Source organism: Paenarthrobacter sp. GQ52 (genome assembly GCF_059759005.1).
In genome coordinates, this window is sequence record NZ_JCAXEJ010000004.1 from 110,050 (window position 1) to 165,010 (window position 54,961).

Consider the following 54,961-nt stretch of genomic DNA (forward strand, 5'->3'; position numbering starts at 1 on the left):
TCGATCAGCTCACCAAGGATTGCGAAGCGGCCGGGGTGCTCATCGCCTCGGGCACGGAGTGGTTCCCCGCGGAACCGGAAGGGCCATACATCCGGCTCAACTACGCCGGCCCGAATCCGGGCGGTTTTCCGGAAGGTGCACGGATCATTGGCGCGGCGGTGCAGGCCCAGTTGGGGCTTTAACAGCCGTAGCCACCAACCTCAAGAAGAGCGCCTTGAGGTGGTGGCTACGGTGGGCGGCAAGCTGCCGCGAACTAACTGAGTCGCTGCGCAGAAGTTGCAGGCATTGAGTTCCTAAGCGGGAGTCAGGTCCTTGTTGCCTTTGCCGAACACTGTGTCATCAATCGGCTGGCCGTCGAACGGCATCTCGTCCAGGTTGATGAGCGGGTTGGTGTCCTGCGTGGCTACGAGCTCGCGTGCCTCGGCCTGGGTGTCCACGCTGGGCATGGAGCCCGGCAGGGGACGCTGGGCGGATTCACGCAGGAAGTAGATGGCGATTGCGCCCACAACGGACGTGGCCATCAGGTAGTACGCCGGCATCATGTCGTCGCCAGTGCCTTCGATCAGGCCCTGGACGATGAACGGCGTGGTTCCGCCGAAGATCGCAACCGAGAAGTTGTAAGCGATGCCCATTCCGCCATAACGGCTGGACGTCGGGAACAGGGCGGGCAGGGCCGAAGCCAGGTTGGCGATGTAGAACGTCACCGGGAAGGCGATCAGTGCCAGGCCGGCCAGCGTGGACCAGATGTCGCCAATGCCGATCAGCAGGAAGGCCGGAATGGCGAAGACGATGGTGCTGCCTGCGCCGATCCACAGCACAGGACGGCGGCCGATGCGGTCGGAGAGCTTACCGGTCAGTGGAATGCAAACAGCCATGATCACCAGGACCGGGATGGTCAGCAGCGTGCCGTGGACGGGGTCGTATCCCTTGGAATCCGTGAGGTACGTGGGCATGTACGACGTCAGGGCGTAACCAACAGTGTTGGCGGCGGCCGCGAGGATCATGGCCAGCACGATCTGGCGCCAGTAAGCCTTGATGATGCCAATGGGTCCCTTGGCGACGGCAGCATCCTGAGATGCCGCGTCCTTGGCAGAGGCTTCCTGGGCGTCCAGGGTTGCCTGGAACTGGGGTGATTCCTCGATCTTGCTTCGGAAGTACACGGCAATGAGGCCCAGGGGACCGGCGATCAGGAACGGGATCCTCCAACCCCATTCCTCCATGGCTGCCTGTCCGAGCGTGAGCTGCAGGACCGAAACCAGGGCGGCACCGAGGGCGAAGCCAATGTAGCTGCCCATATCAAGGAAGCTGGCAAAGTAGCCGCGGCGCTTGTCCGGGGCGTACTCGCTAACGAAGGTTGTGGCACCGGCGTATTCGCCACCGGTGGAGAAGCCCTGGACGAGCTTCAGGATCACCAGCAACGCGGCGGCCCAGATGCCGATCTGCGCGTAGCCGGGAAGGAGGCCGACGGCGAACGTACTTGCCGCCATGAGCATCAGTGTTGCTGCGAGGACCTTCTGACGGCCCATCTTGTCGCCAAGCCAACCAAACACGATGCCGCCGAGGGGACGCGCGATGAAGGTTGCGGCGAAGGTGCCCAGAAGGAAGAGTGTTTGGACCGACGGGTCTGCTTCGGGCAGGAAGACGGGGCCCATGGTGGTGATGAGGTAGCCGAACACGCCGACGTCGTACCATTCCATGGTGTTGCCGACAATTGTGCCTCCGAGTGCTTTACGTAGCATCGGCTTGTTCACCACGTTGACGTCGGACTCTTTCAGCCGGCGCTTCGGGCGAAGCTTCTTCGTTGCGTTCTTTACTGCATTTGCTGCGTTCGTGGCGGCCGGGGTGGGGCCTGCCAATACCTGGGTCCCGGAGGCGTTCCTTGCGCCATCCGGAGAGACGGTGTTGCTTTGGTCTGTGGGCATTTGGGGTTCTCCTAGGGAGGTCATTTGCTTGCGACTTCTGCTGCCCCGCTCTGGGCAGGCCTTCAATTTTACGGGTTTTTGCACGAAAACCCGAGTTGAGATCCGATTTTTGGGTCATATGAGAGCGCAAATTGCCTAGCTGTGTTGCATCTCATTGCCCGCTCTTGCCCTGCAATCATGCGGATCCGGCCTCGTTTTTGCCCTCCGGAGCACGTTGTTACCAAATTGTTTAGCGGAGCCCACTTAACAGGCCGGATTCGGGCCTAAAAGCTGATGGTTTGAAGGGTTACCTTTGCGCAGCGAGCACCACGGTTGCATCCAATTCTTCGTCCAAGGCCACCTCCGCGAGCAACCCCGCCTCGTTCAGGAGCCGGACGGTCCGCGGTGCCTGCTGCCTCGAGGTTTCCATCACCATGGACCCACCCGGCGCCAGCCACTGAGCCGCGCCAAGCGCTAGCCGACGCTGGACATCCAAACCGTCAGCACCGCCGTCGAGCGCTACCCGCGGCTCATGGAGGCGTGCCTCCTGCGGCATCATCGCGATGGAGCCCGTTGGAACATACGGCGCGTTCGCGAGCAGCACGTCCACTTTCCCGCGCAGTTCCCGGGGGAGTGCAGCGTAGAGGTCCCCTTGATGGACGCGGCCGCCACGAGGCTCAACGTTACGGCGCGCGCACCGAACCGCCACGGGGTCGACGTCCGTCGCGTGCAGTTCGCAGCTCCCCAGGAGATCGTTGAGTGCTGCACCTATCGCCCCGGAACCACAGCAAAGGTCGACGACGACGGCTCCGGGTTTGGTGATCATCGCCGCCACCCGCACGACGAACTCCGTGCGACGGCGCGGCACGAAGACGCCCGGTTCCACGGCGATGCGCGTCCCGCAGAAATCCGCCCACCCCACAATATGTTCCAAGGGCAGTCCTCGCAGGCGTTGGTCCACCATGTGGGTCAGTTGGTCCGGATGGTGGGCGGCATCGATGAGCAGTTGTGCTTCATCCTCCGCGAAAACGCAGCCGGCGGCACGCAGAGTGGTGGCGATGGATGCTCTCCGGGTCACGTTTGCCATGCTAGCCGAGGATTAATCCTGGTGGAGCAGGAAGAAGCTACAGGTGAGGGGTTCACAAATCTGCCGGGACTTGGTTAGGGTATGAGGCATGGGAACACTGATTTTTGAGTAGACCGGCCTCTGCCTTAGCGGCACAGCCGAGTTTCACCTGACAAAAATCCACGCCTGTTGAGGCCCTGCCTCCATGCCGTTCCCGTTCTCGACGCCTTTTTCCCGAACCGCAACGACATGGGATACGTGTCTCTTCAGGGCTCACACTTTTAGGAGTCCACGTATGACTGCCAACCCTTCCGAAAACAAGAAGACCCCGGCTTCCGGTGGTATCAAGTCCAAACTGACCGACGCCCAGAAGGCCATGCTGGCCAGCAAATCCGGGGGTGGTGCACCGGCCGGCTGGCAGAGCACCGGCAAGGGGCACAAGCCCACCTCCGCCAGCGGCAAGCAGGCTAAGACCGAGAAGAAGGTCCGCTGGTAAAACCTGCGGACAGGCACACTGGAAAGGAAGAACCATGACTGCGAATCACGATTCCGACCGCATCAATCCTGAGGTTGCAAGCCACTTGGTGGAGTCCATGGACATGGCTCCTATGCCCGAACCGACCGCCATCGCCGTTGCACTGGGTGCGGACCAGAGCAGGCAGTGGCCGGACGGTAACGGTAAACGTCGCCACCCGAAGGAACGGGACCAAGCCCACGGCCGCATGGGCCAGGGTGCAGCTGTGACGGCGATCCACAGGACCAGCCGCCCGCAGATGCCACATTCCTCCTAACGGCACCCGCATCAACCGCACCACCCGCGTAGCCAGCCCAACTGAGTCGCAGCACAGCGCGTTTTGAGCCCTCAAAACGCGCTCAACTGCGACTCAGTTGGGCGGGCTTACGTCCTCAGGGGACTTGTCCGGACGCCAGCCACGCCACACCGGGTGCCGTAGCCGGCCGGGGCCCGTCCATTCGCCGAAAGTTACCTCGGCCACCAGCTCAGGGCTCACCCACTTGGCGCCAGCAGCATCCTCCCGGGGAACGTCCGCGAAGGGGGAGTCACTCACCACCAGGGGCTCCAATTTCTCCATGACGTCCCGGAGCTGCCAGTCCTTGAACCCGGTGCCCACCCGGCCCACGTAGTGCAGCTTGTCGCCGTCGGGGATGCCCAGCAGCAACGCACCGAAGGTCCCGCCCCTTGCACCCGCACCGGGACGCCAACCGCCCACCACCACTTCCTGGCTCTGCTCCAGCTTCAGCTTGATCCAGGCCCTGCTGCGGCGACCAATCACGTAGCGGCTATCGGCCTTCTTGGCCATGACACCTTCCAAGCCAAGCTCGGCGGCGCTGGTCATGAGGTCCTCTACGTCGTGGTCCAACACTGCTGAAAGATGTAGCGGGCAACCTTTTCGCAGGCGCCCCGCAAACCCGGAAAGCCTCTCGCGACGCTCTCGGAAAGGCAGCCCGCTTAGGTCCGTGCCGTCGTCGTAAAGAAGGTCGAACAGCATCAGCTGCACCGGAACCGTTGATCGGGCACGTTCGATGTCGGCAGCCTTCACCAAGTTCATCCGGAGCTGCAGCCGCCCGAAATCAGGCCGGGAGCCTTTGCCGAGCGCCACAATTTCGCCATCAGCCACGAAGTCGCCGTCGGGCCAGCATGCGCGGTCCGTCAGTTCGGGATAGGCGGCGCTGAGATCGTTCCCGTTGCGGCTCATGAGCCGGATCTTGCCGTCGGTGCCGGTGATGATCGCCCGTATTCCGTCCCACTTCAGTTCATACAGCCAATCGTCGCCGCGGAGATCGGTGGTGGTTCCGGAGGTGGCGAGCATGGGGGTGTAGTTCGGCATGGGTTGTGGAGACGCCGGAGTGGACTTGGGTGCCACAGCTTTACTGGCCGCTGCGGTAGCCCGCCGCCCTCCCGGCTGCTCCTTCATAAGGTGGATGAGCCAGTTCTGACCAGTGTTGATGATCGCGAAGCGTTTGGTGCCGCCAAGGCCACCGCCCGGCTCGCCTGTGAGGGTTGCGATTACTTCCTTGCCGTCTCGCCACTTCTCGCAGGTGTACTCGCCACGGTCCCAAATGGTCATGGTCCCGGCCCCGTACTCGCCCTTCGGGATGACGCCCGCGAAGGTGGCGTACTCCATGGGGTGGTCCTCGGTATGGACGGCGAGGTTGTTGCGGTCGGGGGTTTCCGGGATGCCACGCGGCAGCGCCCATGAGGCCAGGACGCCGTTGTGCTCCAGGCGCAGATCCAGGTGGTAGCGGCGGGCGTGGTGCTCCTGGATGACGAAGATGCCTCCCGGCGGCGGAGGGTCGCCGGGCTTCGGTTGCTCCGAGGACGAGGCCCGGGTTGGTGTGGGAGAAACGGCCGACGACGACGGAAACGGCTCCGGGGTCTTGCCCGGATCGCGCATCCCGACGTATTTGGCGAGACGGTTCTCGACCGTCACCACACGCTCACGGGCACCGGAGTCACCCGAAGCAGCACCGTCGTCGTCATTCTCATCCTCGCCGTGCGGCGGCAGGTGCCGGTCGGAGATCGACGCGAAATGGTCCTTGCCGGTAGCAACCCGCTTCATCACGGCCAAGTAGTCGAGGTGGTCCAGCGAAGGGGAGGCGAGCTCCCGCCAGGTGCGGGGCGCGGCGACTGTAGGGTGGGCTTTTCCGCGCAGCGAGTAGGGGACGATGGTGGTCTTGTTCCCGCTGTTCTGGCTCCAGTCCACCAACACTTTGCCGTGGCGGAGGGACTTCTTCATGTCGCTGACCACCAACTCCGGGTGGTCCGACTCCAAGGCCCGGGCGAGTTCCTTGGCGAAGGCGGAGACTTGCTCTGACTTCAGGGTTCCGTCGAGGCCGGTGTAGAGATGGATCCCTTTGCTTCCACTGGTGACTGGGACGGGATCCATGCCCATGTCCTGCAGGATGGAGCGGGCCAGCTTGGCCACTTCAACGCACTCGGGAAGTCCAGCCCCCGGCCCTGGGTCAAGGTCCAGAACGAAGCGGTCGGGTCGGAGCGGCTTCCCTGAGGGATCCACTTGCCACTGGGGAACGTGGATCTCCAAGGATGCGATCTGGGCCATCCACGTGAGCGTGGCCAGATTGTTGACCATGGGATAAACGTTGGTGTGGTCCGAATGCTGGATGGCGGCACGGGGTATCCATTTGGGCGCGGAGTCCTCGAGGTTCTTTTGGAAGAACACTTCCCCGGGGTTTTCGGCGGTGCCCACCCCATTGACCCAGCGCTTACGGGTGACCGGCCGATTGGCAGCGGCCGGGATCAGGAAAGGCGCGACGGCGGCGTAGTACCCCAGCACTTCTGCCTTGGTGGTGCCGGTTTCCGGGTAGATGATTTTTCCCAGGTTGGTGAGGGTGAGTTCGTGACCTTCCACGTTCACCCGCTCCTGTTGCTTGCCTGCCACCTCTTCTCCTCTGCTGTGTTGTGCTGTTGACTGGGTGCATGAGGGCCATATGGAAGGGATCTATCGCGTTCGGTCTGGTCAACGTACCAGTGAAGCTCTACAGTGCCACGGAGGATCACGACATTGGCCTGCACCAAGTCCACAATAAGGACGGCGGGCGCATTCGGTACCAGCGTAAATGCGAAATTTGCAGCGAGGTTGTGGCGTACGAGGATATCGACAAGGCCTACGAAGAAGAAGGACGCACAGTGGTCCTGACGTCTGCCGAATTGAAATCGTTGCCTGAAGAGAACAGCCGCGAAATTGAGGTGGTGGAGTTTATCCCCGCCGAGCAGTTGGACCCCATCATGTACGAGCGCAGCTATTTCCTGGAGCCGGACTCCAAATCGCCCAAGGCGTACATGCTTCTCCGGCAGACGCTGGAGGACACGGACAGGATCGCGATTGTCCAGTACGCGCTGCGGCAGAAGACCCGTTTGGGGGCGCTGCGGGTGCGTGGGGACGTTCTGTTGCTGCAGGCACTCCTGTGGGGCGATGAGGTCCGCGAGGCCAAGTTCCCGTCGTTGGAGACCGACATCAAGATCTCCGACAAGGAACTGGAAATGTCCTCCGCCCTGGTGGAATCCATGGCGCACGACTTTGACCCCGATGAATATACCGATGACTATCAAGCGCAGCTCCGAACGCTGATCGAGGCCAAACTGGAGAAGGGCGAGGCCCTGGACACCGAGGCCACCTTCGGCGCGGTGGAAGGAGAAGGCGAGGGTGGGGACGTTATCGACCTTATGGAAGCACTCAAACGCAGCCTGGACAAGAAACGCGGCAAGGAAAAGGCGGACGACGACGCCGCTGCCGCCAGCAAAACTGCCAGCAAACCAAAGGCTCGGGCCAAGAAAAAGGCGTGAACCGGCGTCGTAATTCCATAAAAGCGCGGCCGCCGTCCAGGTGGCCGCTGCTTTTGTTGGCTTTAGTGGTTCCGCAGCATCGAGATGAGCTCGGATTTCTTCTTGTCTGAATAGCCTTTGAGGCCAAGTTCCTTGGCTCGGGCTTTCAGTTTGTCCACAGTCCAGTCATCGTAATCACCGGACTTTCCGCCCTTGCGTCCTACTTCCTTGCGGCCTTTGGCCGCGGCAGCGTTCGAGACGCGGGCAGCCTTCTCTTTGGATGCGCCATCCTCGCGGAGCTCTTCATAAAGTTTGGGGTCCTTCAAACTGGAGTTCTTCTTTCCAGGCATGATGCCTTCCTTTCTCTGAATTGGTTTAGGCGCCCGTCTCGTAGTGTGGCTCTGCGACCGGCTTGGATTCCGGTGAGCCTCTTTCGCGGAGGTATACGGAAGCTCCCACCAGCACGGCCACAGCAAGGAACTCGCTTTGCCAGTTCTGGAAAGACTCAAACCAGAACTGGCTGGAACCGATGTACTCCCACGTGGAGACCTCGGGGAGGCCATGGCTGCGCTGTTCGTCGTTGTAAGCGGCTGTGCCGCCGAAAGCATGCAAGGTGAACGAGAGCAGGAAAAGCAGGCCTAGCAGGCCCGAAAGTGAGTGCTCGTAGACCTTCAGGACCCAGCCACCCCGGCGTACAGGCCAAGGGGTCTTCGCTGTCATCTTTGCGTCTCGCGGGTCCTCGTCCTGAGGGGCGTCCTTGTCCACGGGCTTTGATTCAGAGGAGCCCCTTTGGAACAGGAAGACCGTCAGGACCACGTACATGCCCATCTGGAGGAACTCCGACTCCCAGTTCTCGAAGACGGCTTCCCAGAAATTGCCGGAAGTCAGGAAATCGGAAATGCCGGTTGCCGGTTGTCCGTGCGTTTGCTGTTCTTCGCTGTAATGGGCTGCCCCTGAGATGATCATGCCGCCGAGGAAAACGACGAACAGCCCTGCGTTGACCAACAGCAAACCATGGTCCTTGATCCAATGGCGGGCCGGCTTGTTGTCTTTACCGGAAGTTTCCTGGTGTTTGGAGGGCCGCAGCATCTTCCTTACGCGTCCTTTGCTTTTCCGTTGTTGCCGTTGCCGTCGCCGTTTCGGATGGCGCGGCGGTGCAGCCATAGCGGAGCGCCCACTACAAGAAGCAGCAGCACCAGAATGATGAATCCGGCGGCCACAAGTCCGGCGGTCCGTCCGGCGGTGAAATCGAAAACCAAGGTGGCCGAGCCAACAATTAACAACGCCACTCCAGCCAACGCCCACTTGGTGACAATATCGGCGCTGGAGACCAAGGTGGCCTTGAGCCCCCTACGGAACAAACGGCGATGAACGCTGACGGGCAGCACGATGAGGACTGTGGTTAGCGCTGCCACCATCACGTTGAACAGGTAGAGGTTCCGTTGCCAGTCGTCCAGGAGTTCGAATCTTTCCTGAAAGGGGAGCGTGAGCAGGAAACCGCCAAGGATCTGTACCCCCGTTTGGAGAACCCGTAACTCTTGGATCAATTCCATCCAGTTGCGGTCCATCCGTTCCTCGGTGGACTCGTTCCTGCCGATCCTGGGAGCCTGCTCCGGCTCTACCATCTGTGCACCTCCGTGGTGGTTTTGGTGGACGACGACCATGCACGGGACTACGGTCGAACTGTCAGCATTCCTCGATCTTTTCTATCGGGGCCTCATCGGATTTCCAAGGAGGAAGCAATGAATCAGGACGAACACCGCGTGGACCCTGAGAGCGAACCCGGCGGCTACGGCACACCCACTCCGGAACAGGAAATGCCTGGTCAGGGTGATGAACGCGAGACGCCGGAACGGCCGGCCCAGGGAGTCCCCGATGCCCCGGGTGACGAGTTCCCCACACCCCAAGACCCTGATGCGGCCCCGCCGCCTTCAGCAACCGGTAAAGGCGCCGAGGGCGACGGGTGAAGCCGGGGGCCGGTTCCCGTGCACATGCAGTGGTGGGAACAGCCCTCACTGTCTGTAAGTGCTTAAGGCCTGCCCGTTAAATCCGGGTGGGGTATGTCCGGTTCTGGTTTATACCGTGTGTCCCCTGCGACCCGACATGAAGCTCAGCAACCAGCCGATGGCCGCAATGACGAGGAGGATGACGCCTACCCACAGCAACCAACTCAGGGCTTCGGTGAAGCCGCCCACCAGGAGAAGAACAATTGCTACTACACCAGCAATGATCAGAAGCGTATTCATGGTCAGCACATTCCTTTCTCGGGGAATCTTTGATGAATCGCCGATTCCCAACTATGCATTCCGATTTACTTCGATTTAGTTATGCCGGTACTTGGAGGCGTTCCACGGCCTCAAAGTGCCTTTTCGTGTATCACATACCGGTCTTCGCCTCGTGGTGAAGTTCGCCAGTCGTGAACAGTAACACTTCCCATTGTACTACTAAGCAACCTTATGAAAGGCTTATTGAAGTCGTCACCTGATGATTGGGCAGTTGCCGCAGACATTTTGCGGCGCGTTTTGGCTCACATGAACGTCCATGAGAGGAACACATGAAAGCGTCACAGCAGCTTGCAGACAACCTTCAGATCGTCCTGACAGACCTTATTGAGCTCCAGCTCCAGGGAAAGCAGGCGCACTGGAACATCGTGGGTCCGAACTTCCGCGACCTACACCTCCAGCTGGACGAGCTTGTAGTGGCCACGCGCGAGTTCGCAGACGACACCGCCGAGCGCATGCGAGCACTCCACGCCCTGCCCGATGGCCGCAGCGCGACCATCGCCAAGGGCACGCGCCTGGAAGAATTCCCGGCCGGTCTGGTCAACACCAAGAACGCCGTCAAGCTGGTTACTGACCGCGTTGAGCGCGCAGTCCAGACCATGCGCGACGTCCATGACGAAGTTGACGAGGAAGACCCCACGACGGCGGACCTGCTGCACGCGTTCATCTCCCGCCTTGAGCAGCTGGTGTGGATGATTAACGCCGAAATCATGAATGCCGGAGCTGCCGTGACGGATCCGGACGAGGCCTAGACCTACCGGACCGGCTCGGTCAGAGTAGGGCGGAAGAACCGTGCCCCGGCTTAAGCGCAGTGACCTGTCCAAGCCCGGCATCGTCCGCCGCAAGGTAGGAAAAGGGTTCAGTTACAGGCATCCGGATGGAAGTCTGGTTAGCAAAGAGGATCGCCAGCGCATTAATGCGCTGGCGATCCCGCCTGCGTGGACCGATGTATGGATCAGCCCCTACGAGCACGGCCACATTCTGGCCACCGGGGTTGATGGTGCAGGACGCAGCCAGTACATCTACCATCCCCGGTGGCGGGAACGTAAGGACACCGAGAAGTTCCTTCGGGCAGCCAAGTTGGGCCTTGTCCTTCCCGCAATACGGCGCAATGTGACGGTGCACCTGCAGAACACCGAAGATCCCAGGCAACAAACCCTCGCCGCGGCGGTACGGCTCATGGATCTGGGTGCGCTCCGCGTCGGCTCCGAGATCTATATGAAGCAGAACGGCTCCTATGGGCTCACCACACTCCGATGCCGCCACGCCCGGGTGGAGGGGCAGGACGTCTTCCTGAAGTTCCCTGGGAAGAGCGGCCAGTTGTGGGACACATCCATCCACGACCCCGCTCTGGCAGCCTTCCTTGAGCCCCTTGCGCAGCGGCCAGGTAAAGAGAGGTTGTTGGCGTACCAAGCCAACGGGTCATGGGTTTCCGTTGACGCGTCCATGATCAATGAATACTTGCGTGGTATCGCCGGCGAAGCCTACACATCCAAGGATTTCCGGACGTGGAAGGGCACTGCGGCTGCGGCGCTATGCCTGATCAAGTCCGGACATAAGGGCACACCACGCCAAGCGATAGTGCAAGCCATCAAGGAAGCTTCGGAGTTGCTGGGCAACACCCCGTCGGTGGCCCGCTCTTCGTACGTCGACCCAAGGATCATCGAGGCCTACCTCTCGGGCAAGCTCACGGAAGTGAAGCCCACAGAGGCGTCTGTTGCCGCCTTCCTTAACGGCGAAACGTCGAGGACGTAGCCCAAGGTTTCACCAGCAAGCCATAGCGGCCGGCTCCCATGAACTTGTGAGTACACTCGTACTAATAACGTTCGGTGTGACAAGCCTTGGGGAGCAGTCAATGATTCTGATCGCGATCGTGGTGTGCGAAGTTGCGTTCTGGGTGGCGATTATCGCCGGACTCGCAGCGCGCTACCTGCTGCGGAGGCCTCGCCTTGGCGGTGCTCTCCTGATCCTTGCTCCGGTGATTGACGCTGTCCTGCTTGCCCTAGTCTCCTTGGATCTGCTGGGCGGGGGAACAGCATCATGGCAGCACGGGCTGGCGGCGATTTACATCGGCGTCTCCATTGCTTACGGCAAACGGATGGTGGCATGGGCTGATGCGCACTTCCAACATCGCTTCGCGGGCGGACCTGTGCCGGAACGAGTCACAGGAACCCGCTACACGATCAAGTGCTGGCGGGATGTGCTTTTGACTGCGTTGGCAATGGCCATCGCTGCGGGGACACTGGGAGCCATCATCTTCCTGGTCAACGACGCTGCACGAACCTCTGCCCTCTCGGATTTCTTTCGCATCCTGGGGATCATCTTCGCAATCGACTTCCTCTGGGCCTTGAGCTACACGATCTGGCCGAAGAAAGCCGCCCGCACTATTCCCGCTGCTACCCTGTCGCGCTGAAACCATGCCCCGGAGAATCGATGCAGAGGCACGCAGCGCAGCAATAGCGGAAGCTTCCTTGCGGGTGCTGGAACGTGAGGGTCTTTCGGGCCTTTCCGTGCGCGGGGTGGCAGCGGAAGCGGGCATCGCCGCTGCTTCACTGAGGCGCGCGTTTGCCACGCAACATGCCCTGAGGGAGTTCTGCCTGCAACTCATTGAGGACCGGGTCACCGCCCGAATCGCCGCCCTTGAGCTCACTGGCCGGGCCTTGGTTGATGGCTTGCTCCTGCAGTTGCTTCCTCTCGACAAGGAACGGCGGCTGGAACTCGTGGCGCAGGTGCAGCTTGGTGTCCTCTCACTGACGGATAGTGCACTACGTCCTGCCGCGATGAGGCTTAGCGAGGGAGTCGAGCACGCATGCCACGCAGCTGTAAACATCCTGATCGAAGCCGGCCTGTTCTATAAGGGGCGCGATACGGAGTATGAAGTGCAGCGACTACGTGCTCTTCTTGATGGAATCGCCATGCAGGGACTGTGGAGCGGTGAACTCCCGGAGGCGGGTCCGATGCTCCGCGTGCTCTCGCGCCACCTTGACGAGCTCGCCGGTCCTTAGGCGGACACAGAAAGAGCCTGGTGCCACCCATATCCGGGTGGCACCAGGCTCTTTGCGTGTCGCTGAGGGGTTTGGGTGACCCTACTCGGCGTCGTGGTCCGTTTCGAGGATCTTCACCAAGCTGTCCAAGGCTGCATCCGCACCCTCACCGTCGGCGCGCAGCACCACGACGTCGCCGTGGGAAGCGCCAAGGCTCATCAGTGACAGGATGCTCGCGGCGTCCATGGCGTCATCCGCGGGCTCGCCCTGGCGTGCGATGGTGACGTCAAGATTCAGGTCTCCAGCTGCTTCGGCGAAAATGGCTGCCGGGCGGGCGTGGAGGCCGACGCGGCTTGCGATGGTGGCTGTACGTTCTGGCATTGGTGCTCCTTTGTTGAAAGAGGTGGCTGTTGAGAGGCTTGGCTTTGTGGGAAGTCTAGACGCTGACGGTGGCCGGTGCGGCTTCCGCTTCTACCGGCTTCTTGACGGCCCAGCGCTTGAGGGCGATGACCGCCAGGGCGCTGACTACCATTCCAGCCACGATGGCGATGATGAACATCGGCAGGTTGCCAATGGCGAAGAAGACGAAGAACCCGCCGTGGGGAGCCTGTGAAGTGACCCCGGTGGCCATGCAGAGGGCGCCGGTCAGGGCGCCGCCCAGCATGCTGGCCGGGATGACGCGCAGTGGGTCAGTTGCTGCGAACGGGATGGCGCCTTCGGAGATGAAGGATGCGCCCAGCAGCCAGGCTGTTTTGCCGTTTTCGCGTTCGTTGAGGGTGAAGAGCTTCTTGTTCAGGACCGTGGCGAGAGCCATGGCGAGCGGCGGAACCATGCCCGCAGCCATCACGGTACCCATGATCAGCCAGGGTGCCTGGTTGTCGGCGCTGCCGGCGCTCAAACCGGCCACGGCGAAGGCGTAGGCAACCTTGTTCACGGGACCGCCGAGGTCGAAGCACATCATAAGGCCAAGGATGATGCCAAGAACCACTGCGGAAGCACCGCTCATGCCCGTCAGCCAGTTGTTCAGAGCTACGGTCAGGCCAGCGATGGGACCGCCGAGGACCAGGAACATCAGGCCCGAAGCGACGATAGAGGCAAGCAGCGGGATGATGACGACGGGCATCAGGCCACGAAGCCAGCGCGGCACCTGCCACGTCCCGATCAGGTGTGCGACGTAGCCGGCCAGGAGGCCGCCTACGATGCCACCGAGGAACCCGGCACCCATAAACCCTGATACGGCACCGGCAACGAAGCCCGGTGCGATACCTGGGCGGTCGGCGATGGCGTAGGCGATATAGCCAGCCAAGGCCGGGACCAGGAAGCCCATGGACAGGGCTCCGATCTTGAACAAGACTGCACCGAGGTAAATGGCAAGGCCACCTTCAGGCAGGTTGCCGAAGTTGTTCTCCAGCACCACCTTGTCGGCCACCTCGGTGATGTCGTAACCACCCAGCAGGAAGCCCAGGGCAATCAGCAGGCCACCGCCGGCTACGAACGGAATCATGTAGCTGACACCGGTGAGGAGTGCCCGCTTCAGCTTCTGGCCGATGTGCTCGCCCTTCTCCTCCTCATCGCGCTCAGCCTGATCTTCAGCGCCGGCATGGGGAACGCGGCGGGCCCGGGGGTCGTCGGCAGCTGCAAGTGCTTCTTGGACCATCTTGGTGGGTTCGTCGATGCCCCGCTTGACTGGTGCGTTGATGACCGGCTTGCCGGCGAAACGTTCCTTGCCGCGAACATCCACGTCGACGGCAAAGATCACGGCGTCAGCTGCTGCGATCACGGCCGGGTCAAGCGGCTTGGCGCCAGAGGATCCCTGGGTCTCGACCTGAAGGTCGACGCCCATTTCCTTGGCGGCGGCAACCAGCGAGTCGGCAGCCATGTACGTGTGCGCAATACCTGTGGGGCAAGCGGTCACGGCCACGATGCGCTTGGGTCCGCCTGATGCGCCGGATCCCATGGGAGCGGGTGCTTCGGCAGGGGCAGCGAAACTGTCCGCAGGTGCGGCCGCAGGCTTATCGGCCAGTGCACCGTCAACAAGGTCCACAATGTCCTGCTCAGTGGCAGCCGCGCGCAGTGCTGCCGTGAAGTCCTTCTTGATCAGCGAACGGGCCAGCTTGGACAGCAGCTTCAAGTGCTCCTGGTCCGCGCCGTCCGGGGCTGCGATGAAGAAGATGAGGTCAGCGGGGCCGTCCTTGGCGCCGAAGTCCACTTTGTGGGACAGGCGGGCCATGGCAAGGGCAGGCTCCTGGACAGCGGCAGAGCGGCAGTGCGGAATAGCGATTCCGCCGGGGACGCCGGTTGCGGTCTTTTGCTCGCGGGCGAAGGCGTCGGCGAAGAGGCCTTCAACCTCGGAAGCACGGCCGGAGGCGGCAACTTTGCCAGCCAGGACGCGGATGACGTCGGCAGGGGAGTCGCCCAGGTTTTGGTCGAGGGTGACCAATTGGGGTGTGATCAGCTGGGTCACTGTGAGTCCTTCTGGAGGGCCGTGATGGTTACGGCATTGGGGGTTGTCTGGTGGACTGCCGGGACAGTGGAGCCCGGCAGCGAAGCAGCAGCGGCACCATGTGCCACGGCTTGACGAAGGCAGTCCTGCGCAGAGCCACCTTGGGTTGCAGCCAGCAAATAGCCGGCCAATGAAGAGTCCCCGGCGCCCACCGTGCTGACGGCTTTGATGGGTGGATGCGTGGCGAACCATGCTCCGTCCGCCGTCACCAGGACTGCTCCTTTGGACCCGAGTGTTGCGAGAACGGCACCTACACCGCTGGCGACGACGGCGGCTGCAGCTTCAGCGGCTTTGGCCGGATCTGCTTCCAGTTCGTCAGCAGTGGAGACGTTGGTAAAACCGGCGGCGGCGGCCAGCTCTGCGAGCTCTTCCGCGTTCGGCTTGAGGAGGTCGGGCTTTCCTGCGGCATCGCCCACCAAGGCGGCCGCGAGCGGCGCCCCGGAGGAGTCAATGGCGATGCTTGGGGCCGCCGTTCCGTCCGCGTTCGACCGGAGTCGACGAGCGATGGTGGCGTAAAAATCCGCAGGCACTCCTGGTGGGAGTGAACCTGCGAGAACCACCCAGCTGGCGCCACGGGAGCGTTCCAGCAGCAGCCCGATCAGGGCTTCCTGCTGTTCTCCGCTCAGCTCCGGGCCGGGTTCGTTGATCTTGGTGGTGACACCGTCCGGTTCGGTGAGCGTGACGTTGCTGCGCAATGCCTGACCGATGGGCAGCGCCGCGAACGGTACGCCGCCGTCGTGCAGCCCCGAAAGCACAGGATCCGAATCGGCGCCCGGGAGGACTGCCAGGGTGGCCAGGCCAGAGGCAACCAGAGCCCGTGAAACGTTGACACCCTTTCCGCCGGATTCCTGGTGGACGGCCACCGCGCGCTGAACCTCGCCGCGGGCCAAGGCTCCGGGAAGCTCCACCGTGCGGTCCAGGCTGGGGTTGGCGGTCAAAGTGATGATCATGCGATCACCACGTCTACGCCGGCATCGGCCAAGGCTGCTGCGAGTTCCGCGGACGGTTCGCTGTCTGTGATCAAAGTGTCAACATCCTTCAGGGTGGCGAACTGGACCAGGGTTTCGGCGTCCAGTTTGGAGGAGTCGGCCAGGGCCACCACACGGCGGGCTGACGTGACGAAAGCGGCTTTCACCGCGGCTTCTTCGGGATCCGGGGTGCTGAGCCCGAAGGTTGCATGGATGCCGTTGGCACCAACAAAGGCGATGTCCGGGCGGAGTTTGTGAGCTGCCTCCACGGTTGACTGGCCGACGGCGGCCTGCGTCAGTCCGCGGACACGCCCGCCAAGGATCTGGAGTGCTATGCCCTGCGTGGAGGAGAGCTTGCCGGCGATGGGGATGGCGTGCGTGATGACCACGAGCTCATCATTTCCGTTGGCCGGTGGCGTGCGCTGGGCCAGAAGGTCGGCGAGGGTTTCGGTGGTGGAACCCGCGTCCAGGAGGACGCTGCCCGTGGTGAGTTGGGGGATCAGGGCGAGTGCCGCGTTAGCAATGCGGAGTTTTTCCACCTGACGCTGGACGGCGCGCTCGAGGATGCTCTCCTCGCGGGTGCTCAGGAGGTCAGAGGGGACGGCGCCGCCATGAACGCGCCTCAGGTTCCCGGAAACCTCAAGGGCCGCAAGGTCGCGGCGGATTGTCTCAGTGGTGATGCTGAAACGGTCGGCAAGGTCAGTGACGCTCACCCGTCCGCGCTCTGCGACGAGTGCGGAGATCAGTTGCTGGCGTTCTTCGGCGAACACTTACCCTCCATAGCGGTCAAGCTGCGTATCAGTGCAGCCACATCAGTGACTGCTGTCACAACGATGTGGAATTGCTTGACTCTATCTTTGTTTATGTTGGTAAGTCAATAGAAATCAACATAAACACAGATATGGATACGGACAAGTCTGGACAGCACAAAACTCCAGGCGCACGAAAAGGGCATGCCGCGCTCCCTGTAGCGCGGCATGCCCTCGTTCGGATCCCGACTGGGGGATATCTACGGGATCCGGTCTGCGGAGGAACCCGCTTGGTCCTCTCGGCCGGTGTGGGCTAGGTCAAAAGGCCAGGCGGTTCTCCCGGCGTTGGCGGCCCCGGCGTCGGCGGCGAGGGCACTGTGGGTTCTGGCGTGGGGTCCGGGACGGGTGGCGGCCCTGGTTCCGGCAGCGGAACGGGCTCAGGCGTGGGTCCTGGCTCGCGGGTGGGATCAGGATGCGATGGGTCCGGCGGGAATCCACTCATGATCAGGCGCTCTGCCGGTGGGTGGAGTGTTGCGGCCGAAGGCTCCCTGGAACAGTAGAGGGATACCTGCTGGAGTCCCACCCCAAGCCCGGGTAGTCGATGGGAAGGTTGTCCGGATCCGGCGGATCCGGAAGGCGGCGCTTAGCGGCTTGCCCCAGCTTCCCACCTGTGGTCAAAGGTTCTTTCCGTTGTGATTCTGCGTGCATGCTATCCCTCCCGTTAGCTCCAGAATTGTTGGTGTAGCTCCGCATGGCTCTGCCTCTCATCCGTCTCCAATGTCAGTCCGGGATTTCCATGCGGAAGCCGCAGTGGCACCCGAGGATGCGTGTATTGATAAGTACCTCGTACATCCGCAGCTGCGCTCCCGGAGTCAGCACCAAGGGTGCCTGGACCCTGCGAAGCTCGCAGCTTTTGGTCTTCATGGGTTCACCGCAGTGGAGGTACTGGCCGCCGAATTGCAGAACCCCTTGGGGGACGCCGGGGCGGTTCAGGACCGCGGCCACGCGTCGTACGGAGGCGACATGTTGGTAGGAGTACCTGCAGACATGGCACTCGTACGCCACTTCCACCATGTTGGGCGCGGGCGGATAGTGCGACTGAATTGAGTTCACCAGGAGGTGCTGGTCGGTATTACAGCGCGAGCACCAAAGCGGTTCATCGGGTGGTTGATGTGCTTCGTCCGGGACTCTGGACGCTGGCTGAGCCGGCATGGGTCTGTACCTCTGCATCAAAAAATGCGGGGTGCCCGTCTGCATGAGCTGGAAAACCTGAGTCCCGTGATGTGGACTACAGGTCGATTGTGCACATAGGTGCACGCCAGATGCAAGGTTTTTGATTCCTTTGCTAATCGGGTGACGAGTTGGGCTTGGGCGACCGTAAAATGAGGCATGGACGAAATGAACATTGATTTTGCGGCGCCTGATGCTGTCTCTGCGCCCGACGATGTTTCGGTGCCTGAGCAGTTGCAGGACCTGGTGATAGACAGCGAAGATGTGGGTGGTTTCCTCCATGAGCTCGCGGTTTTTTCGGCTTCTGCCGTATCGCAGGCCGTTGGCATGGATGTGCTCTGCGGCATCACTCTCAGCCGGCGGCGCCGCACTGCCACGGTAGCTGGAAGCACCCATGAAGCCAGGCTGATCGATGAAGTGCAGCAGGCGTACGGTGATGGTCCTTGCCTGGAGGCCATGCGAAGCCGCAGCACCCAGCATGTTCCCGACACATCAACCGAAGAAAGGTGGTCCGAGTACTGCTCAGTCATTGCCGAGCGTGGACATCTTTCCGCGCTCTGCGTGCCCTTGGAATTGGACGAAGGAGCAACCGCAGCCCTCAACTTCTTCGCCCCGCAAGCCCAAGCATTCGATGACGCCACCATCCGTAATTGTGAACTTTACGCAAGCCAAGCCGAGCGCTCACTGCGGCTGGCTGTACGGATTGGTGTGAAGCAGCAGCACGCTGACGATCTGCAGGTAGCCATGCAGACTCGTACCGTGATCGACCTCGCCAGTGGAATCATCATGGGCCAGAACCGCTGTACGCAGGAAGAAGCGTTCCAAATCCTCAAGAAGGCATCGAGCACCCGGAACCAGAAGCTGCGGGACGTGGCAGAGACTATCGTCAAGAGCGTGGCCAACGAAACTCCCGTGGCGCACTTCGAAGCGTAAAAGCGCGCGCACAAGGGGCAGGCAGCAAACCCATCACTTGTGACGGGTGCCACTAGTGAACTACATTCATACATGGGTTAAGCAGATAGCCCTTGGAGCCTCATGAGTTGTACCATCCCGGATGGTCCAAGAACTGCACCTTTTCAGCCGCGGCCCCTTTCGGCCGGCTCACAGCGTGCCTCCATGCAGGTTCCTTGAAGGAGCAAAAGGAGAATGGCAATGACGCTTGGATCCCCGATTCCCGCCCCGAAGCCTGCAAGCGGACGGGCACCTGCAACTGTCGATACCGGAGCACGCCCTTGGTGCACCGTTTGCAATACTGATTCCTACATTTTTGTAGAGACGGTTGTGGAAGCGACACCGAATCAGTCGGAGATCGTCGAAGTCAGCTACACGTGTAGCGAATGCGATACGTTTTACGCCCACGCAGTCCGCCTGGATGCCTTGGTACCCGCCATCCAGAGTGAATTTCTTTCCACGTCTGCAGCGGGCCTCTGGTTCAGCTGCACCCACTGCGGTGATCCCATGACCTTGGGACGCCCCACGGAACGCGTCATTGAGGCGCCCCGGACCACTGACGATCCGGACAGTCCCAGCCTCCTTGAGGTGTACTTGCAGACGCAGGTGCTCCACTGTCGTTGTGGTTTCCAAATGGAGGTTCCGCGCCACGTTGGATAACCGCCGTCTCTAAATAACTCGTCGCGGGGAGGGGTGGCTATGCGTACGTTTGGCGTCGAAGAGGAACTACTAATTGCCGATCCGGTGGACGGCATGCCCCTGGCATTGGCCGCCGACATCCTGGATGTGGCCTCCCCTGAAGGCCCGGAGTCAAACCCTCAAGGGCCTTCGCTGAAGTCGGAGTTCAAACAGGAACAGATTGAGGTCAACTCGCTGCCCTGCCGGACTGCCAAGGAACTCAGGGCCGAGATCCGCGCCGGGCGGGCGTTGGCCGACTCTGCTGCCCTGGCTGTCGGGGCGCGGGTTGCCGCGTTGGCCACCCCGCCGGTCTTCCATGCCACGCCGACTACGGGCAACCAACGCTACGCTGCCATGGGCGCGGAATTTGGTTTGATTTCCCGCGAGCAACTCACTTGTGGCTTCCACGTCCACGTGTCCATTGAGTCGCCGGAGGAGGGAGTTGCAGTCCTGGACCGGATGCGCCATTGGCTGCCGGTCCTCTTGGCGCTGAGCGCCAATTCTCCGTTCTGGATGGGCGCCGACACGGGGTTCGCCAGTTACCGCACGCAGATCTGGAACAGATGGCCCACGGCGGGCCCCATGGATGTTTTCGGCTCGGCGGACGGCTACCGGGCGGTGCTTTCAGAGTTGCTGGGGACCGGAGTTCCACTGGATGAAGGCATGATCTACTTCGACGCCCGCTTGTCCAGGGGACACCCGACGGTGGAACTTCGGGTTGCCGACGTCTGCCTCTACGCCGAAGACGCCCTCACCATTGCGGTCCTCGCACGTGCTCTTGTGGAAACGTCGGCAAGCGAGTGGCGCAAGGGGGGCCCGCCGTCGAGCACTTTGACGCCGGTAATCCGCATGGCCAACTGGAAGGCCAGCCGTTTCGGCATCAACAACCAATTGCTGCACCCGCTGGAGCAGGCGCCATATGCTGCCGCCGATGTGGCCGGTGCCCTACTCCGGCACATCCGACGGGCATTGACTGAATCCGGAGATCTGGCGCTCGCGCGGACAGGGGTGGCGAACATCCTCCGGCGCGGAACCGGCGAGCGGCTGCAGCGGCAAGCTTATGGCCGGCGGATGCGGCTGTCCGACGTCGTAACTGCGGCAATCACATCCACGCATCAGGACGGCGAGCGGTCGGATGCCAGCCTGATTAGTCTCTGACAACAGAAGAACGACGACGGCGGCACGTCGCCGTGGGTGCCCACGGTAACGTCCCGCCGTGCGTGCTTACGGGCTGTGAACCCTGCGAGGATGGTTAGCCCTGATTGATGCGGATCATGTTGCCCGAGGGGTCGCGGAAGGCGCAGTCGCGCGGGCCCCAGGGCTGGTCGATGGGTTCCTGGAGTACCTCGGCGCCGGATGCGCGCAGCTTTTCGAAGGTGGCGTCGAGGTCATCCGTGGTGAACACGAGCATGGGCATGACGCCCTTGGTGAGGAGTTCCTGGATGGCGTCGCCGTCGGCCTGTGAGCGGCCTGCGTGCGGCGGGGAAAGGACCAGCTCAAGATCAGGCTGGGCATCGCTGCCGATGGTGACCCAGCGCTGGCCGTCCGAGCCGACGTCGTTCCGAACGTCAAAACCCAGGGCGTCCCGGTAGAACGCGAGCGACTCATCGACATCGTTGACTGTGACGTGTGCGTACTTCAATGAAATGTTCATGAATCACACGCTATTGCAGCTAGGACGCGGGCGCTTCTTCAATCCTGCTCAGGTTTTTGTTACCTGTTCGTTCAGGACGGGTGTGCTGTTTGGCGATGCAGTTGGGCATGGCCTTCACGGCGTGGTGCTCCCGGGCCCGGTATTCGCTGGGGTTGATTCCCACAATCTCCGTGAAGCGGGTGCTGAACGAGCCCAGCGAGGTACAGCCGACTTCCATGCAGGCATCTGTCACGCTTGTTCCTGCGCGGAGTAGGGCCATGGCGCGCTCAATGCGCCTGGTCATGAGGTAGTTGTACGGCGATTCGCCGTAGGCGGCTTTGAACTGGCGGGAGAAATGTGCGGGAGACATCAGTGCGCCGGCGGCCATGGTGGGCACGTCCAGCGGACGCGCATACTCGCGATCGATGAAGTCGCGGGCGCGCCGCAGATGGGCCAGGTTGGCCAGTTCCTGCGGAGTCATGGGCACAGTCTACTAGGCTCGTCCCCATGGAATCAGTGGTGTGGTCGAAGCCCGAAAACCAGCGCAAGGGCACGCCGTTGCTGGTGATGATGCACGGGTATGGCACCAGCGAGCAGCGTATGGTTGACCTCTTCCCGCACCTTCCCGGCGAGTTCACCTGCGCGGCACTTCGCGGCCCCAAGAGCATCGGTGACCACTACGGCTGGTTCCTGCTGGACTACTTCCTGACCAACGACTTCGCGGATGTCATCGCGTCCACCAACTCGGTGTTCAACTGGATCAACTCCGTCAAGGACAACCACAGCAGCGTCAGCCTGCTGGGCTATTCGCAGGGAATGGCAATGGCCAGCACGCTCCTACGCCTGCGGCCCAACGCGTTCAAGGCAACAGTCGGGCTGTCCGGGTTCGTCCTGGACAACGATCTCCTGGCCCTGAGCGAGTCCTTTGACGTCCCGCCACCGTTCTTCTGGGGACGGGATAAGGCCGATCCGGTCATCAACGAGGACGCCATTGCCCACACGGAGGAGTGGTTGGATGCCAACGTCGCACTGACGGCGCGGACCTACCCTGGGATGGGTCACAGGATCGAGCCGCCCGAATTGGTGGATGTGAGCGCGTTCCTGAAGTACTACGTCTTGGGTTAAGCCCCAAGGATTAGAAGGCATCCAGACCACGGAATCAAGCTTTCGCCGAGATTCGCGTCACAATATCGCATTCGACCACACTCTATTGAATGACAAAATTGTAAGCGCTTACACTTTTGGCTGGTGTCCCGGTTAGGGGCTCACGCGAAGGCGTCAGGCGAGGATGGAAAGGGTTGAGGCCGTGTTGCATGGTTAGGACTCACAGAGTGACAATCCAGGACGTAGCCGTTCTCTCCGGGTTGTCCATTTGCACGGTGTCCCGGGCCCTCAGGAACCTCCCCAACGTTTCTGAAAAAGCCCAGCGACAGGTGGCGGAAGCCGCCAGCAAACTTGGCTACAAAGCCTCCGCCGCAGCGTCCAGGCTGGCCGGTGGGAGCACGGGTTCGGTGGCCATCGTGGCCCCGACCGCCACTGCCTGGTTCTTCGCCCAGGCCGTGGAAGCAGCAGAGGAAGTCTTCGGCGACAGTGGCTACGACACAGTCCTGATCAGCCTGCGCAATAAGGCCAGCGTGCGGCAACAGTTCTTTGCGGATCTGGGAAACCTGGCGCAAAGAGTGGATGGGCTGCTGCTGCTCAATGTTGACCTCGCCCCCACAGAAGTGGAAGCGTTGGAAGCCTGCGGACTGGCAGTGGCCAGCGTGGGCATGCGAAATGTTCCGTGGGACAATGTAGGTATCGATGACGAACACGCAGCCTGGCAGGCCACCCAACACCTGCTGGGGCTGGGCCATTGGGACTTGGCAGTTCTCTCGAGCAATGAACACTCCGTTGTGACTGAGACTCCACGGTTCCGTGGCTTCAAACGTGCGCTGGATGATCACCACCTCACCGTCCACCCGGACCTTGTGGTGGGAGCCGGGCCAAGCATCGACGACGGCAGGCGGGCAATGACTGAACTCATGACCCGCGGCGGGAGGCCCACAGCAGTGTTCGCCCACTGCGACGAGGCCGCGTTCGGTGCCCTGATGGCACTGCGTGAACACGGCCTTTCCGTGCCCAAGAATGTATCCGTGATCGGCATAGACGATCACCCCATGAGTTGGTTCCTGGGCCTGAGCACCGTGGCGCAACCCGTTGCCGACCAAGGCGCCTTCGCAGCAAACCTGCTGTGTGAACGCCTGCTGAATACTGAAACCCCCCATCAACCCTCCAACCACCTGCTCGATACCAAGCTCATCGAACGCAAGACCACGCGCCACAAGCGCTGAACGGAACAATGCATATGACTGATCTTCGTAATGCCTGGACTGGCGCCTCGGCGCTGTTGTTCGACCTCGACGGCGTGCTGACGCCCACTGCCGTGGTGCATGAGCAGGCGTGGCAGGAGCTTTTCGACGGTTACCTGGCCGCAACGGGCCATCCGCAGGGCTACCAGGAGAGCGACTACTTCGATCACATCGATGGCAAGCCCCGATTCGACGGCGTCCGTGACTTCCTGACGTCCCGCGGCCTCACACTGCCCGAAGGGCCGGTTCATGACCACCCGGACAACGAGACCGTGCAGGGCCTGGGCAACCGCAAGAACGCGATTTTCAACGAGATCGTGAACTCCCGCGGCGTTGAGCCGTATGAGGGCTCGGTCAAGTTCATCAACGCCGCAGTGGAACTGGGTCTCAAGGTGGCTGTGGTGTCCTCCTCGCGCAACGCGCCTGCGGTACTGAAGGCCGCCGGGCTCGACCACCACTTTGAGGTGGTCGTCGACGGTCAGGTTGCTGCCGGCGTCGGACTTCCCGGTAAGCCAGACCCGGCCACCTACGTCTATGGAGCAAGCCTGCTGGGCGTGCCTGTGGAGGAATGCATCGTGGTTGAGGACGCAGTGTCCGGCGTGCAGGCCGGCGCAGGAGCCAACTTTTACGCCGTGATCGGCGTGGACCGCGGGGCGGGCCGGAAAACCCTGCTCGACGCCGGCGCCACGCTGGTGGTGGACGACCTCAACGATCTTCTCTGACCCTACTTTTTTCGAAGGACTTCAACAGCCCATGGCACTCATCAGCTCCGATCGGCTTCGCTTCCCCTGCGAGCCCTGGAAGCTCGTAGAGAATATCCACGTCCCCGGTGACGAGGGAACGCTGGAAACGCTATTCGCGCTTGGCAACGGCCACCTTGGTATTCGTGGCTCGCATTCGACCGCCGGCGACGGCGAGCTCCCCGGCACGTTCATCAACGGCTTCCATGAGATTTGGGACATCAAGCACGCCGAAAATGCGTATGGCTTTGCCCGGACCGGCCAGCGGATCGTCTACGTGCCGGACGCCAACAACTTCACGGTCTCCATTGATGGCGAAGCCCTGAGCCTTGCCGAATCCACGGTGCTGGACTATCACCGCAGCGTGGACTTTTCCACAGGGGTCTACGAGGAAAGCATCACCTGGGCCTGCCGCTCCGGCGCTACCGTCACGACGGTGGAGCGTCGCGCCGTAGGCTTCGATTCCCGCGGATGTCTTGGCTTGGAACTGTCGCTGACAGCTGACCGCGACGTGTCCGCGGACATTACCTCCGGCGTCGTGAACCGCCAGGACCAGCCTGTGGAGGACCACTCGGTCCACGACCCCCGCCGCTCTGGCCGGCACGCGGGCCGGGTCTTGCTGCCGTTGCACCTCCAGGGCACCGACGGCTCGCTTCGCCTGGCATGGGAAACGTCCGAGTCCCGCCAGCGCGTCGCCATGGCCGTTGACCACTGGATTTCGGCTGAAGGCCAGCCCTTCGAGACCTTGGTGGCGGAGGACGAATCGTCCGTCCGCTACGTTTTGGCCATTCACGACGGCGACACTTTCCGTTTGGAGAAGTCGGTCAGTTACGTGGTTGCCGGCTCCTCTGACGCCGAAGACCGTGGTGAAAGCCTCGCGGCGGAAGCCGAAGTGAACCTGGTGTCCTTCTCCGACATCCTGGCCCAGAGCAAGGCCCACTACGCCGAATACTGGACCACGGCGGACATCTCCATTGGCGGTCAGCCGGAGATGCAGCAGGCGGTGCGCTGGGGTTTGTTCCAGTTGGCACAGGCTACTGCCCGGGCGGGCGTTGCGGGTATCCCGGCCAAGGGTGTGAGCGGTTCCGGTTACGAGGGCCACTACTTCTGGGACCAGGAGGTCTACCTCCTCCCGTACCTGACCTACACCAATCCCTGCGGTGCGCGGAAGGTGCTGGAATCGCGGCACGCAATGCTGCCGGACGCGCGTGTCCGAGCCAAGGAGCTCAGTGTGGACGGTGCACTGTTCCCGTGGCGGACCATCAACGGCCTCGAAGCGAGTGCCTACTACGCCGCCGGTACTGCCCAGTTCCACATTGCCGCGGCCATCGCCTTCGCCGCCAACCGATACCAGTGGGCCAGCGGCGATGACACCTTCCGCGGCGAACTCGGCGCAGACCTGCTGATTGAAACAGCACGCATGTGGGCGTCGCTGGGCTTCTTCGGCAAGGACGGAATGTTCCACATCCACGGCGTCACCGGCCCGGATGAGTACACGGCCGTGGTCAACGACAACCTATACACCAACGTCATGGCGCGCTTTAATCTGCGGGCCGCCGCCGCTCTGGAACACGAGGGGATCGCGGAAACCGAGCGCATGGTGTGGCGTCAGGCGGCCGAGCGGATGTCGCTCCCGTACGACCCGCACCTGGAAGTCTTCAGCCAGGACAACGACTTCATGACGCTGGAGCCGTGGGACTGGAATACACCCAAGTCCAAGTACCCGCTGCTGCTGAACTTCCACCCCTTGGTGATTTACCGGCACCAGGTCCTCAAGCAGGCTGACACCGTGCTGGCCATGTTCCTGCAGTGGCAGGACTTCACAGCGGAGGAAAAGCAGCGCGCTTTTGACTTCTACGATCCCATCACCACCGGCGACTCCACCCTGTCCGCCTGCGTGCAGGGCATCATGGCGGCTGAAGTTGGGTACGGCGACGTCGCGTTGAAGCACTTCACCGAGGCACTGTTCATCGACCTCGACAACTCCCACGGCAACACCATCGACGGCGTCCACATCGCCTCCACTGGCGGTATCTGGAGCTCCTTGGTGTGCGGTTTCGCGGGCATGCGGGACCAGGGCGAGGTGCTGCGCTTTGATCCTCGCTTGCCCTCGGAGTGGGAAGGCCTGTCCTTCCGGCTCAAGGTGCAGGGACGCCTGCTGGCCGTGGACCTCTCGCAGGGGTCCATGGCCCTGACAGTTGTACCTGGTGAGGACTACAGTGACGAGCCGTTGAGGATTGATGTGCGGGGTTACGACGTCACTGTTGGCACGGTCACCGTCACCGTGCCGCTGGACACCGTACCCGTCCCGCCGCCGTCGATCTTCCCCAGCGTCTTCCCGACGGCGGGCCTTCCGATCATCCGTTAAGCCACCGGTGCCGCGACCCGCCTCAGGATGCCCGCGACGTGTGGTCCTCAATAAGGCCACTCGCCGCGATCTCCCGTAGCGAATAGATGGCCCTGGCTGCCGAGTCTTTGTCTTGGAAACAGATGGAGAGAGCGAGTTCCGTCCCGTCGCCATCGACGAGTCGGACGCGGCAATCACCTCCGGATTCTTCGAACAACTCAAAGTGGCCGGCCATCTATGCGGCGCCCCGTTCCGATATCTCTGCGGACGCCTTTGCTCCGGGCGTCCCTTGCGGAGCCGCGGCGTTTCGACGCCGTTCCAACTCGCAGTTGATCAGCTCCAGGAGCGCTTGGGCCGGTTCGGACAGGTGGTGGGTGTCGGGGGAACCCAGCTGGTCGCAGTGCAGGAGCACATGGCGGATCCGTTCCAGTTCCCGGGATGGCACTAAAGGCCAGCGGTGAAACAACTGCCTGACAGCTATGGCGCCAAGAAGGGCGTCGGGTTTGTTGGACCCACCGTGGCTTCCATGGGTGGCGGCTGCTCTTCGTCGAGCAACGCTGGCCGCGGAAGGCGCGGCCCCGTGGGCCAGGAGGATCTCTGACTTGAGGGAATTGGGGGCCAATGCGGACCTCCCTGATGAGTGCGAAGGAAGCCGACTGCGTGACTATGAAATTAGCTTACAGAATGTGAGTTATGTCATGTCAATCATTACGTGAGTTGGCCGCCGTCGTAATTCATAGTGCCGCGGCACAAGGCGCCGCCACCCGTGCCGGGGTGGCGGCGCCTCTGCGTTTATCCGAGATGGATGTGGGGAGTGTCCTCGGCGCCGCTGAAGGTCTTGCGGTCGATCCTGATGAGGAGCAATGCAATCGGGGCGATCAGTACCGCCACTCCTGCCGCCCATAGGAACACCAGTGAGTAGCCCGAGGTCAAGGCGGCCAGTGTCCCGCCGCCGACTGCGGCCGTGGCCGCGGCCGCAATGGTGCTGAAGAGCGCGATGCCCAGCGAGCCGCCGATCTGCTGTGACGCGTTGACCAGTGCGCTCGCGACGCCGGCATCGTCCTTGCTCACTCCGAACAGGGCCAGGTTCTGCATGGGTACGAAGACCATTCCCAGGCCGATGCCCATCAACACCAGCGCAGGCAGCATGTTCACGGTGTAAGTGCCCTCGGGTGTGACCTGGGTGAGCCACAGCATGGCAGCGGCCATGAAGACAGGCCCCAAGGCGCTGGGGATTCTCGCACCCAACCTGGGCAGGTTCTTCGCAACGAGGCCCGCCGTGACAATCAGGACCACCGTCATGGGCAGCGATGCGATTCCTGCGGCAAACGGCGCAAAGCCCAAAATGATCTGCAGGTAGAAGTTGATGAACAGGATGCCGCCGATCAGCACTGCCCCCGCCAGGAACGACGCCAGGAAGGCTGCCGCGCGGTTGCGTTCCGTAGCGACACGCAGCGGGAGCAGTGGATTCTTGACCTTGCGTTCGACGGCGACGAACAGTACCAGCAGCACCGCACCTGCGGCGATGAAACCCCACGAATCGATAGCGCCCCAGCCATGTTCGGCATTGGCGAAGCCGTAGACCAGGGAGCCCAGCCCCAGTGCGGCAAGAACGACGCCGGGCCAGTCGTATTTGGTGGAGCCACCGGCTTTGCTTTCACTCACCAAAGTCCAAACGCCGATGAGGGCGATGACGGCGATGGGGACGTTCACGAAGAAGCACCAGCGCCAAGAGACGAACTCGGTGAGAAAACCGCCGAGCAAGACTCCGGCCGCCGCGCCCACTCCGCTAATGGAGCCAAAGATGGCGAACGCGGTGCCACGGTCCTTGCCTCCCGGGAAAGCAACCGTCAGAAGCGCCAGCGCCGCCGGCGCGAGTAGTGCTGCGAAGATACCCTGCAGCGCTCGTGCTCCGATAAGTTCCCACGGCTGCTGCGCAAGTCCCCCGATCAGGGACGCGATGGCGAAGCCTGCCGAGGCTGTGATGAAAGTCCGCTTCCGCCCCCAGAAGTCCGCGATGCGCCCCCCGAGCAGCAGGAAAGCTCCGAAGACCAGTGCGTAGGCCGTGACCACCCATGCCCGGGTCGAGTCGCTGATGCCCATCTCCATCTGGAGGCGGGGGAGTGCCAGGTTCACGATGGTGCCATCCAGGACAACCATGAACTGGGCCAGGGCCAGGAAGGGGAGGGCGCGCCAGCCGACCCCCTTTTTGTTGTGTTGACCTTGTTTGCCGCCTTGACCCAAAGAGCCCGGCGTCTCGAGTAGTTGTGATGCCACGCGTCACCCATTCTTGTAAGTAGTAATACTTATGAAAGTATAAGTACTTTTGGAGAGGCGTGTAAGCCGTAGGGGAGTGACTTACGTCCTAGTGATGTTCTGGTTGTGGGGTTTGTGCCAGTTCGGTTTACTGTTCGGGTGCCTGTTCGGTTTCGGCTAGGAACGAAGCCAGTCGCTTCAAGGCGGGCAGGCTGGCCGCGATCTGTTCACGCTCTTCGGGAAGCAATCGTTCGCTGGCTTTCGTCAGCGCATCAGCCCATGCACCCTCGAGGAGTGACTTGATGCGCTTGGATTCGTCCGTGGGGTGGAGGGAGACGTACCGCTTGTCCGCTGCATCCTTGACTCGCGTGACCAGGCCGGCAGCCACCAGCTCGCGCAACTGGGCGCTTACGTTGCTCAGTTGCCTCCCCAGGCGCGCGGCCACCTCAGCAACGGTGACGCCAGGGTGGCTCTCGATGACCCTAAGGATCTCCAGTACGCCGTTGGATATGGGACGGAGGCCTGTTTCGTTGAGCGACTTGCGCCGGATGTCGGACGAGATATCGATCATGCAGACGGCCAACGCCACGTGGTCCACTGGCTTTTCTCCCATCCGTCAAGCATAGGTGGGTGCAATAGTGGAGCCATGATCAGCCGGCAAAAGCTCTGGGACGACGAAGCCGCAGGCCAGTACGACACTCCTGGCAAAGGGATGTTCTCGCCCGATTGCTAGGCTGGACTCATGACCCGTCGCCTTGCCGCCCTGACCGCCGTCCCCTTGTTGCTACTGCTCGTCGGCTGCGGAGCCGTGGAGGAAGCAGCTACAAGCGCAGCCAGCGACGCCGCATCGAAGGTAGCTACGGCCGCCGCCGATGAAGTGACCAAGCAGGTGTGCGCTGTAGTCCAGGACGGCTTGGTCAGCGTTCAGGACAAGCAGTTGCTTGCCGGCTTGGTCTCGGCCGCCGGTGCTGCCGGCGTTCCCGCTGAAATCACGACGCCGTTGAACCAGATCGCAGAAGCCGGGGACGAAGTGCCGGCAGAGTCGGTTCAGGCCCTCAAGGACGCCTGCGCACCCTAACCCCTGAATCCCGAGCTTATCCGTGTGACTCACCGCTGTGCGGGTTGTGCAGCGAACTAGTGCGGGTTTCGCAGCCGGGCCAGCACCCGGAAGCTAGCGCCCTGCCAGCACCGCCCGCGTCCGCACTGTGATTGCAGCACCGAGGACCAGAGCAGCAGCAACAGCCGCTGCGATCGCCGTCGGGAGTGACTCGGGTGCATTAGCGCTGCGGCCCACCGTAATCCACATGAGGCCCCACGCGATGGCGGCCGCCAAAGCGAGGCGCCCGTGCCCCTTGATCGCCAAGGCGATGCCCACCACGGCAACCACCACCAAAACGGCGACGGACCAGACCTCGGGACGCAACCCGAAGCCCCCAAATCCTGAGGCTTTCAAAGCAGCAGCAATGTTGGCACACACGGCCACGCTGGTCCAGCCCAAGTACAAGCCCAGGGTTCCGTCAACAACAACAGCCTCAACCCATGAGCCGGCCGGGCTCTGGCTGTAGCGCAGGAAAGCCAGCGCAAGGGTCATCAGCAACGCCAGGATCACCAGGACGCTAAGCAGGAGCCAGCCAGCCTGCACGGACAAGATCCACGCAGCATTAAGGATCATGGACACGGCGACGATCCAACCAAGCGACCGCTGCCGCATGCTGGAGCGCTGGGATGGCAGCCATTGCCATACCGTGAAAGCGGCAAGCCCGGTGTAAACCACGGACCAGATGGAGAACGCCGGGGTCGCGGGCGCCAAAAGGGTTGAATCGGCGGCCAAAGCGCCGCCGGCTGCCTGCGCGATAGGCGTCCCGCCGAAGACGCCAACGCCGATCATCGAACCAACGATGCAGACCACCAGGCTCACGGTGACCGTGATTTGCCGCAGAATATCTGAGCTTCGGGTAGCCATTTGCTGAGCCTCTTTCCTTGTGGGATGTGCGGTGTCATGCATTCACGAGGTACGTGACCTAGTATCAAAATGCTAGTGAAACGAGCTTTACGCTTATCGAAGGAATGTGGGATGGACTCGGAAGGCCACGCAAAGGGCTATTGGTACGGGAAAGACCCGGGCCAGAAGGCCATTGCCATTGATGTCCTGAACGCCTTGCGGGATTACCGCGCCTCCGAGCAAGCGATGCGTCGCAGGACCCGCTCGTCCATGGGAATGGGAGAGAAGGATCTGTTGGCACTGCGCTATCTCTTCGAAGCCGAGGCCGCGGGCAAAGTGATGAAGCCGAAGGATTTGGGCGACAAGCTCGGCATAACGTCGGCGTCCATGACCACGCTGATTGACCGTTTGGTGGAGTCCGGCCATATTCGGCGCGAACCCCATCCCACTGATCGTCGGGCATTGATCCTGAAGGCCACTCCGGGCTCGGACCAGGAAGTGCGGCACACTTTGGGCGGAATGCACCGCCGGATGCTGGACGCGGCGTGCGCCCTGAGCCCTGACGAGTCGCAGGTAGTGGTGAACTTCCTGCAGCACATGCGTGAAGCGTTGGACACGATCGACGAAGAACCTGAGGCGCCCGAACAAACGCCGCCTTCATGACGCGAGGCTCCACTGCAGGATAAAGATGAGCGTTATCAGGAATCCTGAACCGTAGTTGAGCCAGATGAACCGCCGCCATGCCAAATTGGTGCGTGCCGCCGTCGTATCCGTGACGTTCCAGTACGGGGCGCAGTTGACGATGTACGGCACGGCAATGATCGCCGCGAGCGGCCCCGGCCAAGGCGTGGCCAGCATGGCCAGTCCAGCAACAAGCCAGAGTCCGACGGCGAGCCTCACCGTCCGGCGGGCACCGATGACCGTTGCTATGGAGCCAATGCCGGCTTGCCGGTCGGGTTCAATGTCCTGAACCGCGCCGAAGGCGTGTGCGGCCATTCCCCACAGGAAAAACGCGGCCAGCAGGATCAGCAGCCCCGGCGTCACGTCAGCGCCGGCCAATGCCAACCCGACGACGGCGGGACTGACGAAATGCGTGCTCGACGTCAGCGAGTCCAAGACGGGGCGTTCCTTGAAGCGAAGTCCTGCGGCCGAGTAAGCCACCACGGCGAATGCACTTACGGCCAGGCTGACCCACGCGCCAGGCCCACCAGCGAACGCCAGTACCAGCAGGAACGGAATGTTGGTGATCGCCGCGAGCCACAGCATGGGCCGGTGAAGGTGCGGCTGGAGGAGCGCGCCTTCGATGCCGCCCTTGCGCGGGTTCTTGAGGTCCGACTCATAATCAAACACATCATTGATGCCGTACATGGCCAGGTTGTACGGGATCAGGAAGTAAAACGTGCCAACGATCAGAACCCAGTCGATCTCGCGGGTAGTCAAGAGCATGGCGGCGGCAAACGGGTAGGCAGTGTTGATCCAACTGACCGGTCGTGACGCCAGCAGGGCTTGGGGGACGAGGCTTTTGAGGTTGGATGAACTGGAACCCTTACGCTTGCGCGTCAGCCACATCCACAAGCCAGGTAGCGCCACGACACCCGCCAGCGGATAAGCGAAATCCTCGATGGGTGCCAAGCCAATCTTGAGGCCGAGGATATGCGAAGAGTCGTAGTGGAAGAGCTCCATCCCGATCATGACGGAGTCGAACACGGCCGTGAGGACGGCCAAGGCCGCGAACGCGAGTCCTAAGGCTTTCCAGTGCTTGCCAGCCTCACCGGGCCGGGCGCCCTGACGAGCGAAGATCACGCCGGCAACGGCTGCCGCGGCGATGAAGGCGAGCGCGAGCCACAGGTACGTCATACGGTCTCCCGCTCTTTCTCACGGCGATTGACCGGTAAGCGGTCAAGCAGTCGCCGCGCGCCTGTGTACAGAACCATCGTGCACAGCACCAGGAAAATCAGGAACACGGGTTCTTCAATGGGCAGCTCCGGCGCGAGCAGCAACCCCGTAGCGATGGTGCCTTCCCCGCGCAGGAAGATCCCCAGTCCGATTCCGGCCAGGTCCCACGCAAGAAGGAACAAGAGCCCGACGGCGGTCACGATTGCCGCTGCTTTTGCGTCCCGCCAGAAGAACAGTCGGAAACGGTGGTCGAGCAGGAGCATGCAGGTGATACCCAGCAGCAATGAGACCAAGTAGAGAACACCCATTAGCCAATCCTGCTAGCTACAGGCCTCACAGTGGTAGGGCCGGTGCTGTGATCGCCGCGGATTCGCTTCAACACCAGCTCGGCGCTGATGAGGCACATGGGCACACCGACACCCGGTGCAGTGGTGGCGCCCGCGTAGTAGAGGCCGCGAACACGTTTGGACGAGTTCTGGGCCCGGAACATCGCGCTTTGCCGGAGGGTGTGTGCCGGTCCCAGCATGCCGCCCCGCCAAGAGTTGTAATCTCGTGCGAAGTCGGCCGGTCCGATGGTGTGCCGGACCACCACGCGTTCGCGGAGGTCCGGAATGTTGGCCCACTGGGCGATCTGGTCGATTGCGGCGTCGGCAGTCCGCTCGATCAGCACATCGCCGCTGCCATCAGGTCCACCCGCTCCCAGGGATGGGTCGGCGGGGATGGGAACCAGGACAAAAAGGTTCTCGTGGTCCGGTGGTGCGACACCGCCGTCGGTAGCACTGGGCTTGCAGACGTAAATGGACGCGGGATCCGGAATGCCCGGTTCTTCACCGAAGATTGAGGCGAAGTTTGACTCCCAATCCCGGGTGAAGAACAAGGAATGGTGGGGAAGGTCCGGCAGCGCCCCCTTCACCCCCAACATCACCAGCACTGCTCCGGGCCCACTGGTGCGGCTCTGCCAGTACTTTTTGTTGTAGCTCCGGTCCCTAACGCCCAGGAGCTGGGTTTCGGTGTGGTGCAGGTCGGCGCCGGAGACCACCTGGTCCGCAACGCTGTAGTGCTCTGCCCCGGAGTTGTCGCGCCACTTAACGCCCGTGACTTCGCGGCTGTCCTTGCCGGTAAGGCCAGCGGGAAGGTTCAGGCCGTCAAAGCGCCCCAGTTTCTTGGTGTGCGTGGCTTCGCGCGTGGTGATCTTGAGGGCTTCCGCGCCCGTGTGAATCCTGACCCCTGCGTCGAGCGCCAATGCTTCGAGGCGCTCCACGAGGGCCCAAAAGCCGCCCATCGGGTACTGCACGCCGTCCCCGAGGTCCAAAGCACTCATCAGGTGGTACATGGCCGGCGCATCGGAGGGGTTGGTGCCCAGGAAGACTGCCGGGTAGCCCAGAACCTGGCGGAGCACTGGATGCTCGAATCGCTGGGCCACGTATTTATCGAGGGGCGTCAGGAGCAGCTGCGCGAGCTTGGGAAGGCTGCGCATAACCTGTGGTTGAAGCAGCGCCTGGAGCTTGGTGAACGGGTTGTAGAGGAAAAACCTTTCGGCCATTTCCGTGGTGTGCCGCGCAGAAGCGAGGTAGGAGTTGAGCTGTTTGGAGCTGCCGGGCTCAACTCGCTCGAAGGTTTCCAAAACCTGGTCACTGCCAAACGGGACGGTGAGCGGGTCGGGCCGCACGCCGTCGTGGTTTGGTTCGCTGAAGATGCGGTACGCAGGGTTGAGCGTCCTGAGGTCCAACTGTTCGGCGGTGCTGGTGCCGAGCAGATTGAAGAAGTGGTCGAAAACGCCGGGCATCAGGTACCAGGAAGGGCCGGTATCCCAGCGGAAGCCGTCCCTCTCGAGGCTGCCGGCACGGCCGCCCACCTGGTCACGCTGTTCGAGGAGCTGGACCTCGTGTCCTTCGTGGGCGAGTAGCGCGGCGGTGGCAAGCCCCGCGATGCCACCGCCGATCACTACTGTCCGGGTCATCGGTGCAACTCCATCCAGGTTGAGGCGACGGCACGAGCGGCAAGCCCGGCTTTCACGGGATCCGGTACACGGACCCGGGAGCGGTAGAGTTCGTCCACGGTGGTCTGTTCGATCCTGTCGGTGAGCGCTTGGAACAGTGCCAGCGCGCTCCGGACAGCAGCCCTGGCGTCGCGCGGAAGCATTGGAATGACGGCGTTGGCGTCGGCAAGCTGCGCCCGAATGGTGCTGACCCAGCCCATGCGGTCGCGGTCCTCAAGATGGTCTGCGGTGCCAAGGTAGCTGCGCCCCAGCCGGGTGGTGTCGTCCGCAAGATCCCGGAGGAAGTTGATGTTCTGGAAAGCAGCGCCCAACCTGCTGGCGCCGTGCTCCAAAGCCGCAGCGTCGCCGTCGTCGATCTTCTCGTCCCGCATGAAGACGCGCAGGCACATCAGCCCCACCACCTCCGCGGAACCGTGGACGTAACCGTCGTGGGCATCGGCGTCGAAACGGAGCGGTGCGGGCGGGGCCGCATTTCTCTCAAGTAAGTCAGTGCGCTCGCCGAGGTCCATGCGCATGGAGTCAAAGAACGGATCGATGAGCGAGTCATCGATCCCCGCCGCGCGGGCCGTCTGGGCGAATGCGTGGATGATGAGGTCGCTGCTGTAGCCGAGTTTGACGGCCCGGTGTGTCTCATCAATGAAGTGCGTCAGGGCGTCGCACTGCTCCTGGTAGCTCAGGCCGGCTTCCGCCGTGACGCCGTCCACGAGTTCGTCGGCCACCCGTACCAAGGCATAGATGTTGCGGACGTGCTGGCGGTGCCTGGATCCCAGCAGCCTGCATGCCAAACCGAACGAGGTGGAGTATGCGGAGATGACCTGGTTGGCGGCGCGCTCGGCCGTCCGGGTGAAATGCGTCAATGAGGTATCGGTGGCGACAGTCATGATTGCCGTCCTTCCAGCTGTCCCGCGAGGTCAAGCAGGACGTTGCGTACGCTTGCCGGGATGGTGGTGGTCAGCTGACTGTTGAATGCCTGCATTTGTTCCTCTATAAGGCCTTGGACGAATGCCTCGGCTCCGCAATCGCTGAGATGCCGGCGGACGTGCTCGCCGTCGCCGACACTGAGCTCAGGCTTGCCGAAGAAGGGCTCGATGTCCGGCCAAGCGTGCGTTGTCCGTGCATGAGCGATGATGGCCGTCTCCTTGCCCTCGCGGAGGTCCGAAAAGGGATCCTTGCCGTGGCGGCGAGGATCCCCGAACGTGGACAGGAGGTCGTCCTGGAGTTGGAAAGCCAGCCCAAGATGCCTGCCGGCGGTTGCGAGCGAATTCTCGACGGCGAAGTCGGCGCCGGCCAGCGTAGCGGCGGCACGGAGCGGGAGCTCGAAGGTGTACGTGGCGGTTTTGTAGCCGCACATCACCAGGATGGTCTGGAGGTCCGGGGCTATGACGCCGTCACCAAGGCCCACATCCAGTTGTTCGCCGGCCACTGTCTCGTTGATGGTGTGTTCCAGGAGGTCGAGGAGCCGCAGGCGAAGCTCGTGCGGGAGATCCGCCCGGGCGAAGGACTGGTGCGTAGCCGCGAGGAGCATGTCGCCCATGAGTATTCCGCCGGTTTGGGCCCAGTGGAGGCTGCTACCGGCGCGGGTTCCACGAACGCCGTCCGCGCCGTTAACGCCGTCCGCGCCGTCCGCGCCGTCCGCGCCGTCCGCGCCGTCCGCGGCGTCCGTGCGGGCGGTTGCGGAGGCTTCCGCGAGGAGGGAACCGATCAGGTTCGGGTGCCCGCGTCGGACAAGGTCGCCGTCGATCACGTCATCGTGCAGCAGGAAGGCGTAATGCAGGAGTTCAATGGCGGCGGCGATGCTGATGGCGGTCTCGCGCTGACGTGAGTGTGCGGAGTCGTACTGTTGATGCCGCTGGCAGAGGGCGTCGTACGTTTCCATCAGTAACAAGGGCCGGACGAACTTGCCGCCCAAGACGTTCTGGCCCGCGAGCGCCCAAATCCTGGCGAAGTCCGGGCCATAGGCGGTCGCTGCGCTGGCCCTTTTGCCGATGAGTCCGCTCAACTCGTTTTCGATCGCAGTGCAAAGATCGGTGCGGCCGCGTACGGCGCTTGAGGTGATGGTCATGCTTCGGCTCCAGCTTGGAGTGGCAATGCGTTCGCCTCGAGGAGCTCCGGGAATTGAAGCCCGAGCCACGGGCTGAAAGCGGACGGTGTGTGTTCCAAAGCATCGGCCAGCAGTGCGGGTGAGATCCAGGCCCAGTCCGCTACCTCGGCGGGATTCGGCTTCAACACCCCGGTGATGCGGGCTATGTAGACAGGGCAAATTTCGTTTTCCACTATGCCCGTTGGATCTACTGCCCTGTATCGGAAGTGGGGGAGGACCAGTTCAATTCTGTTGGCGTCCACTCCGAGTTCGAACTGCGCGCGTCTAAGAACCGCATTCTCGAACTCTTCACCGGGGCCCGGGTGGCCGCAGAAGCTGTTGGTCCAAACACCGGGCCACGTTTTCTTTTCAGGTGAACGGCGGGTCAGGAGAACTTCCCCGGCGTCGTTGAGCAGGTAGCAGGAAAAGGCGAGGTGGAGGGGCGTATCCAGTGTGTGAACTCCTGCCTTGGGAGCCTCGCCTATGGGCGCCCCGGCGTCGTCAAGGAGGACCACCATCTCTGTCGCGTTCATGTTGCGCCTTCCTCCACACCCTGTTTCTGCCCGAAACCTGAATATTGCTAGACAAGCTAGAAGAAAGGCTACCATGTAGGAAGTTAGGTGTAACATACCAAACATGTCCAGTCCTGAAGAGATACCTGAAGAAGCCGGGACCCCGGTTTCCGCTGGCATCTACGATTTGGACGCCAACGATCCTCATCAGGAACTGGTGGATCGCTCCGACCTCTCCGACGCGGATGTCCAGCAAATCAGCGACGTAATGGCAGCGCTGGGAAGATTGCGCGAATCCGAACAACGCCTCTCCGACGCCTCGCTCCGGTACATGAAACTCAACCAGTCCGACATGCGTGCGCTGCACTACCTGATTGTCTGCGCCAACCATGGCGTGATAGCCACACCAGGCGCAATAGCCTCCCGGCTCAATATCTCGACAGCCTCAACCACCAAGTTGCTCGACCGGTTGGAACGCGCCGGCCACGTCACGCGACGCGCGCACCCCTCCGACCGCCGCGCCCTCGCCATCGCCATCACACCCGAAACGCACGAGGCCGCCATGAGGACCGTTGGGCGGCAGCAGGCCAAACGGTTCATCGCTGCGGCCAGGCTGAGCCCTCCCGAGCGGGAATCGGTGATTCGATTCCTCGACGACATGGCACAGGAGATCGAAGTTTCAGATGAAGCGTGGGCAGGCTCGGGGACGTAGGCCCGCCGCCGATTCAGCAAGCCGGACTAGTAAAGGAAGATCGGCAGCCAGTCCCGGTTGTGTGCATGCACCAGCGCGAGGAACAGCACGAAGTCGAACAGCAGGTGCACGGACACCACGTACGTGAATGACTTGGTGAGCTTGAAGGTGTAGCCCTGCAGCAATGCGAACGGGAACGTCAGGAGTGGACCCCACGACTGGTAGCCGATCTCCCACAGGAATGACGAGAACACCACAGCTTGTAGGAGATTGGCCAGCCAGTCCGGAAAATGCTGCCGCAGCAGGGTGAAGGTGGTGCAGATGAAGAACAATTCATCCCAGATACCCACGGCGTTGACGCCAAGGAAGAGCCGCCAGAAGATATCGGGATCGGAAGCATCCGGCCAGTTTTGGTAAACACCTGTCCGGATCAGGTACACCGGCAGGATGAAGTAACCGAGCGCCACCACGCCTATCAGGTACAGCTTCGCTGCCAAGGGCCACTTGCGGCCGGTGTTCACGGGAAATTTGATGATGTCCTCGCGGTAGGCGAACCGGGACACCAGCCATGGCACCAGCACAGCCAATGCCAGGGCGCCGCCCATGAGGGCCATGTGCTCTGTGCTGAGGTCGGCGTTGAGCGGTACCAAGCTGAAGATGGTCATGCCCGCCGCGATCAATGCGAGGTGTCGCATCAATCGGTGGTCGATGAAAGCCGCGGTGGCCACGCTCGCCAGCAGCAGGCCATAGCCGAGCAGCTCGTTGCCCATCGCAAAGAGCGGCACGCCGGACAAGGAAAGCAACGCCGCCGGCAGCAGCTTCCAACTGAGTGCGGTGCGGGGTGATTCCGTTGAAATGGATGTCACCCCTCCAGCATGTCAGGGCTTGTCGTCCAAGGACACGTTTTCCCTTGTCAGGAGTCATTGCGGTGTCTCGGATGCTCTGATTCCTCTGTAAGATTCGTGACAAGGCCCACACGTTTTCGTGGAGGTCATGTCATGGCTGGCTTTGCCAGTGGGGGACACACAAAGGAATAATTAATGGCTCAAGACGCGGGCTCTTTTAAACCGGAAAGCGGCAGCTCACCGAAGGATGGCGCTGCGGCGGCCGATGACGCTGTTGTGGCGCCGGCCAGCGAAGACATGACCATGCGCGAACAAGTGCTGGATATCATTGAATCCATCCTTGCCGACAGTGATGCCCGGAGCGAAGGAGCGAGGAAAAACCTTCGCGCGTTGATTGAGGCACGTCCCGACGACCCGGAGCGTGCGTTGCTGGAGCACTTGCTCGAGACCCGCAAGCCGCCGGGTTCAACGGCCAAGGTCCCGGTTCAGCGTGAAGTTGCCAGCCTGCACTTGGAGTCCTCGGACACAGCCCGGACAGTATCGGTCCCTGTTAGCCATGAGGTCCGCGAAGGCATCCAGTCGATCCTGGCGGACAAGCTCTTGCTGACAGCTTTCCAGCCCGTCCATGCACTGCCTGGAGGCGAGGTGGTGGGCGTAGAGGCGCTGACCAGGTTCGTTGGTGAGGATGGGGCCGGAGCCGATGTGTGGTTCAACGAGGCCGCAGCCGCGGGATTGGGCACGGAACTCGAAATTGCCGCACTGCACTGCGCCCTGACGGCAGCGCACGACGTCCCGGACAACATGTCCGTGGCGCTGAACCTCACCCCCGCAACGTCCAATGACCCCCGAGTGCGGAATCTTCTTGCTGCAGCAGCACTGGCTCCGGACAGGATCATTGTTGAACTGACGGGCAGCCTGGAATCCGTGGAAGGGCAAACCGGCGACGACGGCCTGGGGCCACTGCGAACCCTGGGCCTGCGGCTCGCCATCAGTGCGTCCGGTGCAGCTTTGGTTTCCATGGAACGGATTGAACAGCTGCGCCCCGACATCATCAAGCTGGACCGTCATTTGATTGAGGGAATAGAAAGCAGCGACGGTCAGAAAATCCGGGCCAGGGCCATCGTGGAACTGGCGCGGGAGATCGGCGCGGACATCATTGCAGAAGGCATCGAAACTGCAGCCGAGCTTGATGAAGTCACCGCGCTGAAGGTCACAGCAGCGCAAGGCTACCTCCTGGGCCGCCCCTCCGTTCACCCGTTGGATTGGTCCGCATGGAGCATACGCGCGCAGACGGAAGCCCAGCCCGCAGGGTAAGCAACTGCCGGGCGTTTGGGTGTCTCGCGTAAAGTAGCATGCGGGGGTTTTTCGGTCCCAAGAAAATTGGGGATTGCTGAGGCAAGGACCCACCTAGCCAGGAAGTTCTTCGTTGATGGACAGTTTTTTCAGTAAGCTCGCGGAAATCCGCGGTAAAACAATCCCAGCGAGGTTGGCGGCACGCATGAACTCCCCGCGGGGCCTGCTGTGGGGCTTCGTAGTGATTCACCTGGTGTTCCTGGTCTTCGGGGCCGTGCTCTCGTTGCGTGGCGAAGCCTTCAGCGACACCTTTATCTACCGTGAATGGGCGCTGGCCGGATTCGACGAAGCAAACCTCACCGGGGGACCCAGCCCGTGGGTTTACCCCATCCTGGCGCTGATTCCCATGGGCCTGGCAGCTGTAGCCGGTCCTGGCCCTTTCTTCTTCCTTTGGGTCCTGCTCACCACGCTGCTGAACGGATGGGCGGTGCTCAAACTCACCGACCGCGGCCGCCGGCAGGAAGCAATCCCGGCTGCCTGGTGGTGGCTGGTATTCGTCTTCCTCATGGGTTGGTTGGGCTTCGCCCGCGTTGACGGACTAACTGCCCCCATAGTGCTCGTGGCCCTTGTTTACGGTGTCACCCGGCCCTTCGTCGCGTCGGTCCTGCTGAGCATCGCCACCTGGGTGAAGGTGTGGCCCGCCGCCGTGATGCTGGCCCTGTTCGCAGTGGTCAGGAAACGCCTGCACGTTGTGGCGGCAGGAATTGCGACGACGGCGGTTGTGGTTGGGCTGGCAGCGGCAGTTGGTGCCGTTCCCAAGCTGCTGAACTTCCTGACACAACAGGGAGATCGCGGCATGCAGCTCGAAGCGACCTTCACCACCCCATGGCTGTGGTTGTCGGTCCTCGGCGTCGGGGATTCCCGCATGTATATGAACACTGACATCAACTCCATGCAGGTGGACGGACCCGGCACTGCGTTCATGTCCGTGCTGATGCAGCCCCTCCTCCTGCTGGCAGCGGCCGCCGTCGCGGGTTTGACCTTCTGGGCCCTGCACCAAGGCAAGCTCAACGGCGGAGTGGACCGGACAGAACTCCTGCTTTCAGGAGCCCTCACGCTGGTGACCGCGTTCATCGTTTTCAACAAGGTGGGTTCACCGCAGTTCATGGTGTGGCTTGCACCGGCTGTAGCTGTAGGGCTGGCGCACAACTGGAAAGAGTGGCGCGTTCCGGCCACCATGCTGATAGTGATCGCCGTTGCCACCTACTTCATCTACCCGCTCTTCTACGATGCTTTGAGTCACAACAATCCTTGGATGGCCCTGGTCCTGAGCATCCGCAACGTCCTGCTGGTGGTCCTCTTCTTCTGGTCGGCGCGTCGCCTGTATTCACTGGGCCGTAAGCCCTCCGTGGTCAGTGCACCAGCGGGCAAGGAGCACTAAGATTTCCGCGACGTTCTTCGACCAGCTGGTCCGTATCCGCAGCCGTGTCCTTCCTCCCGCAGTTGTAGCGTGGTTCGCCCGCCCCTCCAGCGTGTGGTGGGGATTCGCCGTGGTGCATTTCTACTTCCTGTGCTGGATGGCTTCTTTCTTCCTCAGCGGCAACACCTTCAGCGACACTGAGCAATACCGCCAGTGGGCGATGGATGGCTACAACCCGGAGAACCTCAACGGGAAGATCAGCCCCTGGGTTTACCCCGTGCTGGCCCAGATTCCCATTTTCCTGGCGGGGATTGCCGGTCCGGACCTCTACTTGCTGATGTGGACCCTGCTGATCACGGCCCTCAACGCGTTGGGTCTCTGGTACCTGACGCGTGGCCCACGGCGGGTCACCGGGATCGCGCCCGCATGGTGGTGGCTGTTCTTCACAATGTTCATGGGATACCTCAGCTTTGCCCGCGTTGAAGGCATCACCACCTCCATTGTTTTGATTGCCTTGATTTGCGCTGCCCAAAGGCCGGTTGTTGCCTCCGTCCTGTTGAGCATCGCAACGTGGATCAAAGTGTGGCCTGCAGCGGTGCTGGTACCCATCATCATCGCTTCCCGCAACCGGCTGCAGATGATCGCTGCCGGGGTGGGCGTCACCGCCGTCGTAGGGTTAGGAACCTACCTCGCTGGTGGCTTCAGCCACATCCTGGACTTCCTGATCAACCAGGGCGAGCGCGGCATGCAGCTGGAAGCCACTTTCTCCACGCCCTGGGTGTGGCTGAGCGTCTTCAACATCGCCGGATCCAAAATGGCCGACAATACAGCCATCAACTCCACAGAGGTCTACGGGCCCGGTGCCGAGGTTGCGGCGTTCCTGATGCAGCCGCTGCTGATAGTTGCCGCGATTGCGGCCGCCATCCTCCTGATCCGTGCACTCAATCGCGGAGCGGAGCGCGAGGAACTGTTCCTCGAGGGTGCCTTGATGATGACCACGGCGTTCATCGTGTTCAACAAGGTGGGCTCGCCGCAGTTCATCATCTGGCTGGCCCCTGTGATCATTGCCGGCCTGACGCACGACTGGAACCGGTGGAAAGTGCCGGCTGCCTTGCTGATGGGCATTGCCATGACAACGTTCGTGATTTATCCGCTGTTCTACACCCCGCTCATCCACGCCCACCCGATCATGGCCGCTGTGCTGACCACCCGGAATGTCTTGCTGGTGGTGCTGCTGTGGTGGTCGGTGCAGAGGACGGTTGAATTGGGGCGGCGCGTGAACCGGGATGGCGCTCCGGTGGTCCCGAAAGCGCTTTAGCGGATAGTCGGAGGGCGGTGGAGCAGGCGACGGTCAGTCTGCCCCACCCAGCGCGACAGTTTGCCTTGGACCAGAAGCCTGCGGGTGTGGATGTCCAGGAACACCAGGTAGAACGCGAACAGAAGCGCGATGGCGAAGGCCAACGAGGACAGGTCCACGGAGACCTCCACGAAGGACCAGACTGACAACTGGTCCTGCGCACCGAACACCACAAAGAATGTCACGCCGACGTAGAGGCACCGCATCTGCCAGTCGTCCCTGATCCCCGTCACGGCCAGGAAGGGGACGAACCAGAGAATGTACCAAGGCTGAATGATGGGGGAGAGCAGCACGATGGCTGCGAAGGCAAGGGCCATGCGCCGCACCACGCGGGAGTGGTCTCCGCGGAACATCAGAACGAGGACCAGGGCGACTGCACCCCACTTCATGGCCGCTCGCAGGACGTCGGCCATCGCATTGCCCGGCAGCCCCAGGGCGTTGCCGAGGAACTCGATTTGCTGGCCGAGGAATCCCGACGGCGAGTAGCCGGTGAACCCGGGAGTGGGGTCCGTGATGGCCCACGCCCAGCCCAGACCCAGGCCGTAAGGGATGCCGCTGATCACCAGAACAGCGAAACTGATGCTCGCGGTCGCGGCCCAGATTCCGAACTTGCGCGGCCAGGACGCTCCGGCACCAGCCCACATCAGCCCGATGAAGGGAAGCAACAAAACGGTGGCCGGTTTGATTCCGATGGAAAGCGTGACCAACAGGATCCCCAGTAACGGCCGCTTGGTGGCTGCGAAGTAGGTTCCCGCTACCGCGAAGCCCACCATGATGGCGTCGTTGTGGGCGCTGGCGACGAAGCTGATGAGGAAGAGTGGATTAGCCACCGCAATCCAGAGCGCCCGGGCACCATTAATCCCGTGAAGCTCCGCGAGTTTGGGGACGTACACAACACACAACAGCACCCCGCCGGCGGCCAGAAGCCGGAACAGCAGGACTGAGACGTCCGGCTGGGCGCCCGTAATGGCCACCACGGCGTGGGCCATCCACAAGAAGTAGGGCCCGTACGGAGTGCGGGCTTCCGCCCAGGCCGGGTCCGCACCCAAGGCGAACCAGTTGTTCAAAGCCGAGATGCCGACGTCGTAAGGGTCTTGGCCCTCCATCATCAGGCGGCCCTGGCCTATATACGCATAGACGTCACGAGAATAGACGGGCACAGCGAACAGCAACGGAAGGGACCATGCTCCGATCGCTGCAACGATCGGTTTGAGGGAGTTCCCCTCCCAACTGCCCATCCGTTGTCCCAACCTCAGCCAGGACCGAACCAGTACCATGGCGCCCACGGTAAGGAGGACGGCGGAGATCGTTACTCCCCAGCCCTCAGTGCGCAGGGCAATGACTATGGGGTGGCGGATCATCGGGGATCCGTTGGCGATCCATCCGATGCCAATGGACCCTGCAAACATGAACAGTGAACCGAGGAACCCCTGCAAAATGGCGGGGTACGCTACGGGCTTTGTTGCAGGAGCTGCCGGCTTTGGGGCCTTCGTCGTAGTGGATGAAGGCTGGTTGGTGGCTGCTGAAGTGCCGGGATGAGGACTGGGGGTACTACCTGCCGTCATGACTGGTCGGTTCCCCCACTCACGGTATGGCGCTCCTAAGAAATGCAACGCGGATTGATGCCGAAGGGCTTGTACTTGCGGCAAGTGAAATTTTAGCGTTCATCCAGCCAACACCACTACAGGCGCGGCAAAGGGTGACGGACTCCATAGCTGCAACACGGAGTGGTCGAGTGTTTCATGCCTGCTCTCAGTCGATACGCGGGTCCGGCCCTACGTATGCCCCGGGAGGCATGCTTGCCCCAAAGACAGGGCCTGGCTCGGGTCGCTTTGGGTGCCGTCCATCGCCAACGTTTCGTTGCGTCAGGCGCCGCACCACCCATGGGAAGAGATGTTCCCGAGCCCAGATGATGTCGCCCGCCCGCGCCTCACGCCAGCTGCGCTCGGGTAGGGGCTTGGGTGCCAAAGGTTCCAGGGTATGCGGAACATTGAGGATATCGAGCACCATGATGGCGATGGTGTGCTGGCCCAGCGGCGAGAAATGCAAGCGGTCCGCATTCCACATTCGAGGGTCCGTGAGCTGGCGTAGCGCCCAGAGATCTGCGATCAGGGCATCATGGCGGGCGGCAACTACCCGCATGTTCTCGTTGTAGATGGCCACTTTGCCGCGAGTATGGCCCAGCACCGGGGTCGCACCCCAGTCGGGGCCGGTAAAGAGCACGATCGTAGCGCCGGTCGAGGCCAGTCTTTCCACGCCCGCGTCCAGTTCAAGGGCAAGTTTGTCCGGATCGCTCCTGTGGAACAGCAAGTCATTGCCGCCTGCGTTAAGAGTGATCAGATCAGGTTGGAGCTCGATGGCCGGACCCACCTGCTCTTCGAGAATCTCGTGAAGCAGCCTCCCGCTGATGGCCAGGTTCGCATAGGCGAAATTGTCGTGACCGGTGGCCAATTCTTCCGCGATCCGGTCCGCCCAGCCGCGGAGGCCGCCGGGGCTCCGCGGTTCTGGATCGCCTAAACCTTCGGTGAACGAGTCGCCCAAAGCCACATAACGGCACCACGGGTGCAGGCCGGCCCCGAAGCTACCGGAACCACCCTGCGCAAAGCCGTTGGCGCCGGGAGCGTTCATGCCTCCATAGTGCGCCGAATTGTGGATTTTTTGTACAGCTACTGCCCTGTGGAGGCTATTTGCTTCTGCCAGAGGGACTAGCGCGTGAAATGAGTCACTTTGTAGAATCTCAATGCTAAGATACATTAAATCAAGAAAGTGAGTACTCGCGCACTTCGATGGTTCCCGGACGGCAGGCCCCTGCTTCGACTTTGAAGCCCTCACAACTTTAAGGATGTCCGATGGAGACGATGAGCGAACCCAAAATACAGGATGAGATCAAACCGAACTGGTGGGTGCTCTGCCTTGCATTTGCCGCTGTAGTGCTCGATGGATACGACACGGTCGCACTCGGGGTGTCCATTCCGTCGATATCAAAGGAATGGGGAGTTGAGCCCGCCCATTTCACCCCGGCCCTCGCATTTACGAGCGCGGGGGTGGCTCTCGGTTACATGGCGGTAGGACGCTTAGTAGCAAAAATGGGCACAAGGAATGTCATCTTTTCCGCCGTTGTGCTCTTCACCGTTGGTTCACTGCTGACGGCGTGGTCAGGTTCAATAGTGGAGCTGACCATTCTTCGCTTCGTGACCGGGCTGGGGTTAGGGGCCGTGCTGCCTGCGGCTGTCTCACATGCGACCGCCGTCAATCCGTCGCGTTATCGCCAATCGATTGCGGTGGTCGTGATGACCGGTATTTCATTCGGGGCACTTATCGCTGGGCTCGGCGGGGGTGTGATCACTAATGCGCTCGGGTGGGAATGGGTTTTCATTCTCGGAGCCATCGCCTCAGGCGTGCTCCTGCCGTTCCTGTGGATCGGCCTATCGGGTAAACAGGCGTCGATCACCCCCATGGATACTTCAGTGGCCAAGCACCACGCCTCGGTTTCCCGCCTTTTCGATGGACCTGTACGGAGCAGAACCGTTTTACTTTGGTCTTTCTCATTCCTTATCTTCGCCGTTTACTACGTGTTCTCCTCGTGGCTGCCCACCCTGCTTACGAGCTACGGCTTTGGTCTTGGTCTGGCGCCCTTGGGATCGGCGGCGTTGGGCGTAGGAAGCATTGTTGGCGCCTGTGTGCTGATTCTGGGATCACGTCGACGCCGGATGACCACAGTCCTGGCCTGGACTTCAGCAGCAGCGGTTGTGTTCCTCGTCATCTCGGCATTCCTTGGTCCGGACAAGGCGCTGTTACTGATCGTCTTCGGTGGCGTTGGTCTTGGGCTCCAAGCCGGCATGATTGGCCAGGCCGCTGTGGCAGTGACTCTCTACCCTCAAGCAACTGTGACCTCGGGGGTGGGATGGGCAGCTTCATTGGGGCGACTCGGATCGGTGGTGGGCCCGATATTCGGCGGAATTCTCATCGGCCTTGGCGTAGATACCGGCACCATTGTTCTTTCTGTGTGTATACCTGTGATTGTGGCTCTGGTTTTGGTGGTGATCCTAGGACGGATTACAGCCGAAAGGACTGCAGCTCCCGAACCGTCGCAGCTCGACAAGCAACCGCTCGCTGCCCCGCCTAAGGGCTAGTACAACGTGGGTTGCCAGCCCGCTTTCGTTGTCACCCCCATCGCCTACCATGGCAACACCGGCGAAGGAGAAACATATATGGGTGCAATGGATGAGCTCATCAATTCCAGTGTGGTCACCGAACTGCGCTCCATACTGATGAGCGCCGAGCCCGGCCTTGAACTGACAACATTGGAGCTGTCGCGTGACTTGTTTGGCGGACGGCGCCTCCGGCAGCGTGTTGATATCGTCAGGGACGCGCTCCTTGAGGACTTGCCGGCAGGCTACCTCGCTGTTGAGAAGGTCATGCTCGATGCTCTCGACGACCCCCGGTTTACCGGATGGATGGTCTGGCCGGCAACCGAAGTCGTGACCGGGAGGGCCCTGCAATCGGCGTCGCTCGCGGACTTTGATGCCGCTCTTGCAGTCCTGTCCCGCCTAACCAGCAGGCTAACGGGAGAGTTCGCCATCCGTGACCTTATAGCTGCCCGCCCGGAACGAGCTATCGCGACCATGCAAACCTGGACGAATCACGACGACGAAAACGTCCGCCGGCTCGCTACCGAGGGCTCTCGCGCTTACTTGCCGTGGGCCAAAAGAGTTCCTTGGCTGGTGGCCAATCCAGCCGCAACGCAGGGGATTCTGGATGCCACCTATCAAGATCCTGCCGAATACGTTCGACGTTCTGCGGCGAACCATCTCAATGATCTGAGCCGCATCGATCCACAGCTGGTGATAGCTACTGCGCGCCGTTGGTCAGGAAAACCTGATGATGCCACTCCCCAGGTGATTCGCCATGGACTCAGGACCCTGGTCAAGCAAGGCAATCCCGAAGCACTCGGCCTCCTGGGTTATTCGGGTGGCCAACTCGTGGTGATGGAGCCTCGAATCCTCCACACTTCAGTGGCATGGGACGGAACTGTGGAATTTTCAGCCGAGGTGGTGAATGAAGGCCCCCAGCCCGCTAAAGCAGCCATTGACTATGCCATCGGTTTCCAGCGGGCCAACGGCACGGTAAGCGCTAAAACTTTCAAGCTCACGTCCCGCCAAATTAAGCCCGGCGAGACCGTCACTGTCAGAAAAACTCATTCCTTCCGCCCAATAACAACCCGGTCCTACTACCCAGGGCAGCACTACGTAGTAGTCCAGGCAAACGGCGTCGCGTCGGTGCCGGCGAATTTCGTCCTGAACAAGAGGGAGCCCAGCTAAAGGCAATCACCACCAGGTCCCGTGATGTGCATCAGACCCCCATCAGCCGCTGCATCTGCTCACCCGCGTCACTCCCGGGCGCCGGCGTGTAGACCACGATGTGAAGGTCGGGCCGGTCAGAGGGTGACACTTGGTGGTGCTCCATATGCAGGACGCCAACGGCGGGGTGGTGGAACTGCCGCTCACGGGATTCGAAGCCGAGGATGTCGTACCGGTCCCAGCTTTCCTGGAATTCAGGGCTCGCCTCCTTGAGCCGCTGCACCTGGTACTCCACATCCGGGTCGCCCAGGCGTTGCCCCGTTTCGGCCCTGAACTCAGCCAAAAAGCGCTTGCTGGTGACATCCCAGTCGGGGAGCAGGTCGCGGATGAAGGGATCGGTGAAGACCAGCCACAAAAGGTTCCGGTCGGCGGCGTCGAACGTGCTGATGTTTGGGTACAGCGCCTCATAGGCGCGGTTCCAACCTGCGATGCCCCAGTCCGGAGACAAAGCGTAGGAGGGGTTGGGGTCCAAGGCGTCCAATAACCGCTGAACGTGAGCGGGCGCATCGGCCGCCACGGGTCCTTTGGGGAGCGCCGACGAGTACCCGCCCAAAGAGAGCACGTAACTCAGCCCGGTGTCCGAAAGATGCAGCGTGCGGGCCACGGCTTCCAGGACTTGGCGCGATGGGCTGATGTCACGGCCCTGCTCCAGCCAGGTGTACCAAGTAACACTGACCCCTGAGAGGAACGCGATCTCTTCCCGGCGGAGGCCGCGCTCGCGGGATCGCCCCACAGGCGGCAACCCGTAGTCCGATCGGAGGGCCTGGTTTCGGCGGGTCCTTAGGAAGAGCCCCAGTTCCTTGCGTCTCTCGTCTTTCACGCACTCAACACTATTACTCTGGTACTTTCACTACTAGTAGCAGCACCGTCTTCCGCCAGCCGTAGAACAACAGCAGGATGGTAATCATGCCTGCACTTCGCTCCAGAACAGTTACCCACGGCCGCAACATGGCCGGAGCCCGCGCACTGCTGCGTGCCTCCGGTGTTGCCAACATTGACATCGGCAAGCCGATCATTGCCGTGGCCAACTCCTTCACCGAATTCGTCCCCGGCCACACCCACCTGGCCCCCGTGGGCAGGATCGTCTCCGACGCGATCCTCGCTGCAGGCGCTGTACCGCGCGAATTCAACACCATCGCCGTGGACGACGGCATCGCCATGGGCCACTCCGGCATGCTCTACTCGCTGCCATCCCGCGACCTGATCGCCGACTCCGTCGAATACATGGTCAACGCACACTGCGCCGACGCCCTGGTCTGCATCTCCAACTGCGACAAGATCACCCCGGGCATGCTCATGGCCGCGCTGCGCTTGAACATCCCGGTGGTGTTCGTCTCCGGCGGTCCCATGGAGGCCGGCCGCGTGACCCTGACCGACGGCTCCGTGCGCTCGCTGGACCTGGTGAACGCGATTGCCGACGCCGTGGATGAATCCATCTCCGATGAAGACATCAACCTCATCGAAGAGAACGCCTGCCCCACGTGTGGTTCCTGCTCGGGCATGTTTACTGCCAACTCCATGAACTGCCTCGCCGAGGCCATCGGCCTGGCCCTGCCGGGCAACGGCTCCGTGCTCGCGACCCACACCGCACGCAAGGCGCTGTACGAGAAGGCCGGCGCCACCGTCGTCGAGCTCGTTAAGCGCTATTACGACGGCGACGACGACTCCGTTCTGCCGCGCTCCATCGCAACTGCCGAGGCTTTTGACAACGCCATGGCCCTGGACATTTCCATGGGCGGCTCCACCAACACGATCCTGCACCTGCTGGCCGCGGCCCAGGAGGCGGGCGTGGACTATGGCTTGGAAGAGATGGACGCCAAGTCCCGCCTGGTGCCCTGCTTGGCCAAGGTGGCTCCGAACGTCGCCGGGGACAAGACCTATTACATGGAAGACGTGCACCGCGCCGGAGGCATCCCCGCCTTGCTGGGTGAGCTGAACCGCGGCGGCCTCTTGCATAAGAACGTTCACTCCGTGCACTCCAACGACCTGGATGGCTGGCTGGACGACTGGGACATCCGCGGCGGCAAGGCCACTGAGGAGGCGCAGGCACTATGGCACGCGGCTCCCGGCGGCGTTCGTTCTTCCACAGCTTTCTCGCAGTCGAACCAGTGGACCTCCTTGGATACCGACGCTGAGGGCGGCTGCATCCGATCCGTGGAGCACGCGTTCTCCAAGGACGGCGGCTTGGCTGTGCTGCGCGGCAATGTTGCAGTGGACGGCGCCGTGGTGAAGACCGCAGGCGTTGACGAGTCAATCTGGATCTTCGAAGGCCCGGCAGTAGTGTGCGAGTCGCAGGACGAGGCCGTGGAAAAGATCCTGAACAAGAGCATCAAGGAAGGCGACGTGGTGGTCATCCGCTACGAAGGCCCCAGGGGTGGCCCGGGAATGCAGGAAATGCTCTACCCCACCTCATTCCTCAAGGGCCGCGGCCTGGGCAAGAAGTGCGCCCTCATTACGGACGGTCGCTTCTCCGGCGGTACCTCGGGCCTGTCGATCGGGCACATCTCGCCGGAGGCTGCCTCCGGCGGCGCCATCGCCCTGGTGGAGAACGGCGACATTATCAGCATCGATATCACCCAGCGCTCCCTCCAGTTGCAGGTTTCGGACGAGATCCTTGCCGAACGACGCGAAAAACTCGAGGCCAACGGCGGCTACAAGCCGAAGGACCGCGAACGCCACGTGTCTCCCGCGCTCCGTGCTTACGCAGCCATGGCCCTGTCAGCAGACAAGGGCGCTGTTCGCGACGTCTCGCTGGTGGAAAACCTCTAGGCTTCGTTTGGCGCTGAATCACGCAGGCGGGACTCGCCCTCCGCGTACGTGTCCAGCAGTCTCCGTGCGTGCTCACCGTTTGCGCCCTCTTCCTCCAGCGCCGAGCGCATGCCCTCCAGCTTCTCCGCTCCGGCAGGGAAGGGTGGGAGTAGCGGGATGCTCGGATCTGTCAGGACTTCGATGACGGCCGGGCGATCCACGGAAAGCGCGTAGTCCCAAGCGTCGCCGAGCTTGGCGGGGTCCTCCACCCGGATTCCCGCCAGGCCCAGCAGTTCCGCATAGGCCGCGTAGGGGAAGTCGGGGATTTCCTGGCTGGCGGGAAACCTCGGCTCTGCCTCGGTTTCACGCTGCTCCCAGGAGACCTCGGCGAGGTCGCGGTTGTTGAAAACGCAGACCACAAACCGAGGATCCGCCCAGTCGCGCCACCGGTGCGCCACGGTGATCAATTCGGCGACACCGAGCATTTGCATGCCACCATCCCCCGCCAGCGCTACAAGGGGACGTTCCGGGTGGGCTAGTTTCGCCGCTAGTCCATAAGGGATGGCACACCCCATGCTGGCGAGCGTGCCGCTCAGATGGGCAGGGACCCCGGGCGGAAGGATCAGTTGGCGGGCGTACCAATAAACGCAACTGCCGACGTCGATACTCAGCTGAGCGTTGTCGGGGAGCCTGCCGTTGAGCTCGCGGATCACAAGTTCCGGGTTCACCGGCTCCGCGGGTATGTTGGCGCGTTCCTCTGAGAGCTGGCGCCATGCGCGGACCTGCTCTTCGACGTCGGTACGCCATGCTGTTCGTGATGGCTGTTGTTTGCCGTCGAGGCGTTTAGTCAGCACGCTCAGCGTCTCCGCCGCGTCTCCTACCAGGCCCACCTCGACGGGGTAGCGGTTGGCGATCTTGCGCCCGTCGATGTCAATTTGCACAGCTTTGGCGGTGCCGGGCTTGGGGTAAAACTCGGTCCAGGGGTCGTTGGATCCGATGATGAGCAGGGTGTCACAGTTTTCGAGGAGAAACGCACTGGCGGTGGTGCCAAGGTGGCCCATGGTGCCCACGGCGTAGGGGAGTGTCTCGTCAACGTAAGGCTTGCCGAGCAAACTGGTGGTGATGCCGGCGTCGAGCTTTTCTGCAAGCGCCACAACTTCTTTTTCGGCTTCCTTGGCACCCTGCCCAACGAATATCGCGATCCGCTCACCCTTGGAAAGGATGTCCGCGGCGGTCTCAAGTTCTTCGTCCCGGGGCATAACGCGTGCCGGATGCCAGACCGGAGCAGTGACCACGATTCCGTGTTCGTGCTCAAGCTCGGGCGCTTCGGCGGTCTGGATGTCGTGCGGGACGATCACCACGCAGGGCGATCTCGTTTCCAGGGCAGTGCGGAATGCGCGGTCGATCAGCATGGGGACCTGCTCGGGTGAGCTGGCCAGCTGGGCGAACTGGGCTGCGACGTCTTTGAAGAGCGTCAGCAGATCAATTTCCTGCATATAGGCCGAGCCCAAAACCGTGGTGCTCTGCTGCCCGATGATCGCCACCACCGGGACGCTGTCCATCTTGGCGTCGTAGAGACCGTTCAAAAGATGGACGGCACCGGGACCTTGCGTGGAGGTCACGACGCCGACGCCGCCCGTGTACTTGCCATGCCCTACGGCCATGAAAGCCGCCGCTTCTTCGTGTCTCGCCTGGACAAAGTCGACCTTGCCCTGGGACCGGCGGAGTGCGCCCATGAAGCCGTTGATGCCGTCGCCGCTGTATCCGAAAACCCTGTCCACGCCCCATGCTTGGAGGCGTTCCACCATGAGGTCCGAAACCGTTCGTTGAGTCATGCTTGGCTCCTCGTCAGTAGTTGAGTCACTGCCCGAAACCATAGTAAGCATGCTTAGCTATGCGGCACGCTGGGCGTTGTCGTCTCAAAGGGCGGCGTCGGCGCCCAGATCCTCAAGGGCCCATGACAAGATCCGCAGCTCGAAGGGGTGCCCTTCCTGAATTTCAAAGACGTAGGCGTCGAGTTCAAAGATGGGAGCATTTCCGCCGTGGGCCCAGTACTTGATCCAGAGGTCTTCAAGATCAATGGTCCGGCTTCGTATGAGGTTTCGCGCTGTTCGACGTGGATCTTCCATGGCAGATATCCCGCTGCAAGCGGCGGCTCGCTCTCATGTGAACTTGTCAGGTTACTTACTTTTGAACTGTACCTTCTGCTTTGTTTCCGCGGCAATGGGTGACGGGAAGCCGAAGTGTTCCTACGATTAGGCTCATGGAACCCACCGGAAATGCCGAACATATCAGAAGCCTGCATGAGCTGGTGGTCGGTAGTTCCGACATCCACGGGATTCTCAACGGCGTGACCAGCTTCGCTTGCGATGCGATGAGCAAGGTAGCCGGGGAGAACATCGACTGTGCCCTGACGTTGCGCCGGCGCAAACGAACAGCCACTGTTGCAGGCAGCAGTGAGAGGGCCGTGTATCTGGACAAAATTGAACAGCAACTTCGGCAAGGCCCCTGCCTGGAAGCCCTGGACCTTGGCAGGCCGGTGCTGCTGGCAGACGTTGCCACCGACACTAACTGGCCGTTGTACAGCAAGGCCTTGGAAGCTGAAGGCGTCCACAGCGCCTTGGGCGTGCCTATGGACCTCGGGGAGACATCCGAAGCGGTTATCAACTTTTTTGCCCCTACCGCTGGAACCTTCACGGATGTTGTGATGGCTGAAGCTGCCGCTTTTGCTGACGTGGCCGGCAGTACGTTGCGCCTGGCCATCAGGATCGAAACCGTAGAGCAGCTCAATGCTGATCTGAAGACGGCGATGTCCTCCAGGACAGTCATTGATCTTGCCTGCGGCGTCATCATGGCCCAGAACCGCTGCGGCCAGGACGAGGCGTTCAGTGTGTTGACCAAAGCTTCAAGCCATCGAAACCAGAAACTTCATGCGGTCGCGTCAGAGATCATCGCTAACCTTAGCGGCAGCAGTGACAACCAGCTGCGCTTTGACGACTGAGCTTTCGCACTAAGGCCGCGGGCCCCGGCCCTTAGGCTGCCTCGTGGCCGCAGAGGAACGCCGACGGCCGTGGTGACGCACCGCCGTCGGGCTTCTTCTGCTGCAACACAAATAATTCTCGAAACGTCGCGTCACGTTTCCGCAGGTCAAAGCACATATCCAGTGCCCATGTCGTTTGAACCGCGTACTGCGCCGTTGCCCTTTTCGGCCGCGTTGCGGTTCATCGACGGAGTTAGCAGTGATGGGTGTGGCGGGTTCTGGGGCCCGCCCGGGGCGCCATCACTGCGTCAACCGGGCTAGTGCGGTCGGTCGTCTGAGTCGCGACCGACCGCACGATCCGCGGCTACGGGCGCCCTCAGTCGACCGAACTCTGGTGAAATCCGGAGGAGTAAACCTAGACTGACCGCATGGCGCAGACCCCGACCCGCACCGTCCGCGTTGTTTCCCTTGCATTCGTTGCGGCCGCCTTGTTGGCGGGCTGCATGGGAAGCGGCACCAGTCCCTTCGTCGGTGTCTGGGGCGATACCAGCGACCCCAAGCAACCCTCCCTTGAGCTGAAATCGGATGGTAATGCGACCGGAACTGATGGCTGCAACAGACTCATGGGATCTTGGAAAGAGGACGGCAAAACCATCGCGTTCGGGGGGCTCGCCTCCACCCGCATGGCCTGCGAAGGCGTCGATACGTGGCTGTCCAACGCCTCCACGGCAAGGATCCAGGAAGACGGAAAGCTAGCGGTATTCGGCCAGGGCGGGGACGAGATCGGCACGCTCGCTGCCGGCAAGTAGCTACTTCGTGACTGCCCGCATGGTGTTGTTTCGCTTCTCGTGGGTGAGCTCAGCCAAGCCGAGGGTCTCGAGCAGCGGTGGCATGTA

Annotated in this window: 58 protein-coding genes and 1 pseudogene (2 of these 59 running past the window's edge); 29 read left to right on the forward strand and 30 right to left on the reverse strand. The window is 61.9% G+C overall.

The features are described from left to right. On the forward strand, positions 1-182 hold the 3' portion of the coding sequence (locus AC6CH8_RS07595) for an aminotransferase-like domain-containing protein (RefSeq protein ID WP_091464687.1). The gene continues 1,234 nt to the left of window position 1, outside the view; only the last 182 of its 1,416 coding nucleotides appear in the window; its start codon lies beyond the left edge, outside the window; it ends in the stop codon at positions 180-182. Positions 183-293: 111 nt separating this feature from the next. Here AC6CH8_RS07595 and AC6CH8_RS07600 read toward each other — a convergent pair whose 3' ends face one another. After that, on the reverse strand, positions 294-1,922 hold the full coding sequence (locus AC6CH8_RS07600; protein ID WP_498189724.1) for an MFS transporter: 1,629 nt from the start codon (positions 1,920-1,922) through the stop codon (positions 294-296). A gap of 286 nt (positions 1,923-2,208) precedes the next feature. After that, positions 2,209-2,988, reverse strand: coding sequence for a putative protein N(5)-glutamine methyltransferase (locus tag AC6CH8_RS07605; protein WP_498189726.1), 780 nt, complete (start codon positions 2,986-2,988; stop codon positions 2,209-2,211). 274 nt (positions 2,989-3,262) lie between these two features. On the opposite strand from AC6CH8_RS07605, the gene AC6CH8_RS07610 reads away from it, so the two are divergent. Both AC6CH8_RS07610 and AC6CH8_RS07615 read left to right on the forward strand, forming a co-directional pair. After that, positions 3,263-3,463 carry a hypothetical protein gene (locus AC6CH8_RS07610; RefSeq protein ID WP_043469623.1) on the forward strand — a complete coding sequence of 67 codons (201 nt, stop codon included), beginning with the start codon at positions 3,263-3,265 and terminating at the stop codon, positions 3,461-3,463. Positions 3,464-3,497: 34 nt separating this feature from the next. Next, positions 3,498-3,758: a hypothetical protein gene (locus AC6CH8_RS07615; RefSeq protein WP_054809225.1), complete on the forward strand. Its 261-nt coding sequence runs from the start codon at positions 3,498-3,500 to the stop codon at positions 3,756-3,758. 93 nt (positions 3,759-3,851) lie between these two features. Here AC6CH8_RS07615 and AC6CH8_RS07620 read toward each other — a convergent pair whose 3' ends face one another. Next, entirely contained in the window at positions 3,852-6,386 is a 2,535-nt protein-coding gene (locus tag AC6CH8_RS07620; RefSeq protein ID WP_498189729.1) for an ATP-dependent DNA ligase, read from the reverse strand. A gap of 38 nt (positions 6,387-6,424) precedes the next feature. Here AC6CH8_RS07620 and ku point away from each other — a divergent pair, with 38 nt between their 5' ends. Continuing rightward, complete coding sequence (gene ku, locus AC6CH8_RS07625; RefSeq protein ID WP_091464695.1) at positions 6,425-7,291, forward strand: non-homologous end joining protein Ku; 867 nt, start codon at positions 6,425-6,427, stop codon at positions 7,289-7,291. A 62-nt stretch (positions 7,292-7,353) separates the two neighbouring features. Here ku and AC6CH8_RS07630 read toward each other — a convergent pair whose 3' ends face one another. The 3 genes from AC6CH8_RS07630 to AC6CH8_RS07640 are packed head-to-tail and all read right to left on the reverse strand — an operon-like array spanning position 7,354 to position 8,895. Beyond that, positions 7,354-7,620 carry a DUF7218 family protein gene (locus AC6CH8_RS07630; protein ID WP_091464697.1) on the reverse strand — a complete coding sequence of 89 codons (267 nt, stop codon included), beginning with the start codon at positions 7,618-7,620 and terminating at the stop codon, positions 7,354-7,356. A gap of 25 nt (positions 7,621-7,645) precedes the next feature. After that, positions 7,646-8,359, reverse strand: a complete 714-nt coding sequence (locus tag AC6CH8_RS07635; protein ID WP_420179773.1) for a DUF6766 family protein — start codon at positions 8,357-8,359, stop codon at positions 7,646-7,648. Between the two features lie 5 nt (positions 8,360-8,364). Continuing rightward, positions 8,365-8,895 carry a DUF6328 family protein gene (locus AC6CH8_RS07640; RefSeq protein ID WP_420179774.1) on the reverse strand — a complete coding sequence of 177 codons (531 nt, stop codon included), beginning with the start codon at positions 8,893-8,895 and terminating at the stop codon, positions 8,365-8,367. Between the two features lie 117 nt (positions 8,896-9,012). Between AC6CH8_RS07640 and AC6CH8_RS07645 the strand changes: the two genes are divergently transcribed. Next, positions 9,013-9,237: a hypothetical protein gene (locus tag AC6CH8_RS07645; protein ID WP_420179775.1), complete on the forward strand. Its 225-nt coding sequence runs from the start codon at positions 9,013-9,015 to the stop codon at positions 9,235-9,237. Between the two features lie 108 nt (positions 9,238-9,345). Here the strand turns inward: AC6CH8_RS07645 and AC6CH8_RS07650 are convergent, their stop codons facing one another. Then, positions 9,346-9,516, reverse strand: a complete 171-nt coding sequence (locus tag AC6CH8_RS07650; RefSeq protein ID WP_017197102.1) for a hypothetical protein — start codon at positions 9,514-9,516, stop codon at positions 9,346-9,348. A 308-nt stretch (positions 9,517-9,824) separates the two neighbouring features. Here AC6CH8_RS07650 and AC6CH8_RS07655 point away from each other — a divergent pair, with 308 nt between their 5' ends. From AC6CH8_RS07655 to AC6CH8_RS07670, 4 genes are all read left to right on the forward strand, one after another. Next, entirely contained in the window at positions 9,825-10,304 is a 480-nt protein-coding gene (locus tag AC6CH8_RS07655; RefSeq protein ID WP_024819119.1) for a Dps family protein, read from the forward strand. Between the two features lie 40 nt (positions 10,305-10,344). Next, entirely contained in the window at positions 10,345-11,307 is a 963-nt protein-coding gene (locus AC6CH8_RS07660; protein WP_498189733.1) for a DNA topoisomerase IB, read from the forward strand. Between the two features lie 100 nt (positions 11,308-11,407). Continuing rightward, entirely contained in the window at positions 11,408-11,965 is a 558-nt protein-coding gene (locus AC6CH8_RS07665) for a hypothetical protein (RefSeq protein ID WP_498189734.1), read from the forward strand. A 4-nt stretch (positions 11,966-11,969) separates the two neighbouring features. After that, positions 11,970-12,557 (forward strand): TetR/AcrR family transcriptional regulator, encoded by a 588-nt coding sequence (locus AC6CH8_RS07670; RefSeq protein WP_498189735.1) that lies wholly within the window; start codon positions 11,970-11,972, stop codon positions 12,555-12,557. An 81-nt stretch (positions 12,558-12,638) separates the two neighbouring features. On the opposite strand, the gene AC6CH8_RS07675 is transcribed toward AC6CH8_RS07670, so the two are convergent. The 5 genes from AC6CH8_RS07675 to AC6CH8_RS07695 all read right to left on the reverse strand — a co-directional run bounded on the left by AC6CH8_RS07675 (position 12,639) and on the right by AC6CH8_RS07695 (position 17,869). Continuing rightward, positions 12,639-12,917 carry an HPr family phosphocarrier protein gene (locus AC6CH8_RS07675; protein WP_498189737.1) on the reverse strand — a complete coding sequence of 93 codons (279 nt, stop codon included), beginning with the start codon at positions 12,915-12,917 and terminating at the stop codon, positions 12,639-12,641. 55 nt (positions 12,918-12,972) lie between these two features. Beyond that, positions 12,973-15,000: a PTS fructose transporter subunit IIABC gene (locus AC6CH8_RS07680; protein WP_498189739.1), complete on the reverse strand. Its 2,028-nt coding sequence runs from the start codon at positions 14,998-15,000 to the stop codon at positions 12,973-12,975. Further along, positions 14,997-15,989, reverse strand: a complete 993-nt coding sequence (locus AC6CH8_RS07685) for a 1-phosphofructokinase family hexose kinase (RefSeq protein WP_498189741.1) — start codon at positions 15,987-15,989, stop codon at positions 14,997-14,999. Before AC6CH8_RS07685 ends, AC6CH8_RS07680 begins: the two co-directional genes overlap by 4 nt. Next, the gene (locus tag AC6CH8_RS07690; RefSeq protein WP_364307289.1) at positions 15,986-16,777 is read right to left on the reverse strand and encodes a DeoR/GlpR family DNA-binding transcription regulator; all 792 of its coding nucleotides are present in this window, start codon (positions 16,775-16,777) and stop codon (positions 15,986-15,988) included. The genes AC6CH8_RS07685 and AC6CH8_RS07690 overlap by 4 nt, the downstream gene beginning before the upstream one ends. Positions 16,778-17,536: 759 nt before the next feature. Further along, complete coding sequence (locus AC6CH8_RS07695; RefSeq protein WP_420179782.1) at positions 17,537-17,869, reverse strand: hypothetical protein; 333 nt, start codon at positions 17,867-17,869, stop codon at positions 17,537-17,539. A gap of 276 nt (positions 17,870-18,145) precedes the next feature. Here AC6CH8_RS07695 and AC6CH8_RS07700 point away from each other — a divergent pair, with 276 nt between their 5' ends. The 3 genes from AC6CH8_RS07700 (at position 18,146) to AC6CH8_RS07710 (ending at position 20,773) form a co-directional block, all read left to right on the forward strand. Further along, a complete protein-coding gene (locus AC6CH8_RS07700) occupies positions 18,146-18,919 on the forward strand; it encodes a GAF and ANTAR domain-containing protein (protein WP_498189744.1) in 774 nt (257 codons plus the stop codon). 219 nt (positions 18,920-19,138) lie between these two features. Then, a complete protein-coding gene (locus AC6CH8_RS07705) occupies positions 19,139-19,597 on the forward strand; it encodes a hypothetical protein (RefSeq protein ID WP_091464721.1) in 459 nt (152 codons plus the stop codon). A 39-nt stretch (positions 19,598-19,636) separates the two neighbouring features. Beyond that, a complete protein-coding gene (locus tag AC6CH8_RS07710; protein WP_420179785.1) occupies positions 19,637-20,773 on the forward strand; it encodes a glutamate--cysteine ligase 2 in 1,137 nt (378 codons plus the stop codon). Between the two features lie 94 nt (positions 20,774-20,867). On the opposite strand, the gene AC6CH8_RS07715 is transcribed toward AC6CH8_RS07710, so the two are convergent. Both AC6CH8_RS07715 and AC6CH8_RS07720 read right to left on the reverse strand, forming a co-directional pair. Next, on the reverse strand, positions 20,868-21,269 hold the full coding sequence (locus AC6CH8_RS07715) for a VOC family protein (RefSeq protein WP_011773069.1): 402 nt from the start codon (positions 21,267-21,269) through the stop codon (positions 20,868-20,870). Between the two features lie 19 nt (positions 21,270-21,288). Then, positions 21,289-21,729 (reverse strand): helix-turn-helix transcriptional regulator, encoded by a 441-nt coding sequence (locus tag AC6CH8_RS07720; protein WP_044567994.1) that lies wholly within the window; start codon positions 21,727-21,729, stop codon positions 21,289-21,291. Between the two features lie 26 nt (positions 21,730-21,755). On the opposite strand from AC6CH8_RS07720, the gene AC6CH8_RS07725 reads away from it, so the two are divergent. The 6 genes from AC6CH8_RS07725 (at position 21,756) to AC6CH8_RS07750 (ending at position 27,287) form a co-directional block, all read left to right on the forward strand. Next, on the forward strand, positions 21,756-22,373 hold the full coding sequence (locus AC6CH8_RS07725; protein ID WP_498189747.1) for an alpha/beta hydrolase: 618 nt from the start codon (positions 21,756-21,758) through the stop codon (positions 22,371-22,373). A gap of 206 nt (positions 22,374-22,579) precedes the next feature. Beyond that, positions 22,580-23,581 carry a LacI family DNA-binding transcriptional regulator gene (locus AC6CH8_RS07730; RefSeq protein ID WP_498189748.1) on the forward strand — a complete coding sequence of 334 codons (1,002 nt, stop codon included), beginning with the start codon at positions 22,580-22,582 and terminating at the stop codon, positions 23,579-23,581. Positions 23,582-23,589: 8 nt separating this feature from the next. Further along, complete coding sequence (locus AC6CH8_RS07735; RefSeq protein ID WP_091464727.1) at positions 23,590-24,321, forward strand: HAD family hydrolase; 732 nt, start codon at positions 23,590-23,592, stop codon at positions 24,319-24,321. Positions 24,322-24,352: 31 nt separating this feature from the next. Continuing rightward, the gene (locus AC6CH8_RS07740; RefSeq protein ID WP_498189750.1) at positions 24,353-26,707 is read left to right on the forward strand and encodes a glycoside hydrolase family 65 protein; all 2,355 of its coding nucleotides are present in this window, start codon (positions 24,353-24,355) and stop codon (positions 26,705-26,707) included. A gap of 112 nt (positions 26,708-26,819) precedes the next feature. After that, positions 26,820-27,134 (forward strand): hypothetical protein, encoded by a 315-nt coding sequence (locus AC6CH8_RS07745; protein WP_498189752.1) that lies wholly within the window; start codon positions 26,820-26,822, stop codon positions 27,132-27,134. A 9-nt stretch (positions 27,135-27,143) separates the two neighbouring features. Further along, a complete protein-coding gene (locus AC6CH8_RS07750; RefSeq protein ID WP_498189754.1) occupies positions 27,144-27,287 on the forward strand; it encodes a hypothetical protein in 144 nt (47 codons plus the stop codon). A gap of 191 nt (positions 27,288-27,478) precedes the next feature. Here AC6CH8_RS07750 and AC6CH8_RS07755 read toward each other — a convergent pair whose 3' ends face one another. Both AC6CH8_RS07755 and AC6CH8_RS07760 read right to left on the reverse strand, forming a co-directional pair. Further along, positions 27,479-28,963 (reverse strand): MFS transporter, encoded by a 1,485-nt coding sequence (locus AC6CH8_RS07755; protein WP_498189756.1) that lies wholly within the window; start codon positions 28,961-28,963, stop codon positions 27,479-27,481. Positions 28,964-29,090: 127 nt separating this feature from the next. Further along, positions 29,091-29,555: a MarR family winged helix-turn-helix transcriptional regulator gene (locus AC6CH8_RS07760; protein ID WP_498189758.1), complete on the reverse strand. Its 465-nt coding sequence runs from the start codon at positions 29,553-29,555 to the stop codon at positions 29,091-29,093. A 129-nt stretch (positions 29,556-29,684) separates the two neighbouring features. Between AC6CH8_RS07760 and AC6CH8_RS07765 the strand changes: the two genes are divergently transcribed. Then, a complete protein-coding gene (locus tag AC6CH8_RS07765) occupies positions 29,685-30,020 on the forward strand; it encodes a hypothetical protein (RefSeq protein ID WP_178992942.1) in 336 nt (111 codons plus the stop codon). Between the two features lie 93 nt (positions 30,021-30,113). On the opposite strand, the gene AC6CH8_RS07770 is transcribed toward AC6CH8_RS07765, so the two are convergent. Further along, complete coding sequence (locus AC6CH8_RS07770) at positions 30,114-30,905, reverse strand: TspO-related membrane protein (RefSeq protein WP_498189760.1); 792 nt, start codon at positions 30,903-30,905, stop codon at positions 30,114-30,116. A gap of 111 nt (positions 30,906-31,016) precedes the next feature. On the opposite strand from AC6CH8_RS07770, the gene AC6CH8_RS07775 reads away from it, so the two are divergent. Then, entirely contained in the window at positions 31,017-31,547 is a 531-nt protein-coding gene (locus tag AC6CH8_RS07775; protein ID WP_420179793.1) for a MarR family winged helix-turn-helix transcriptional regulator, read from the forward strand. On the opposite strand, the gene AC6CH8_RS07780 is transcribed toward AC6CH8_RS07775, so the two are convergent. The 6 genes and pseudogenes from AC6CH8_RS07780 to idi form a co-directional block, all read right to left on the reverse strand. After that, a complete protein-coding gene (locus tag AC6CH8_RS07780) occupies positions 31,542-32,741 on the reverse strand; it encodes a prenyltransferase (RefSeq protein WP_498189762.1) in 1,200 nt (399 codons plus the stop codon). The genes AC6CH8_RS07775 and AC6CH8_RS07780 overlap by 6 nt on opposite strands. Next, positions 32,738-33,088, reverse strand: a complete 351-nt coding sequence (locus AC6CH8_RS07785; protein ID WP_498189764.1) for a lycopene cyclase domain-containing protein — start codon at positions 33,086-33,088, stop codon at positions 32,738-32,740. The genes AC6CH8_RS07780 and AC6CH8_RS07785 overlap by 4 nt, the downstream gene beginning before the upstream one ends. Next, positions 33,088-34,776, reverse strand: a pseudogene (gene crtI / locus AC6CH8_RS07790) (phytoene desaturase family protein); the annotation flags it as partial. The gene AC6CH8_RS07785 and the pseudogene crtI, both read right to left, overlap by 1 nt. Then, positions 34,737-35,660 carry a phytoene/squalene synthase family protein gene (locus tag AC6CH8_RS07795; protein ID WP_420179796.1) on the reverse strand — a complete coding sequence of 308 codons (924 nt, stop codon included), beginning with the start codon at positions 35,658-35,660 and terminating at the stop codon, positions 34,737-34,739. The gene AC6CH8_RS07795 and the pseudogene crtI, both read right to left, overlap by 40 nt. Next, positions 35,657-36,841 (reverse strand): polyprenyl synthetase family protein, encoded by a 1,185-nt coding sequence (locus tag AC6CH8_RS07800; protein ID WP_498189766.1) that lies wholly within the window; start codon positions 36,839-36,841, stop codon positions 35,657-35,659. Before AC6CH8_RS07800 ends, AC6CH8_RS07795 begins: the two co-directional genes overlap by 4 nt. After that, entirely contained in the window at positions 36,838-37,392 is a 555-nt protein-coding gene (gene idi, locus AC6CH8_RS07805) for an isopentenyl-diphosphate Delta-isomerase (protein ID WP_498189768.1), read from the reverse strand. The genes AC6CH8_RS07800 and idi overlap by 4 nt, the downstream gene beginning before the upstream one ends. Before the next feature lie 103 nt (positions 37,393-37,495). Here idi and AC6CH8_RS07810 point away from each other — a divergent pair, with 103 nt between their 5' ends. Continuing rightward, positions 37,496-38,083: a MarR family winged helix-turn-helix transcriptional regulator gene (locus AC6CH8_RS07810; protein WP_498189770.1), complete on the forward strand. Its 588-nt coding sequence runs from the start codon at positions 37,496-37,498 to the stop codon at positions 38,081-38,083. Between the two features lie 26 nt (positions 38,084-38,109). Here AC6CH8_RS07810 and AC6CH8_RS07815 read toward each other — a convergent pair whose 3' ends face one another. Next, positions 38,110-38,928, reverse strand: coding sequence for a CPBP family intramembrane glutamic endopeptidase (locus AC6CH8_RS07815; RefSeq protein ID WP_178992951.1), 819 nt, complete (start codon positions 38,926-38,928; stop codon positions 38,110-38,112). A gap of 174 nt (positions 38,929-39,102) precedes the next feature. Between AC6CH8_RS07815 and AC6CH8_RS07820 the strand changes: the two genes are divergently transcribed. The 3 genes from AC6CH8_RS07820 (at position 39,103) to AC6CH8_RS07830 (ending at position 42,938) form a co-directional block, all read left to right on the forward strand. Then, the gene (locus AC6CH8_RS07820) at positions 39,103-40,221 is read left to right on the forward strand and encodes an EAL domain-containing protein (protein ID WP_420179801.1); all 1,119 of its coding nucleotides are present in this window, start codon (positions 39,103-39,105) and stop codon (positions 40,219-40,221) included. 115 nt (positions 40,222-40,336) lie between these two features. Beyond that, a complete protein-coding gene (locus AC6CH8_RS07825; RefSeq protein WP_178992953.1) occupies positions 40,337-41,641 on the forward strand; it encodes a glycosyltransferase family 87 protein in 1,305 nt (434 codons plus the stop codon). Positions 41,642-41,675: 34 nt separating this feature from the next. Then, on the forward strand, positions 41,676-42,938 hold the full coding sequence (locus tag AC6CH8_RS07830) for a glycosyltransferase 87 family protein (protein WP_420181103.1): 1,263 nt from the start codon (positions 41,676-41,678) through the stop codon (positions 42,936-42,938). On the opposite strand, the gene mptB is transcribed toward AC6CH8_RS07830, so the two are convergent. Continuing rightward, positions 42,935-44,413: a polyprenol phosphomannose-dependent alpha 1,6 mannosyltransferase MptB gene (gene mptB, locus AC6CH8_RS07835; protein ID WP_420179803.1), complete on the reverse strand. Its 1,479-nt coding sequence runs from the start codon at positions 44,411-44,413 to the stop codon at positions 42,935-42,937. The genes AC6CH8_RS07830 and mptB overlap by 4 nt on opposite strands. Before the next feature lie 316 nt (positions 44,414-44,729). Beyond that, positions 44,730-45,605 (reverse strand): SGNH/GDSL hydrolase family protein, encoded by an 876-nt coding sequence (locus tag AC6CH8_RS07840; RefSeq protein ID WP_498189773.1) that lies wholly within the window; start codon positions 45,603-45,605, stop codon positions 44,730-44,732. A 221-nt stretch (positions 45,606-45,826) separates the two neighbouring features. Between AC6CH8_RS07840 and AC6CH8_RS07845 the strand changes: the two genes are divergently transcribed. Both AC6CH8_RS07845 and AC6CH8_RS07850 read left to right on the forward strand, forming a co-directional pair. Beyond that, a complete protein-coding gene (locus AC6CH8_RS07845) occupies positions 45,827-47,110 on the forward strand; it encodes an MFS transporter (RefSeq protein WP_420179805.1) in 1,284 nt (427 codons plus the stop codon). Between the two features lie 78 nt (positions 47,111-47,188). Then, positions 47,189-48,298: a DNA alkylation repair protein gene (locus AC6CH8_RS07850; protein ID WP_498189775.1), complete on the forward strand. Its 1,110-nt coding sequence runs from the start codon at positions 47,189-47,191 to the stop codon at positions 48,296-48,298. Between the two features lie 31 nt (positions 48,299-48,329). Here the strand turns inward: AC6CH8_RS07850 and AC6CH8_RS07855 are convergent, their stop codons facing one another. Beyond that, positions 48,330-49,157: a helix-turn-helix transcriptional regulator gene (locus tag AC6CH8_RS07855; RefSeq protein ID WP_420179807.1), complete on the reverse strand. Its 828-nt coding sequence runs from the start codon at positions 49,155-49,157 to the stop codon at positions 48,330-48,332. Positions 49,158-49,243: 86 nt separating this feature from the next. On the opposite strand from AC6CH8_RS07855, the gene ilvD reads away from it, so the two are divergent. Beyond that, positions 49,244-51,106 (forward strand): dihydroxy-acid dehydratase, encoded by a 1,863-nt coding sequence (ilvD, locus tag AC6CH8_RS07860; RefSeq protein WP_498189777.1) that lies wholly within the window; start codon positions 49,244-49,246, stop codon positions 51,104-51,106. On the opposite strand, the gene AC6CH8_RS07865 is transcribed toward ilvD, so the two are convergent. Next, on the reverse strand, positions 51,103-52,920 hold the full coding sequence (locus AC6CH8_RS07865) for a thiamine pyrophosphate-requiring protein (protein ID WP_498189779.1): 1,818 nt from the start codon (positions 52,918-52,920) through the stop codon (positions 51,103-51,105). The genes ilvD and AC6CH8_RS07865 overlap by 4 nt on opposite strands. A gap of 84 nt (positions 52,921-53,004) precedes the next feature. Beyond that, the gene (locus AC6CH8_RS07870; protein WP_091464767.1) at positions 53,005-53,214 is read right to left on the reverse strand and encodes a hypothetical protein; all 210 of its coding nucleotides are present in this window, start codon (positions 53,212-53,214) and stop codon (positions 53,005-53,007) included. Between the two features lie 134 nt (positions 53,215-53,348). On the opposite strand from AC6CH8_RS07870, the gene AC6CH8_RS07875 reads away from it, so the two are divergent. Both AC6CH8_RS07875 and AC6CH8_RS07880 read left to right on the forward strand, forming a co-directional pair. Then, positions 53,349-54,086 carry a GAF and ANTAR domain-containing protein gene (locus AC6CH8_RS07875; RefSeq protein ID WP_420179810.1) on the forward strand — a complete coding sequence of 246 codons (738 nt, stop codon included), beginning with the start codon at positions 53,349-53,351 and terminating at the stop codon, positions 54,084-54,086. Positions 54,087-54,493: 407 nt separating this feature from the next. After that, entirely contained in the window at positions 54,494-54,874 is a 381-nt protein-coding gene (locus AC6CH8_RS07880) for an META domain-containing protein (protein ID WP_498189781.1), read from the forward strand. Here the strand turns inward: AC6CH8_RS07880 and AC6CH8_RS07885 are convergent, their stop codons facing one another. Further along, positions 54,875-54,961 carry the 3' end of a DUF6855 family protein gene (locus AC6CH8_RS07885; protein ID WP_420179812.1) on the reverse strand. Its footprint extends 321 nt past the window's final position, so 87 of the gene's 408 nt are visible here — the last part of the coding sequence; its start codon lies off the right edge, out of view — the gene reads right to left on this strand; the stop codon is at positions 54,875-54,877. It abuts the gene before it with no gap.

Coding starts and splice junctions, on each gene's coding strand:
- AC6CH8_RS07600 (WP_498189724.1), bottom strand. CDS start 1,922: ATGCCCACAGACCAAAGCAACACCGTCTCTCCGGATGGCGCAAGGAAC.
- AC6CH8_RS07605 (WP_498189726.1), bottom strand. CDS start 2,988: ATGGCAAACGTGACCCGGAGAGCATCCATCGCCACCACTCTGCGTGCC.
- AC6CH8_RS07610 (WP_043469623.1), top strand. CDS start 3,263: ATGACTGCCAACCCTTCCGAAAACAAGAAGACCCCGGCTTCCGGTGGT.
- AC6CH8_RS07615 (WP_054809225.1), top strand. CDS start 3,498: ATGACTGCGAATCACGATTCCGACCGCATCAATCCTGAGGTTGCAAGC.
- ku (WP_091464695.1), top strand. CDS start 6,425: ATGAGGGCCATATGGAAGGGATCTATCGCGTTCGGTCTGGTCAACGTA.
- AC6CH8_RS07630 (WP_091464697.1), bottom strand. CDS start 7,620: ATGCCTGGAAAGAAGAACTCCAGTTTGAAGGACCCCAAACTTTATGAA.
- AC6CH8_RS07635 (WP_420179773.1), bottom strand. CDS start 8,359: ATGCTGCGGCCCTCCAAACACCAGGAAACTTCCGGTAAAGACAACAAG.
- AC6CH8_RS07640 (WP_420179774.1), bottom strand. CDS start 8,895: ATGGTAGAGCCGGAGCAGGCTCCCAGGATCGGCAGGAACGAGTCCACC.
- AC6CH8_RS07645 (WP_420179775.1), top strand. CDS start 9,013: ATGAATCAGGACGAACACCGCGTGGACCCTGAGAGCGAACCCGGCGGC.
- AC6CH8_RS07650 (WP_017197102.1), bottom strand. CDS start 9,516: ATGAATACGCTTCTGATCATTGCTGGTGTAGTAGCAATTGTTCTTCTC.
- AC6CH8_RS07655 (WP_024819119.1), top strand. CDS start 9,825: ATGAAAGCGTCACAGCAGCTTGCAGACAACCTTCAGATCGTCCTGACA.
- AC6CH8_RS07665 (WP_498189734.1), top strand. CDS start 11,408: ATGATTCTGATCGCGATCGTGGTGTGCGAAGTTGCGTTCTGGGTGGCG.
- AC6CH8_RS07670 (WP_498189735.1), top strand. CDS start 11,970: ATGCCCCGGAGAATCGATGCAGAGGCACGCAGCGCAGCAATAGCGGAA.
- AC6CH8_RS07675 (WP_498189737.1), bottom strand. CDS start 12,917: ATGCCAGAACGTACAGCCACCATCGCAAGCCGCGTCGGCCTCCACGCC.
- AC6CH8_RS07685 (WP_498189741.1), bottom strand. CDS start 15,989: ATGATCATCACTTTGACCGCCAACCCCAGCCTGGACCGCACGGTGGAG.
- AC6CH8_RS07700 (WP_498189744.1), top strand. CDS start 18,146: ATGGACGAAATGAACATTGATTTTGCGGCGCCTGATGCTGTCTCTGCG.
- AC6CH8_RS07705 (WP_091464721.1), top strand. CDS start 19,139: ATGACGCTTGGATCCCCGATTCCCGCCCCGAAGCCTGCAAGCGGACGG.
- AC6CH8_RS07710 (WP_420179785.1), top strand. CDS start 19,637: ATGCGTACGTTTGGCGTCGAAGAGGAACTACTAATTGCCGATCCGGTG.
- AC6CH8_RS07715 (WP_011773069.1), bottom strand. CDS start 21,269: ATGAACATTTCATTGAAGTACGCACACGTCACAGTCAACGATGTCGAT.
- AC6CH8_RS07720 (WP_044567994.1), bottom strand. CDS start 21,729: ATGACTCCGCAGGAACTGGCCAACCTGGCCCATCTGCGGCGCGCCCGC.
- AC6CH8_RS07725 (WP_498189747.1), top strand. CDS start 21,756: ATGGAATCAGTGGTGTGGTCGAAGCCCGAAAACCAGCGCAAGGGCACG.
- AC6CH8_RS07735 (WP_091464727.1), top strand. CDS start 23,590: ATGCATATGACTGATCTTCGTAATGCCTGGACTGGCGCCTCGGCGCTG.
- AC6CH8_RS07740 (WP_498189750.1), top strand. CDS start 24,353: ATGGCACTCATCAGCTCCGATCGGCTTCGCTTCCCCTGCGAGCCCTGG.
- AC6CH8_RS07760 (WP_498189758.1), bottom strand. CDS start 29,555: ATGGGAGAAAAGCCAGTGGACCACGTGGCGTTGGCCGTCTGCATGATC.
- AC6CH8_RS07765 (WP_178992942.1), top strand. CDS start 29,685: ATGACCCGTCGCCTTGCCGCCCTGACCGCCGTCCCCTTGTTGCTACTG.
- AC6CH8_RS07770 (WP_498189760.1), bottom strand. CDS start 30,905: ATGGCTACCCGAAGCTCAGATATTCTGCGGCAAATCACGGTCACCGTG.
- AC6CH8_RS07775 (WP_420179793.1), top strand. CDS start 31,017: ATGGACTCGGAAGGCCACGCAAAGGGCTATTGGTACGGGAAAGACCCG.
- AC6CH8_RS07780 (WP_498189762.1), bottom strand. CDS start 32,741: ATGACGTACCTGTGGCTCGCGCTCGCCTTCATCGCCGCGGCAGCCGTT.
- AC6CH8_RS07785 (WP_498189764.1), bottom strand. CDS start 33,088: ATGGGTGTTCTCTACTTGGTCTCATTGCTGCTGGGTATCACCTGCATG.
- AC6CH8_RS07795 (WP_420179796.1), bottom strand. CDS start 35,660: ATGACTGTCGCCACCGATACCTCATTGACGCATTTCACCCGGACGGCC.
- AC6CH8_RS07800 (WP_498189766.1), bottom strand. CDS start 36,841: ATGACCATCACCTCAAGCGCCGTACGCGGCCGCACCGATCTTTGCACT.
- idi (WP_498189768.1), bottom strand. CDS start 37,392: ATGAACGCGACAGAGATGGTGGTCCTCCTTGACGACGCCGGGGCGCCC.
- AC6CH8_RS07810 (WP_498189770.1), top strand. CDS start 37,496: ATGTCCAGTCCTGAAGAGATACCTGAAGAAGCCGGGACCCCGGTTTCC.
- AC6CH8_RS07820 (WP_420179801.1), top strand. CDS start 39,103: ATGGCTCAAGACGCGGGCTCTTTTAAACCGGAAAGCGGCAGCTCACCG.
- AC6CH8_RS07825 (WP_178992953.1), top strand. CDS start 40,337: ATGGACAGTTTTTTCAGTAAGCTCGCGGAAATCCGCGGTAAAACAATC.
- AC6CH8_RS07840 (WP_498189773.1), bottom strand. CDS start 45,605: ATGAACGCTCCCGGCGCCAACGGCTTTGCGCAGGGTGGTTCCGGTAGC.
- AC6CH8_RS07845 (WP_420179805.1), top strand. CDS start 45,827: ATGGAGACGATGAGCGAACCCAAAATACAGGATGAGATCAAACCGAAC.
- AC6CH8_RS07850 (WP_498189775.1), top strand. CDS start 47,189: ATGGGTGCAATGGATGAGCTCATCAATTCCAGTGTGGTCACCGAACTG.
- ilvD (WP_498189777.1), top strand. CDS start 49,244: ATGCCTGCACTTCGCTCCAGAACAGTTACCCACGGCCGCAACATGGCC.
- AC6CH8_RS07865 (WP_498189779.1), bottom strand. CDS start 52,920: ATGACTCAACGAACGGTTTCGGACCTCATGGTGGAACGCCTCCAAGCA.
- AC6CH8_RS07870 (WP_091464767.1), bottom strand. CDS start 53,214: ATGGAAGATCCACGTCGAACAGCGCGAAACCTCATACGAAGCCGGACC.
- AC6CH8_RS07875 (WP_420179810.1), top strand. CDS start 53,349: ATGGAACCCACCGGAAATGCCGAACATATCAGAAGCCTGCATGAGCTG.
- AC6CH8_RS07880 (WP_498189781.1), top strand. CDS start 54,494: ATGGCGCAGACCCCGACCCGCACCGTCCGCGTTGTTTCCCTTGCATTC.